The sequence below is a fragment of the Rhizobium freirei PRF 81 genome (assembly GCF_000359745.1).
Lineage (GTDB): Bacteria > Pseudomonadota > Alphaproteobacteria > Rhizobiales > Rhizobiaceae > Rhizobium > Rhizobium freirei.
In genome coordinates this window covers 228,980-285,449 of sequence record NZ_AQHN01000089.1, presented here as the reverse complement: position 1 = coordinate 285,449, position 56,470 = coordinate 228,980, and the positions used below count along the sequence as shown (strand labels likewise).

Sequence of the window (56,470 nt, the reverse complement as noted above, 5' to 3'; positions counted from 1 at the left end):
GAGATCATCTGGCTGACGATGCGCATGGTGACGAAAGCTTCGGTCCCCTTCACCTCGGCGGTGACGATATCGGCCTTGTCGATGCCGACGAAGGTCGATTTGACCTTTTCACCCTTGCCTTCGCGATCGGCGATGGCTGCGTCGAAGCCTTCAAAAACTTCGCGGGACAGAAGCCCCTTCAAAGATTTGCGGTCGCCGTCGGCAAAGGCAATGACGATCATCTCGTAGGCCATGCGGGCGCCATTGACGAATTCCTTCGGGTTGAAGGAAGGATCGGCCTTGCTGACTTCGCGCAGCGAATTATTCAGCTGAGTGCCGGCCGGCGTGAAGGCGTCCACGGCTGCAAAACGATCTTCCTCTTCGGACGCATCGCGGCGCGGCAAGGTCACCACCTTGCCCGCATCCGGCGGCGTCGGGCCACTTGCCGGATCAGCTGAGCCATAGAGATCGCGCGGCGGCTTCTCGTTTCCCGTGCGGCGACCAAGGACACTGCGCAGCTGAAAGAAGATCAGCACCGCCGCCACCAGAAAAAAGATCGTCACAAAGTCGTTTGCACCCATCTCGTATCGGAACCACCGTTAAAATTAAAGTTTCAATCCCCATATAGTCCGCATCGATCTATCATTCAAATAGCGGACCAGTTTCTTTATTATATGCGAGAAACCAACGCTTACGCGACGAAACCCGCTTTCAGGACCACCGTAACATGCGCCTATCACTTCTTCCTATCTTCGTTTTCCTGATGCCTCTGGCTGAAATCGCCGGATTCATCATCGTCGGAAAGATGATCGGCGTCTGGGCGACACTGGGGCTTGTCATCCTCAGCGTATTGCTCGGTGCCGTTCTTTTGCGAATTCAGGGTATCGGCATCCTGCAGCGTATCTCGGCCGAAAGCCGCAATGGCGGCGATCCCGGCCGCGAGATGGTGCATGGCGCCATGATCGTCGTCGCGGCTTTCTTCCTGATGCTGCCCGGCTTTATCTCTGATATTGTCGGCCTGTTGCTTTTCATTCCGGCCGTGCGCGATCTTGCCTGGACCGTGCTGCGCAAACGCATCGTGATCGTCGGCAATTCCCGCGCCTTCCGACGCGGACAGCATCCCGGCGCCGGCCCGCAAGGTCGACCGCAGAAACCCGGAACGGTTGTCGACCTCGACGAAAGCGATTTCCATCGCGAGCCAAACCGTAACTCGCCTTGGTCGGACCAGAAGCGGCTCGAGGACTGAACGACAGCCGGAAAGCACCGGGGTATAAGGGTTGTGCGCCCCTATTCGAAATGCTAGATGGCGACACCCATCGAGACGTGAGAGGACACCCCATGGCCAACGAAAACAGCGGCAACGGTGCAGCCAGCCCGAGCCTTAGCATCCTTGCTCAGTACACCAAGGATCTTTCCTTCGAAAATCCGGGTGCTCCGCGCTCGCTTCAGGCCCGGGAAAATGCTCCCGACATCAACATCAATGTGAACGTGAACGCCAACCCGCTGTCGGACGAAGACTTCGACGTCGTGCTGACGCTGAATGCCGAAGCCAAGGATGGCGAGCGCGTACTCTTCCACACCGAGCTGGTCTACGGTGGTGTCTTCCGCGTTACCGGCTTTCCGCAGGAACACATGCTGCCGCTGCTCTTCATTGAGTGCCCGCGCCTGCTGTTCCCCTTCGCCCGCCAGATCATTGCCGACGTCACGCGCAATGGCGGCTTCCCGCCGCTGATGATCGACCCGATCGATTTCGCGCAGATGTTCACGCAGCGTATGGCCGAAGAACAGGCCCGCGCCCAGGTCTCGGCCGTTCCGAACTAAGTCTGAATTTTCCACACCGGAAACAAAAATGCCCGGATCACAGTCCGGGCATTTTCTTTTGTGCGCTCTGGAATACGCCCTATTCGGAGGCACGATATTTGGACCAGATTCCCTTCGCGCCGAGCTTGGCGACCAGCGCGGCATGGGCGGCAAGTTCTTCCCCGCTCAACCGGCTCGGCAGCGGACTGGGCCGCGCCAGAACATCGGCAACGACATCCTCCGCCTCATCGCTCTGACGCGAACGAGCCGACGAGCCATTGGCGCTGCCGAGACCAAGCGCAGTCTGACGGCCGCCGATCATCTCGATATAGACTTCGGCCAGCAATTCGGAGTCGAGCAGCGCTCCGTGCTTGGTGCGATGCGAATTGTCGATGCCGTAGCGCCGGCAGAGCGCATCCAGCGAATTCGGACCCATGGGGTGCTTACGCCGGGCCATGGCCAGCGTGTCGATCACCATATCCGGCAGGATCGGCGGCCGGCCGAGCCTTGCGAACTCCGCATTGACGAAGCCCATATCGAAGGTGGCGTTGTGGGCGATCCATTTGGCGTCGCCGAAGAATTCGAGAATTTGATCCGCAACGGTTTCGAAGGGTGGTTTGTCCTTCAGCGATTCATCGGTGATGCCGTGGACGGCAAGCGCATCCGGATGCACTTTGCGGTCGCCCGGATTGATATAGAGATGCAGTGTCTTGCCGGTCGGGAAATGGTTGATGAGCTCGATGCCGCCGATTTCGATGATACGGTCCGCCTTGTTGTCGAGGCCCGTGGTTTCCGTATCGAAAATGATTTCGCGCATGTTGGCTCTGCCTTCCTATCTCTTGCTCTGCTTCTTGCGTCGCAGATCCGCGATGATCTCTCTCACCTGCTCGCCCGCCGCCTCGATGCTTCCACCCGTATCGATGACGTAGTCCGCACGCGCCCGCTTTTCCGCATCCGGCGTCTGGCGGGAGAGAATCATATTGAATTTTTCCTCCGTCATACCCGGTCGGGCAAGCACTCTTTCTCTTTGAATCTGTGGATCGCAGCTGACGACGACGATCTTATCCAGCCTCTTTTCTGCGCCGGTTTCAAACAGCAGCGGAATATCGAGCACAATCATATCAGCGCCCGCCTGGAGATGGCGCTCCAGAAACTGGCGTTCGCGTTCGCGCACGAGCGGATGAACGATAGCTTCCAGACGTTTGAAGCCGGAGGGATCGCTCGTGAGCTTTCGGCTGAGTTCCTGCCGGTCGACCCTGCCGTCGCTGGTCGAACCGGGAAAGGCCGCCTCGACCAGAGGAACCGCTTCGCCGCTGTAGAGATCGTGGACGACAGCATCGGAATCATTCACGGGAATTCCGGCTTCGGCGAAGAGTTTCGCCGAGGTTGACTTTCCCATGCCGATCGATCCTGTCAGCCCGATCCTGATCATATCAGTGCTTTTCCATGTCGGCGATGATCAAAGCTCTCAAGGTTTCATCGACCACTGGGCGCCGTCCGAACCATTTTTCGAACCCCGGCACGGCCTGATGCAGCAGCATGCCAAGACCATCGACGATGGCAAAGCCCTGCTCCTCGGCCTGAGCCAGAAGCGGCGTTTTCAGCGGCACATATACAATGTCGGTAACAACGGCCTCTTGCACAAGAGGCGAGAAGTCGATCCGGGGTGCCGCTTCGCCATCCATGCCAAGCGACGTCGTATTGACGAACAGGCCGGCGCCTTGCATGACCTCGCCGAGCGCTGCCATCGGATGGGCATGAACCCGTTCACCAAAACGATCCGCCAATTCCTGCGCCCGCTCCACCGTGCGGTTGACCACATGGATTTCCTTGAAGCCGCGATCCCGCACCGCCTGGATGATGGCGCGGCTCGCACCCCCTGCGCCGAGAATGACAGCACGATCGCTGCGATCCCATCCGGGATGGCGCTCGTCGAGATTTGCGGTGAAACCGCGGCCGTCGGTATTGGTCGCGTGAAGCACCTTGTCCTGAAGCCATAGCGTGTTGGAAGCGCCGAGCTCTTCCGTTAGGGCATCCGGCCGATCCGCCAGTTTGAACGCCGCTTCCTTATGAGGGATGGTAACATTGCCGCCAACGAAGCCGCTGGTGCCATCTTTCAGCGAGGCAATGAAGGAAGCAAACTTCTCCACGGGAACTTCATGGGCGCGATAACTGCCGGCCAAATCGAGCTGGCGCAGCCAGTAGCCGTGGATCAGAGGCGAGCGGGAATGCTTGACCGGGTAGCCGGTGACAAACGCTTTCGGCCCCTGTGTTTCACGTGAATCATCCATCGATCGCTCCCAACTCGCGCAGTTTTTCAAGAAGCGGCACCATCGGCAATCCGACGATCGTGAAATAGTCGCCGTCGATCTTGGAGAAGAGCTGGATGCCCTCGCCCTCGAGCTGATAGGCGCCCACGCTCGACAATGCCTTGTCACCGACGCGGTTCAGATGCCGATGAATGAAATCAGCCGATAGCGTCCTCATCGTCAGATGGGCGTGTGACACATGCTCCCAGATGATATCGCCGTTGCGCGCCAGGGCGATGGCACTGTTCAGACGGTGGGTCTGGGCAGACAATGCCTTCAGATGGTTTTCAGCATCGGCCATGGTCTTCGGCTTATGGAAAACTTGGGCACCGAGCGACATGGTCTGATCCGAGCCGATAACCAGCGAGTCCGGAAAGCGATCGCTCACCTCCTTGGCTTTCGCCTTCGCCAGCACCAAGGCCACAGCATCCGGGCTGGCGCCATTGTGCTCCAGCGGCGCCTCGATGGCACGCTCGTCAATATTGGCGGCGATGGCCTGGAAATGCAGTCCTGCATTCTCCATCAGCATCCGGCGAAACGGGCTGGACGACGCAAGGATAAGGGGCAAGGTCATGACATCTGCCTCTGAGGTTATGATGTGCAGCGCTTAACGCAGCTTGGGGCGCAGGGCAACAATGGCGGCTGCGGTCTCTTCGATCGAGCGACGCGTGACATCGATGATCGGCCAATTGTGCCGCGCACAGAGTGAGCGAGCATATTTCAGCTCTTCCGAGATCGCGGCACGGTCGGTGTAATCACCGCGATCGAAGCCGGGCGTCACGCCGAGGATACGGTTTTCGCGCACCTGAGAAATGCGATCGGTCGTCGCCACCAGTCCGACGATCAACGGTTTCGTCGCCCTCGCCAGGCTTTCAGGCAAGGGAACACCATGAACAATCGGGATGTTGGCGGTCTTGATGCCGCGATTGGCGAGATAGATGCTGGTCGGCGTTTTCGACGTGCGGCTGATACCGATGATGACGACATCGGCATCATCGTAGTCGTCTGGCATCTGCCCGTCATCGTGATCCATAGTATAGTTGAGCGCCTCGATGCGGGCGAAATAATCCGCATTCATCACATGCTGCGCACCGACCCGGCGGCGCGATGCCGTGCCGAGATAGGTCTGGAAAACATTCATGACCGGCTCGAGCACGTTGACGCAGGGCACGCCCATATCCCGGCAACGCTCGGCGATGAAATCGGCGAGTTCGCGGTCGACGATCGTATAGAGGACGATGCCAGGGCTGTGATCGATCGCTTCCAGAACCGGCAACAGCTGCTTGCGATTCCGAATCAGCGGATAGACGTGCTCGATCGGCTGTGTGGCGTGGAATTGCACGGAAGCGGCCCGGCCGGCGGAGATGAGAGTCTCTCCCGTTGAGTCAGAAATCAGGTGCAGATGAAAGAAGCTCGTCCGGTTTTCCACGCTACTTTCCGTCGCCTGTTGATATCTCGGGAGAAAAGAGAGGTACGGGAACCGGCCTATCTTGGGCAAGTGGAAAACCGCCAAGTTTTCCACATTTGGAATTTTCGTGAGACGGCTTTCGCGGCGACTGTGGGCAATGTGGACAAATTGAACTGAGGTTAAGCGCTCCTCAACTTATCCCCAGGCGGTATCAAATCCCAGCCTGCGACAAGCTATTCAAAAGATTGAAAGATCCTGTTTTCTTTCCACATATCCTTTGATCGGGCCGATTTCTTTGCTCGTCTGCCGTTCGGCCGCGACAAATTGGACAGGCGATGGATGAACTTTAATCCTTGATAGTCACCGACTCTAAGAAATAGAAACCTTTCAATATATGTTTGGTTTTATATAGGACGACGTCTTTGACCGATGAACGCCGGAAGATCATGCGGGTATTGAGCGGAGAAGCTCTGACCCCTCCCCCTCTCTGGCTGATGCGTCAGGCAGGCCGCTACCTGCCCGAATATCGAGAGACGCGCGCCAAGGCCGGAAGCTTTCTCGATCTCTGTTATACGCCCGACCATGCGGTGGAAGTGACATTGCAGCCGATCCGCCGCTATGGCTTCGATGCGGCCATTCTCTTTTCGGATATTCTCGTCATCCCCGATGCATTGAAGCGCAATGTTCGTTTCACCGAGGGACACGGGCCGGAGATGGATCCGATCGACGAGGCTGGAATCCTCGCTCTGAAACCCGATGGGGTGATTGCGCACCTTGCGCCTGTCATGGAGACCGTTCGGCGGCTGCGGCAGGACTTGCCCCTCGAGACGACGCTGCTCGGCTTCTGCGGCGCTCCCTGGACCGTTGCGACCTATATGATCGCGGGTCACGGCACACCGGACCAGGCTCCTGCCCGTCTGTTCGCCTATCGCCACCCGAAGGCTTTCGAGCATCTGCTGATGCTGCTTGCCGATATCTCTGCCGACTATCTCGTGGCGCAGATCGATGCCGGTGCCGACGCCGTGCAGATTTTCGATTCCTGGGCCGGCGTGCTTGGAGAGAAAGAATTCGAGGCCTTCGCCGTCAAGCCGGTTGCCAGAATGATTGCTTCCGTCAAAGCGCAGCGGCCGCAGGCACGGATCATCGCTTTTGCCAAGGGCGCGGGCTATCTGTTGAAAACCTATCGGCAGAAGACCGGTGCGGATGCGATCGGCCTCGACTGGTCGGTGCCTTTGGCATTCGCGCGGGAACTGCAGCAGGAAGGTCCGGTACAGGGCAATCTCGATCCGATGCGTGTCGTTGCCGGCGGCAAGGCGCTGGAAGACGGGATCGACGACATCTTGCAGCAGCTCGGCAGCGGCCCGCTGATTTTCAATCTTGGCCATGGGATAACGCCGCAGGCGGATCCCGCCAATGTTGCGGCGCTCGTCGAACGCGTGCGCGGATGGAGAGGCTTATGACAATGGAGAAGCAGACGGATAACGCCCCCGGCCAAAGAGCCGGGCGACGCGCCTATTTCATGATCCTTGCATTTGCCGCTCTGGCGATCGCGCTGTTCGCCTGGCATCCGGTCGATCTCTATCTCTGGATCAAGGCTCTTCACATTATCGCCGTCATCTCATGGATGGCGGGGATGCTCTATATGCCCAGGCTCTTCGTCTATCACACCGACGCCGAACCGGGCTCGCGGCAATCCGAAACCTTCAAGGTGATGGAAAAGCGCCTGCTGCGCTATATCATGACACCGGCGATGATTTTGACCTGGATCTTCGGGCTCTATCTTGCCTGGTCGGTCTATGATTTTCACGGTGGCTGGCTGCATGCCAAGATCGGCCTCGTCGTTTTGCTATCCGCCGTCCATGGCCTCTTCAGTCGCGCGGTGCGCAATTTTGCTCGCGATGAAAACAAGCACTCGGCACGCTATTGGCGAATGATGAACGAGGCGCCGACGCTTCTGATGATCGCGATCGTCATCCTCGTCGTGGTGAAGCCGTTTGCGTGAGATTGGACCATTTTTGGTAGGGACGTTAAATTTCCTTCATTTTGCAGTCCCCCCTTGCGGGTCATAAAGTGAATCGCTATTTTCCCGCCATCTCTTCTTCGTGGCATGTATCCATTCTGTCGCCCGCGAGCGCCCCCATCGCGGTTCTGAATACGAGCAACATTGCCTTCCCCTCCTAAAAATGAGTAATCCCCTTCATGGCTGAAATGAAGCTTCAAGAACTGAAAAACAAATCCCCGACCGACCTCCTGGCCTTTGCCGAGTCGCTCGAGGTCGAAAACGCCAGCACGATGCGCAAACAGGAACTGATGTTTGCGATCCTGAAGGTGCTCGCAAGCCAGGACGTGGAAATCATCGGCGAGGGCGTCGTCGAAGTTCTGCAGGATGGCTTTGGTTTCCTTCGCTCCGCTAATGCGAACTATCTTCCCGGTCCGGATGATATCTACATCTCCCCTTCCCAGATCCGCCGCTTCTCGCTGAAGACGGGCGACACGGTCGAAGGGCCGATCCGCGGTCCCAAGGAAGGCGAGCGCTATTTCGCGCTGCTAAAAGTCAACACCATCAATTTCGACGATCCGGAAAAGATCCGTCACAAGGTTCACTTCGACAATCTGACGCCGCTCTATCCGAACGAGCGTTTCCGCATGGAACTCGACGTTCCCACCTCGAAGGACCTTTCTCCCCGTGTCATCGATCTGGTGGCGCCGCTCGGCAAGGGCCAGCGCGGCCTGATCGTCGCGCCGCCCCGCACGGGTAAGACCGTCCTCCTGCAGAATATCGCGCATTCGATCACCGCCAATCACCCCGACTGCTACCTGATCGTTCTCCTGATCGACGAGCGTCCGGAAGAAGTGACCGACATGCAGCGCTCCGTGCGCGGCGAAGTCATCTCCTCGACCTTCGACGAGCCGGCCGTGCGTCACGTGCAGGTCGCGGAAATGGTCATCGAGAAGGCCAAGCGTCTTGTGGAACACGGCCGTGATGTCGTGATCCTGCTCGACTCGATTACCCGTCTCGGCCGCGCCTACAACACCGTCGTCCCCTCCTCCGGCAAGGTTCTGACCGGCGGTGTCGACGCAAACGCCCTGCAGCGTCCGAAGCGTTTCTTCGGTGCCGCCCGCAATATCGAAGAGGGTGGTTCGCTGACGATCATCGCGACGGCGCTGATCGATACCGGCAGCCGCATGGACGAAGTGATCTTCGAAGAATTCAAGGGTACGGGCAACTCGGAAATCGTTCTCGACCGCAAGGTCGCCGACAAGCGTATCTTCCCGGCGATGGATATCCTCAAGTCCGGTACGCGCAAGGAAGACCTGCTGGTGCCGCGCCAGGATCTGCAGAAGATCTTCGTTCTTCGCCGTATCCTCGCGCCGATGGGCACGACCGACGCCATCGAGTTCCTCATCGACAAGCTAAAGCAGACGAAGAACAATCCGGATTTCTTCGACTCGATGAATACCTAACGGCGGACAGCTTTGCCGAGCCTCTGTTTCAAGGCTCGCAAGATGATATGATCGGGTCGCCATGGGCGGCCCGATTTTCATTTTGGGGGTCTCATAAGCTCTGAAGATGAGGAATCGATCAGAATCGATTCGGAAGCGGATCAATTTATGCATGCAGCGAACCAGACCATTTATGCTCTTTCCAGCGGCAGCCTCCCCGCCGGCGTCGCCGTAATCCGTATATGCGGCCGCAACGCATTGCATGCCGTTGAAGCTTTGATCGGATTCTTACCGCCTGCTCGCCAGGCCGCGTTGAAAACGATTCGGACTCGTAACGGTCTTATCCTTGATCGCGGGCTCGTGCTTATATTTCCCGGTCCCGGCTCTTTTACCGGCGAGGATTGCGCGGAGATACAGGTTCATGGCGGCAAAGCCGTTGTGTCTGCGCTGTTGGCCGAACTCGAAAGCTTTGATGATTGTCGTCTGGCGGAGCATGGTGAGTTTTCACGGCGCGCTCTGGAAAACGGCAAGATGGATCTGGTCGAGGTCGAAGGTCTCGCCGATTTGATTGGTGCCGAGACGGAAATGCAGCGGCGCCTCGCCATCGAGCACGCAGCTGGAGGCCTTTCGGATCTGTACGAAGGCTGGGCGGATCGCCTGACGCGAGCGCGGGCTTTGATCGAGGCGGAGCTTGATTTCGCCGATGAGGACGATGTGCCAGGCTCGGTATCGGATCTGGTTTGGAGAGACATGGAACGGCTCCGTTCTGAACTGTCCGTCCACTTGGCGGGAGCCGCCTTCGGCGAGATCGTCAGGGATGGCCTGCGCGTTGTTATTGCCGGTCCACCGAACGCAGGCAAGTCCAGTTTGATCAACGCGCTGGCGAAGCGCGAAGTGGCGATCGTCACCGATATAGCCGGCACGACGAGAGATGTCCTGCATGTCGATCTGAACATAGAGGGATATGCCGTCAGGCTGTACGACACCGCCGGTTTGAGAGAGACCGAGGAGATCGTCGAGCGTGAGGGAATTCGCCGCGCGCTTAAGACCGTAGCCGATGCCGATCTGGTTCTCTCTCTTGCCGAGATCGGCCACGTTGCCCAAACGGATTTTCCCGGCTTTAGCGGTAAGGTTCTGACGCTTGGTACGAAGGCGGATATTGCTGATGCGGCGACGGATGCCGATTACGATCTGCTCATCTCGTCGATATCAGGTGCCGGGCTCAGGCAGTTGCACCAGCTCATCCTTGCCGATCTGCAGGAACGCTCTGCATCTCTGTCGCTCGCATTGCCAAGCCGGCTGCGTCATCGCAATCTGCTCTCGCAAAGCCTGCAAGCCTTGGTCGCGGCACTTGAATCGGAAGATCATGGTCTCGACATACGTGCAGAGTATTTGCGCCAAAGCGGCAACAGTCTCGGCCGGATTACCGGTCGTGTCGATGTCGAAGATCTTTTGGATGTGATCTTCTCCGAGTTCTGCATCGGCAAATGATTCACGTGAAACACGCCGATAAAAGCGGCCTGAGAAGGTTTCACGTGAAACCTTCTTGACTCCAGAAATTGATGTGCCAAACAGACGGCTTCATCGAGGATCGTGATCATGCTCGACAATATTTATGATGTCATCGTCGTAGGGGGCGGCCACGCCGGCAGCGAGGCCGCCGCCGCCGCTGCGCGCCTGGGCGCACGTACAGCGCTTGTCACCCATAAGCGGGCAACGATTGGCGTCATGTCCTGTAATCCGGCCATTGGCGGTCTTGGTAAAGGCCACCTGGTGCGTGAAATCGACGCCCTTGATGGCCTCATGGGACGGATTGCCGACGCCGCCGGCATCCAGTTTCGAATGCTCAATCGCAAGAAAGGCCCTGCCGTTCGCGGTCCGCGGACGCAAGCCGACCGCAAGCTCTATCGGCTTGCGATGCAGGCTGAAATCGAAGCGACTGCCAATCTTGACGTCATCGAAGGCGATGCATTTGATTTGACGATCGAGCATGGACGAGTTTCGGCCGTCGTGTTGAAGGATGGCAGAGTGATCCGCTGTGGCGCCGTCGTTCTGACGACCGGCACCTTCCTGCGTGGTCTGATCCATATCGGCGACAAGAAGATTCCGGCGGGCCGTGTCGGCGAAGGGCCTTCGGTCGGGCTTTCGGGAACATTGCTGCGTTATGGTCTGTCGCTTGGACGCTTGAAGACTGGAACGCCGGCGCGCCTCGACGGCTCGACGATAGACTGGGATTCCGTCGGCAGACAGGGTGCGGATGAGAATCCGACACCTTTCTCATTCATGACGGATTCCATTGTGAATCCGCAGATCGAGTGCGGCGTCACGCGCACCACGCCGGAGACTCATAAGATCATCGCCGAAAATCTGCGGCGTTCTGCGATGTATTCCGGCCAGATCGAAGGCGTCGGCCCGCGCTACTGTCCTTCCATCGAGGATAAGATCGTCAAGTTCGGCGAGCGCGACGGCCATCAGATTTTTCTGGAACCAGAAGGTCTGGACGATACAACCGTTTATCCGAACGGTATCTCGACCTCTCTGCCCGAGGACGTGCAGGAAGCGTTCATCCGAACCATTCCGGGTCTGGAACGAGTTCGCATTCTTCAATGCGGCTATGCGATCGAGTATGATCATGTCGATCCGCGCGAGCTACAACTGTCTCTGGAAGTCGAGAAGATCCCTGGTCTTTTCCTGGCTGGCCAGATCAATGGTACTACTGGCTATGAGGAGGCCGGTGCGCAAGGTCTGGTTGCCGGCTTGAATGCGGCGCGCCTCGCCTCCGGTGGCGAACCGATCGAATTCAGCCGAACCGAATCCTATATAGGGGTGATGATAGACGACCTGACCTCGCGCGGCGTTGCTGAACCCTATCGTATGTTCACCTCGCGGGCGGAGTATCGTCTGTCACTTCGGGCTGATAATGCGGATGTGCGCCTGACGCCAATCGGGCTTCAGATCGGTTGTGTCGGTTCCGCGCGGACGCAACGCTTCGATCGCTATTCGGAGGCTCTGGAGGAGACCAGAAGCAGATTGAAGGGATTGACGGTCACGCCAAGCGAGGCCGAGAAGGCCGGCATGCATCTGAACAAGGATGGTCAGCGGCGTTCGGCGTATGAGCTGCTGTCCCATCCAGGCCAGTCGATCGATGCGCTTTCCAGACTTTGGCCCGAGTTGGCTTCCATTGAGCGTGGTATCGCGGAAGCTATCGAGATTGAAGCGGCTTATGCTGTTTATATGGATCGGCAGACCGCGGATATCGTTCAAGCTCGAAAGGAAGAGGAGCGCGTTATTCCCGCAGAGTTCGATTTTGCGGTTCTGTCGGGTCTGTCCAATGAGCTGAAGCAGAAGTTGACCGCGTCTCGACCACGAAATATCGCGCAGGCGGCGCGCATAGACGGGATGACGCCGGCGGCAATCTCGTTGCTTCTGGCACATCTCAGGAAACTCGGCGGCGCTGAAGAGCACAGGCTGGTTTCCTAAATCCCTGCAAGGTTTGAGAGTCCAAAATATGGAATTGAACGGTGTACGTGTTTCACGTGAAACACAGGAGCGGTTGCAGCATTTTGCGCAACTTTTTCTGAAATGGGCAAAGACGATCAACCTAGTAGCACCGTCCACGATCGACGATCTTTGGAAGCGACATATCGCCGATAGCGCTCAGATTTTCCAGCTCCACCCGCAGGCCGATCATTGGGTCGATCTCGGCAGCGGCGGCGGTTTTCCGGGCGTGATAACCGCCATATTGCTGGCGGAGCGAGGCGCGGGCCACGTCGATTTGGTAGAGAGCAATCAGAAGAAGGCGGCATTCCTGCGGGTTTGCCTGCGAGAATGCCAGGCCCACGGTGCTGTTCACGCCGTTCGAATCGAGGATGCGCCTGCCGTTATCGAGCATTGCGATAGGATTTCGGCGCGTGCGCTCGCAGAGCTTGACTTGCTGTTGGACTATTCGGCACCCTGGTTGGTGCGCAACGAAAATCTGCGTCTCGTGCTGCATAAAGGCCGGGATTACGAGCGGGAGCTCCAGAAAGCCCGTGGTCGTTGGGAATTCGATCTGGTAAAACATCGAAGCGTCGTCGAGCGAGATTCCGTCATTTTGGAACTGAGTCGCATTCGGCGCCTGGTTTAACCGAAATTGGATGTGCGGCAGATGATCGGCGAGCGAAACCGGATTATTACCATCGCAAATCAAAAAGGCGGAGTCGGTAAAACGACGACGGCGATCAATTTGGCGACGGCGCTGGCCGCCATTGGCGAACGCGTATTGATCGTCGACCTTGACCCGCAGGGCAATGCCAGCACGGGTCTGGGCATTGAGCGGCGGGATCGGAAACAGTCGTCCTATGATCTTCTGGCCGGAACGCATACGATTCTGGAAACCGTTTTGGAAACGGCGGTCCCGAATCTCTTCATCGTGCCGTCGACGATGGATTTGCTTGGTGTCGAGATGGAAATCGCGCAGCAGCCGGATCGAGTATTTCGGCTGCGCCGCGCCCTCAATAGTCCGGATGCCCTCTCCTTCTCCTATATTCTGGTCGATTGCCCGCCTTCGTTCAATTTGTTAACCATGAATGCCATGGCGGCGGCGCATTCTGTTCTCGTGCCGCTACAGTGCGAGTTCTTCGCCCTGGAGGGTCTCAGCCAACTGCTTGAGACCGTCGATCAGGTGCGGCGCACCGTCAACCCGTCACTGGATATTCAGGGTATCGTGCTGACGATGTTTGATTCCCGTAACAATCTCGCGCAGCAGGTTGTGAGCGATGTTCGCACGCATCTCGGAGAAAAAGTCTACCATACGTTGATTCCGCGCAACGTACGCGTGTCCGAAGCGCCCTCCTACGGCAAGCCCGCGATCCTTTATGATTTGAAATGCGCAGGCAGTCAGGCCTATCTGCAATTGGCCTCGGAAGTGATTCAGCGGGAGCGGCAGCGCAAGGCTGCAGCCTGATATATTTTGTTCCAGAGTGAGTATCGGCTATGAATGATGATCTTTCGAAACGGCGTCTTGGGCGTGGCTTGGCGGCTCTTATCGGGGAGATGGATCAGCCCACGCCGGTGGAGACGGGAAGGCCGGCTGTCAATCCGGACCGCCTGGTGCCGATCGAATTCATCTCGCGCAATCCTCGCAATCCTCGCCGTTATTTCGACGAGACGGAACTGCATGATCTCGCTAGCTCCATACGCCAGCACGGCATTGTGCAGCCGGTCGTCGCTCGGACGGTTTCGACAGATCGTTATGAAATCATTGCCGGTGAAAGACGCTGGCGGGCGGCTCAACTGGCCGGCCTTATCGAGATTCCGGTCATCGTTCGCGATGTCGATGACAAGACCGCGCTGGAAATCGCCATTGTCGAGAATGTGCAGCGTGCCGACCTCAATCCGCTGGAAGAGGCGCTCGGCTATGAGCAGCTGATCGCCGAGCATGGTTATACACAGAATGATCTTGGCGAGATCATCGGCAAGAGCCGCAGCCATGTTGCCAACTCCCTCCGTCTGCTGAAGCTGCCCGATCCGGTGCGCGACATGCTTGCCGCCGGCAGCCTGTCGGCAGGTCACGCTCGAGCGCTGGTGTCGACGTCCGATCCGGCCGGCCTAGCTCGCACGATCGTGTCCAAGGGCATGTCGGTTCGCGATGCCGAGCGCTTGGCGCAGAATGACATCAAAGCTCAGAACGACCCCCGCCCTGTCGGCGCCCACAGGGATGAGAAGGATTCCGATACGCTGGCGCTGGAGCGCACCCTTTCGGATACGCTTGGGCTGGATGTCTCGATCAACCACCGCGGCAATGGCGGCCAGGTCAGGATATCCTACAAGACGCTGGAACAGCTTGAAGAAATCTGCCGCCTGCTGGAGCGGCGCTAAGCTTGGTCAATAGACCATTTCCGCTTTTCCCCGAATGGCGAAAACGCTCTATCCTATTGTTTCTTTACGCATTTCTGGCGGCAAACCACTGCGTATTTTTCCTAGAGTTGCCCAGCATTTGAAAATCAGCCCTTGCGCGCCGATTGCAGCGTCGTTGCCAGCAAGGTCTGCGTGGCGATGGTCTCTTCGAGACTGGCGCGCTGGCGTGTCTGAAGGATGGCGGATTGCAACCTGTTCATTTCACGCGCGATGGCTGGCGCGCTCCAGGTCTTAAGCGCTTGTTCGATGATAGGCTTGCGGCGAAAATGCAGGTGACGCCCTAGCGTCTGCATCACCTGGGCTGGAGCCAGTCGTTTTTCGTCCATTTCCGCTCGCATGGTGTCGAGCAGCTGAAATTGCTTCAAGCATCCCTGCAGCACAAGAAACATCGGTGTCTTCGATGAGGCAATCTTCTGGATGGCGCGAAGGAAGCTCTCCGAATCGCCTTTCAGAATGGCGTCAACCGCGTCGTCGGCGGATATGGCGCTGGCGTCGCCGATGATCTCGAGGACATGCTCCTCCTCGATCACGCTCTGCCCTCGGCAATAAAGCGCCAATTTGCGGACTTCGTTGCGAGATGCGATGCGATCTCCACCGAGGAGTTCGAGAAGCGTCTGCCGAGCGGCCGGCGCAATGCGCAAGTTCTCGTTTGCCAGCTCCGTATCGATCAAGCCGTTGAGCGCTCTTATATCGTCGGCATAGCAGGGGATAATGGCAACGGTGCGGGCCGGCTCGGCCACCTTGCGCAGCCCCGATCCCTTCTTGAGATCGCCAGCCTCGATGATGACGAAGCTTGCATCGGGGGGAGTTTCCGCAACAATCTGAAGCGAATCGATCAACGCCTTTTCGTTGGCGGCGCCACGAATCCAGACGAGTTTCTCGCCTCCGAACAGCCCGATGGCATTGACCTCGTCAAGAAGGCGCCCGGCATCGTTTTGCAGATCGCCGACATCGAGCTTTATCAGGGAAAATGCGTCGTTCAGATCGACGCCCGTCTTGCCGGCAATCTGTGCGGCGCGCTCGGAAACGAGGCCGCGATCCGGACCGTATATGACGAAAAGCCGGTAGTTGCGCGCGGCATTTTGCAGGAATCCGTCAAATTCGTGAGACTTGATTTCCGCCATGCCGCGCTCTTGTTCAGCGGCTGAGCGCAGCAGCGATGTCGGCAGCCACCATCTCGGCAACTTCGCGGGCAGCGCGATCTTCGGAGTTGAGGATTGCGCGATGCTTGGCGAATTCCTGTGTGGGGAAGTCGACGAGCGATGTTACTGAGCGGCTGCCGGATTTCAGCACCTTGCCAGTGACGGCATCCTTGAGTGTGAAGGCTGCAGTGACGCTTGTACGGCCAGCTCCGGATGTATCAGAGGAGGGTAGATAGAGAACCCCGGCAGTACCGGCAGAGACGCTCAAATCGACGGTATACTTCGGTGTTTTCGTCTCGCCGGCACCGCGTCCGGCAATAAAGATCAGTTGATTGCGAACTTCCTGTCCGACACGAGAGCCGGCATCAGAGAAAGAAACCTCCGATAGCTTCTGCGTCACGCCGGTGCTGACCGCATAGAGCGGCTTAACCTGGCAGGCGGACAGAAGACCGGCAGTGGCCATCAGAGACGCTACGCCGGCTATGCGGGCGAATTTGAAAAGACTATCAGACGACAATGTTCACGATCCTTTGTGGAACGACGATGATCTTCTTTGGCGCCTGATCATTCAATGCGCTTTTGACAGCATCCAGGGCGAGCACGGCCCGTTGCACCGCATTCTGATCTGCATCGCGCGCGATTGTCAATTCGGCGCGCTTCTTGCCGTTGATCTGAACGGGATAGATGATCTCGTTTTCGATGACGAGGGCTTCGTCATAGATCGGCCAAGCGCTTGTGGCGATCATATTGGTGTTGCCGAGCGCGGCCGAGCATTCTTCTGCCAGGTGTGGGGTGATCGGCGCAACGAGCGCGATCAGGATCTCGACGGCTTCGCGAACGGCGGAGCCATAGGCAGCATCGGCCTGGCCGGCTGCGACCTTGCTCAGCGGCGCTGCCAGCGCATTGACGAACTCATAGATGCGGGCCACGGCTTTGTTAAAGGCGAGCTTGTCGTAGTCGCCCTGAACAGCCTTCAGCGTACGGTGGGCGATCTGCGATATCGCCAGCGCCTCACCATCCTTAGCCGGATTCGATTCGACTACCTTTAACGCGTCTGCTGCCTCGGAGACGAGGCGCCACATGCGCTGCGTGAAGCGATGCGCACCCTCGACGCCGGCTTCCGACCAGATGACGTCGCGATCGGGGGGCGAATCTGAGAGCACGAAGAAGCGGGCCGTATCGGCACCGTAGGACGCGATGATATCGTCGGGATCGACGACGTTCTTCTTCGACTTCGACATCTTTTCGATCGCGCCGATGGTGATGTCCTCGCCGTTCGACAGCAAGGTGGCGCGGCGCTGGCCGTCGACTTCCTCGATGCGGATATCGGCCGGCGACACCCATTCGCGCGTCAGACCGTTACCGCGGCTATAGGTCTCATGCACCACCATGCCCTGCGTGAACAGGCCCTTGAACGGCTCCTTCACGTCGAGATGGCCGGTTTCGCGCATGGCGCGGGTGAAGAAGCGCGAATAAAGCAGATGCAGGATCGCGTGCTCGATGCCGCCGATATACTGGTCGACGGGCAGCCAGTGGTTGGCGGCCTTCTGATCCGTCGGCTGGCTTTCCCAAGGGGCGGTGAAGCGGGCGAAATACCAGCTCGAATCGACGAAAGTATCCATCGTGTCCGTCTCACGGCGGGCATCCTTGCCGCATTGCGGGCAGGCGACATGGCGCCAGCTGGCGTGCCGATCAAGCGGATTGCCGGGCTGGTCGAAGGTCACGTCGTCCGGCAGCTTGACCGGCAGATCCTTCTTCGGCACCGGCAGCACGCCGCAATCGTCGCAATGGATGACCGGGATCGGGCAGCCCCAATAGCGCTGACGGGAAATGCCCCAGTCGCGCAGGCGGAAATTCACCTTGCGCTCAGCCTGCGGCGCATTGCCGAGGCTTGTGTCCGAGAGCTTCGTCGCCACAGTCTCGAAGGCTTCTTCGATGCTCATGCCGTCGAGGAAGCGGGAATTGATCATGATGCCGTCACCGTCATAGGCGGTGTCGCCGATGCTGAAGCTTGCGGCATCGCCGTCCTTCGGCATGACCACCGTTACGACGGGCAGGGCATACTTGCGGGCGAAGTCCAGATCGCGCTGATCGCCGGACGGGCAGCCGAAGATGGCGCCCGTGCCATAGTCCATCAACACGAAATTGGCGATGTAGACAGGCAACTCCCAGGACGGGTCAAAAGGATGGCGGACTCGGATGCCCGTGTCCATGCCCTTCTTCTCGGCCGTTTCGAGCGCAGCCAGCGAGGTGCCGGCGCGACGGCATTCCTCGCAGAAAGCTTCGATTGCCGGGTCCTTGGCGGCAGCTTCCTTGGCGAGCGGATGGTCGGCCGAGATCGCCAGGAAGGATGCTCCGAACAGCGTGTCGGGACGGGTCGTATAGACCGTGATCTCGCGATCGCTGTTGGGCGCGGTTTCCGGGACGATCTCCCAGCGGACGGTCAGGCCCTCGGACCGGCCGATCCAGTTCTTCTGCATCAGCCGCACCTTTTCCGGCCAATGGTCGAGCGTATCCAGGGCATCCAGAAGATCCTGGCTGAATTCGGTGATCTTGAAGAACCATTGCGTCAGCTCGCGCTGCTCGACGAGTGCGCCGGAACGCCAGCCGCGGCCGTCGATGACCTGCTCGTTGGCGAGAACGGTGTTGTCAACCGGGTCCCAGTTGACCTTGGACTTTTTGCGGTAGACGAGACCCTTTTCCATCATGTCGATGAAGAGCATTTGCTGGCGGTGATAATAATCGACGTCACAGGTGGCGAACTCGCGGCTCCAGTCGAGCGACAGGCCCATGGCCTTCAGCTGGGTGCGCATCGAGGCGATGTTCTGGTAGGTCCATTCCTTCGGATGCACCTTGTTGTCGCGCGCAGCGTTTTCCGCCGGCATGCCGAAGGCGTCCCAGCCCATCGGATGCAGTACGTTATAGCCGCGGGCGCGTTTATAGCGGGCAACGACATCGCCCATGGCGTAGTTGCGCACGTGGCCCATATGGATGCGGCCCGAAGGATAGGGAAACATCTCCAGAACGTAATATTTCTCACGCGGATCGGCGTTGTCGGTAACGAAGACTTCTTCTTCGTTCCATTTCTGCTGCCAGCGGGGCTCGGCGTCGCGCGGATTATAACGTTCGATAGTCATCTGATCTTGTATTCCGGAAAATCATGGGGAGTAAGGCGTGACCTTCACCACGAAACCACCCAAGCGTCAAGTTTAGCGGGTGCAGCAAGTGCCTTATCTTGCAAAGCAAAGCCGGATTCGGACGCTTTCGCCCTTGGCAAAGCCGGCCTGCCTCATTACTGCAGGGGTTGAGAAGCAAGCGAAATATCGAGGCGAAGAGATGGAACTTCAAGAGCGCCTGAACGAAGTCCGTTCCCATATCGCGGCGGCTGAACGCCAGTCTGGCCGAAAAGCCGGCTCGGTGCAGCTCATTGCCGTTTCCAAGACGTTCGATGCCGATCAGATCCGCCCGGCGATCTCTGCTGGTCAGCGTGTGTTCGGCGAAAACCGCGTGCAGGAAAGCCAGGGCAAGTGGCCGGAGTTGAAGGCCGAAACGCCTGGCATCGAGCTGCATCTGATAGGGCCGCTGCAATCGAACAAGGCCGCGGATGCCGTGGCGCTATTCGATGTCATCGAAACCGTAGACCGGGAAAAGATCGCGCGCGCGATCGCCGATGAAATGAAGCGGCAGGGCAAGGCTTTACAGCTCTATGTGCAGGTCAATACCGGCCTGGAGCCGCAAAAGGCAGGCATCGCACCGGACGATACTGTCGCTTTCGTCGATTTGTGCCGCAAGGAGCTCGGGCTTTCGATCGAGGGCCTGATGTGCATTCCGCCGGCGGAGGAAAATCCGGGGCCGCATTTTGCCCTGCTCGCAAAGCTTGCCAAGCAGGCCGGTGTCGAAAAGCTCTCCATGGGCATGTCGAGCGACTATGAAATCGCCGTGGCCTTCGGCGCAACAAGCGTCCGCGTCGGCTCGGCGATTTTTGGGGCGCGGTAGTTCTGCTGAAACAAAAGATGCCGAAGGCCTTGCTGCGTGGAACACACGAGTGGCACAGATTGGGGATTTGACGGGGCTCTCTAATCCCGGAGATGGCAATCGCGGAATAGTCCCCTCTCCCCAGCCCTCTCCCCGCGCGCGGGGAGAGGGGGTCTATGGTGCTTTCCGACAAACAAAAAGCCCCGGCTGAAAACCGGGGCTTTGTAAAGCTTCTATAAAACCGGATCTCAGAACTGATCGTCGTCCTCGTCGTCGCGCGTGGTCGACTTCAGCGACTTCAGCTTGGCGAAAACGGCGTCGGCGTCGATTTCCTTTTCCTTCTCTTCTTCGCGATCGTAGCTGAAGCCGAGCTTTTCGGTTTCCTGAGCGGGCTGCAGCGTCGCGCCGAGTTCAGCGGCGGTCGGCAGCGGACGGCCCTTGGCGGCCTTTTCCACTTCCATATCGAGATCGATCTGGCTGCAGAGGCCGAGCGTTACCGGATCCATCGGCGCGAGGTTGGCCGAGTTCCAGTGCGTGCGGTCGCGGATCTGCTCGATGGTCGACTTGGTGGTGCCGACGAGACGGGAAATCTGCGCATCCTTCAGTTCCGGATGGTTGCGCACCAGCCATAGAATAGCGTTCGGACGGTCCTGACGCTTGGAGACCGGCGTGTAACGCGGGCCGCGACGCTTGGATTCCGGCACGCGAACCTTCGGCTCGGAAAGCTTCAGCTTGTGGTTCGGGTTGGCTTCGGCGCGGGCGATTTCGTCGCGGGTCAGCTGGCCGGTCGAGATCGGGTCGAGGCCCTTGATGCCCTGTGCTGCTTCGCCATCGGCAATCGCCTTCACTTCGAGCGGATGCAGCTTGCAGAACTGCGCGATCTGGTCGAATGACAAGGCCGTATTGTCGACAAGCCAGATGGCAGTTGCCTTCGGCATGAGCAATTGTTGAGCCATGGATATAGTCCTTCTGTCAGTCCGCGCCGGTGTCGCGGTCCGGGGTGTAACACCACAATGTCCGGGAAATACGGCTCTATATAGCGATAGTGTCGCGGAATTGCAATTCTTTGCGTATGAAATGCACTTTGTCCAATTGCTGTCGTAGTTTGACCTGCTATTGATTGCACGCAAAGTGCACCGATAATCGCAGGTCGGGGTGTGAGGATTTCAAGGAGGAGACTATGTCGGAAAAGATTCATCCGGTGACGAAATCGGTCAAGGCGCACGCCCTGATCGATGAGGCGAAGTACCAGAAATGGTATCAGCAGAGCGTCGAGGATCCCGACAAATTCTGGGGCAAGCACGGCAAGCGCATCGACTGGTTCAAGCCCTATACCAAGGTGAAAAATACGTCGTTCACCGGCAAGGTTTCGATCAAGTGGTTCGAGGACGGCGTCACAAACGTTTCCTACAATTGCATCGACCGGCATTTGAAGAAGCATGGCGATCGCGTCGCCTTCATCTGGGAAGGCGACAATCCCTATATCGACAAGAAGATCACCTACAACGAGCTCTACGATCACGTCTGCCGGCTGGCGAACGTTCTAAAGAAGCACGGCGTCAAGAAGGGCGATCGCGTCACCATCTATATGCCGATGATCCCGGAGGCGGCCTATGCGATGCTCGCTTGCGCCCGCATCGGTGCGGTGCATTCCGTCGTCTTCGGCGGCTTTTCTCCCGAAGCGCTCGGCGGCCGCATCGTCGATTGCGAATCCACCTTCGTCATCACCTGCGACGAAGGCATGCGCGGTGGTAAATCCGTTCCGCTGAAGGAAAATACCGATACGGCGATCCAGATCGCCGCCAAGCAGAAGGTCGCGGTCAAGAACGTCCTCGTCGTGCGCCGCACCGGCGGCAAGATCGCCTGGGAAGCCGGCCGTGACCTTTGGTATCACGAGGAAACCGTCAAGGCGAAGCCGGATTGTCCGCCGGCAAAGATGAAGGCCGAGGATCCGCTCTTCATCCTCTACACGTCCGGTTCCACCGGCAAGCCGAAGGGCGTGCTGCACACCACAGCCGGTTATCTCGTCTATGCGGCGATGACGCATGAATATACGTTCGATTATCATCCCGGCGATATCTACTGGTGCACGGCCGATGTCGGCTGGGTGACCGGTCACTCCTACATCGTCTATGGGCCGCTTGCGAATGCGGCGACCTCGCTGATGTTCGAAGGCGTGCCGAACTATCCGGATCAGGGCCGCTTCTGGGATGTCATCGACAAGCACAAGGTCAACATCTTCTACACGGCACCGACGGCGATCCGCTCGCTGATGGGTGCGGGCGATCATTTCGTCAAGCGCGCATCGCGCTCCAGCCTGCGCCTGCTCGGCACGGTCGGCGAGCCGATCAATCCGGAAGCCTGGGAATGGTATTACAAGGTGGTGGGCGACAGCCGTTGCCCGATCGTCGATACCTGGTGGCAGACGGAAACCGGCGGTCACATGATCACGCCGCTTCCGGGCGCAACCGATCTGAAGCCCGGCTCCGCCACCATGCCCTTCTTCGGCGTGCAGCCGCAGCTGGTGGACAATGAAGGCAACGTGCTGGAAGGCGCCACCGACGGCAATCTCGTCATTGCCGACAGCTGGCCGGGCCAGATGCGCACGGTCTATGGCGACCACGAGCGCTTCATCCAGACCTATTTCTCCACCTACAAGGGCAAGTATTTCACCGGTGACGGTTGCCGCCGCGACGAGGACGGCTATTACTGGATTACCGGCCGCGTCGACGACGTTCTCAACGTCTCGGGCCACCGTCTCGGTACGGCGGAAGTGGAATCGGCGCTGGTGTCGCACAGCCATGTGTCGGAGGCGGCCGTCGTCGGCTATCCGCATTCCATCAAGGGTCAGGGCATCTATTGCTACGTGACACTGATGGTCGGCCAGGAAGGTTCGGATGCGCTGCGGCAGGAGCTGGTGAAACACGTTCGCGCCGAAATCGGCCCGATCGCCTCGCCGGACAAGATCCAGTTCACACCCGGCCTGCCGAAAACCCGCTCCGGCAAGATCATGCGCCGCATCCTGCGCAAGATCGCCGAGGACGATTTCGGCGCGCTCGGCGATACCTCGACGCTCGCCGATCCGGCTGTCGTCGATGACCTGATCGCCAACCGCCAGAACAAGGCGGATGCGGCTTAAGGCTTAATGTTTCACGGCGTCGTGCCGATGGGCACGGCGCCTTTTCAAAATGTATCTCGGAAGTTCGAGCGCTTATTGCTTATTCTGAATCGCGCATTTGAAATGCGCCTGGCTTGAGATATCTCAGCCGCTATCTCTTAAAAATCGATCGCCCGACCGTTGATCTCCCAGTCGCCGAAGCGCGCGGGGTCGGAGCCGCCGCGGCCGCCGATTTCCGGGGGCAGCTCTGCACTGGCCTGTGCCTGGCGGCGCTCCTCGGCTTCGGCAAGGGCGCGCTTGGCGGCGGGTGAGAGCGGCTTGCGGGTGATATCGCCGGCTTCAATGTCGATTTTATTGTCGTTATCTGCGGATTGCATGGTCTCGAGCGACCTCCGAAATATTGAAATGAGGGGAGGAATAGCCAAATCATAGAGCATGATGCCGAAAAGTGTGAACGGTTTTCGGATGACATCATGCTCTGCTTTTTTGAATCCGGAGCGGATTCAGATTTCAGGTCGAAGTGACCTGAAATCATCCGGCTCCGGCGTGTCCAGCCGCAAAGAAAAAGGTTTGGACGACAGATGTGTTGGAGACCCCTCGATGAATCTCATGCGCACCGCGATGCTGCTCGCCTTCATGACCGCCCTTTTCATGGGTGTTGGCTATCTGATCGGCGGTCAATCGGGCATGTTGATCGCATTTGTCGTCGCTGCCGGCATGAATTTCTTTTCCTACTGGAATTCGGACCGCATGGTGCTTTCCACCTATGGTGCGCAGGAGGTGGATGAGCGAAGCGCCCCGGAATTTTACCGTATTGTCCGCGATCTCGCCCGCAATGCCGGCCTGCCGATGCCGAAGGTCTATCTCTACGACAGCCCGCAGCCGAATGCCTTCGCGACGGGCCGCAATCCGGAAAATGCCGCCGTTGCCGCCTCCACCGGTCTGCTGCACGCGTTGACGCCGGAGGAAGTGGCCGGCGTGATGGCGCACGAGCTTGCCCATGTGCAGAACCGCGACACGCTGACCATGACGATCACGGCGACGCTTGCCGGCGCCATCTCCATGCTCGGCAATTTTGCCTTCTTCTTCGGCGGCCGCCGCGACAACAACAATCCGCTCGGCATGGTCGGTGTGCTGGTGGCGATGATCGTTGCTCCACTGGCCGCGATGCTGGTGCAGATGGCGATCAGCCGCACGCGCGAATACTCCGCCGACCGCCGCGGCGCGGAGATCTGCGGCAACCCGCTTTGGCTCGCTTCCGCGCTCGGCAAGATCGCCCGCGGTGCGGAGCATATTCCGAATGAAGAGGCCGAAGGCCATCCCGCAACGGCGCATATGTTCATCATCAATCCGCTGTCGGGCGAACGCATGGACAATCTGTTCTCGACCCATCCGAACACGGAAAACCGCATCGCGGCGCTGCATGAAATGGCCCGCTATGGCGGCGGCAGTGCCTCGCCCATGACGCCATCTGCGGGCTTTGGCTCGACGGGACCGGTCTTGACTGCTAATCCGGAGCGGAAATCGCGCTCCGTGCCGAATACGGGTCGCGGTGGTTCGCAACCGCCGAAGGGTCCCTGGTCTTGAGTTCTGACACGAAAAACAAAGCTTTCAACAAAGACGGAAAGAGATCCGGCAAGAGGCCGACTGATTCCAGACCGCATGATTCGGCGCCGGCGAAACCCGGCTTTGCAGCGCGCGCCGCAGCAACGAAGATCCTCGCCGCCGTCATCGATCGCAAGACGCCGCTCGACGGCATGCTGGATGCTGAAGGCGGCAATCCTGCCTATAAGACTCTCGGCGAAAGCGACCGGGCGCTGGTGCGCGCCATCCTCAACAGCGCGCTGCGGCATTTGCCGCGCATCGAGGCGACGATATCGTCGCTGCTCGATTCGCCGTTGCCGGAAGGCGCTCGCGCTCTGCATCATGTACTTGTCGTCGGTGCCGCACAGATGCTGTATCTCGATGTGCCGGATCACTCTGCCGTCGACCTTGCCGTCGAACAGGCCAACCGCGATCCCCGCAATCGCCGCTTTGCCAAGCTGGTCAACGCCATTCTCCGCCGCATCGGCCGGGAGAAACAGGACATCCTCGAAAAAGTCGCAGGCGTGCCTGCCATGCCGGCCTGGTTTCTCTCCCGCCTGGAAGCCGCTTATGGCGCTTCAGCAGCGCTCGAAATTTCCGAAACGCAGCTCGAGCCGGCGGCAATCGATCTTACGGTAAAATCCGACGTGGAAGGCTGGGCGAAGCGTCTCAATGGCGTGGTCCTGCCGACCGGTGGCGTGCGGCTTGCTGCCTTCGAGGGATCCATCCCCTCGCTCGAGGGTTTTGGCGAAGGCGAATGGTGGGTTCAGGATGCGGCCGCCAGTATTCCGGCGAAGCTGTTCGGGTCGCTTGCCGGCAAGCGGGTCGTCGATCTCTGTGCGGCCCCTGGCGGCAAGACGGCGCAGCTCATTCTCGCAGGCGCCAAGGTCACGGCTCTTGATCAGTCCGCCAACCGGCTGAAAAGATTGTCCGGCAATCTGGCGCGCCTTGGTTTCGAGGCTGAAACGGTCGTCGCCGACATGAGCAAATATCAGCCTGACGAACTTTTCGATGCTGCTCTTCTCGATGCGCCCTGCTCTTCGACCGGGACGACGCGCCGCCATCCCGACGTGCTCTGGACCAAAGGTCCGGAGGATGTCGCCAAGCTTGCCGGCCTGCAGGGGCGGCTGCTCCGCCATGCCCTGACGCTGGTCAAACCCGGCGGCGTCGTGGTCTTCTCCAATTGCTCGCTCGATCCCGAAGAGGGTGAGGATCTTGTTGCCCGGCTTCTTGCGGAAACTGACAGCGTCGAGCGGGTTCCGGTCGCCGCGGGCGACTGGCCGGGCCTCGAAGCGGCGATTTCGCCGCTCGGTGCCTTCCGCACGACGCCCGACATGCTGCCGCTTGCCGATGGCTTTGCCTCGGGTCTCGACGGGTTCTATGCGGTCGTGCTTCGGCGCCGATCATAGAGCATTTTCAGGAAAAGTGCGCAGCGGTTTTCCGCCCGGAATGGGTGCGAAACAAGAAGAGGCAGCGCCTTCGCGAATCGGAGAAAAGCCGAATGGCGACAGCCAAGGTTTCCACAGGCTTTCGGGAATGGTTCAAAAGCCGGTAACCTGTTCTTAATTGGTATATTTGTAACCTCTTTTTAACCACGGGTAATGAGAGTAAGCAAAAGCAAATATGCAGGTCTGCGGCAGGGTTTTGTGAGTTCATACGTGCGGGAAGCATGGCGGCGGATGTCTCGCCGCGCGGCGTTGACGCGATTGCGTCTCACCCGCCACACGATGCGTGTGCCGGAACGCCTCATCGTGGCTCCGACGGATCTGCGCAGCGTCGACCCATTTTTCGTCGAGGAACTTTTGAACGGTCGCATCCTGCTGGCCGGCCGGGTTCTCGAAACGCAAGGCGCCTCCCCTTTCTCGCTTGAGCTGCCGTCACGGGCATTTGCGGCGCGGCTGCACAATTTCCGCTGGCTGCGGCACTTGCGGGCTGAGAAGAGCGACCAGGCCTCGGCCATGGCGCGTTCCATTCTCACGGATTGGATTGCCGTTCACGGCCGCCGCCTGCATGGGCTTGCCTGGTCACCCGATATCGCCGCTCAGCGACTCATCGCGCTCCTGTCGCATTCGCCCGTGCTTCTGCACGGCACGGATAGCAGCTTCTACCGTCGCTTCATGCGCGTGCTCGTATTGCATGTCCGCTTTTTGCGCCGCATGGCCTCGTCGGCGCGGGATGGAACGACCCGTTTTCGCGTGCGCATCGCGCTTGCCATGTCATCCGTCGCCATGCCCAACGGCGCGCTGGCGGTGAAGCGGGCGGGTCAGGCGCTCGATCGCGAAATCGACCGGCAGATCCTGGCAGACGGCGGCCACATCTCCCGCAATCCGCGGGTGTCGCTGGAGCTTCTGCTCGATCTGCTGCCCCTGCGTCAGACCTATGTCAATCTCGGCCATGACGTGCCGATACGGCTCATTCCCGGCATCGATCGCATGTATCCCGCGCTGCGCTTCTTCCGACATCAGGATGGCGATCTGGCGCTGTTCAACGGCGCGACGTCGACGCTCGCCAATGAACTCATGTCGGTGCTGCGCTACGACGAGACGGCGGGCCAGGCTTTCAAGGCGTTGCCGCATACGAAATATCACCGGCTGGCCGCCGGCCAGGCCGCCGTCATCATCGATGCCGGTGCCCCCGCTTCGGCCGATCTCAGCCGCACCGCACATGCAGGCTGTCTCTCCTTCGAGATGTCGTCGGGCAAGACGCGCTTCATCATCAATTCCGGATCGCCGGAATTTGCCGGCGACCGCTACATACAGGCAGCGCGGGCCACTGCTGCCCATTCGGCTGTCACGCTCAACGACACGTCGTCGTCCCAGTTCTCCAAATCCAAACATCTGGGGCCGATCATGGTCGGCGGTGTGAAGAAGGTCATCGTCGAGCGCGCGGAGACCGAGGACGGACGTGACTACGTCCGAGCCGCACATGACGGCTATCTCTCCGCCTTCGGCTATGTCCACGAGCGCGAGCTGAGCCTCAATGCAAAAGGCACGATTTTGGCCGGCCGAGACCGTTTCTTCGTGCCGGAGGGTAGGAAGAAGCCGCCGAAGGGCGAAGGCATCGCTTCGGCGCGTTTCCATGTCCACCCGTCGATCAGCCTGCTGCAGACCGAGACGGACTCCGCCCTGCTGATCGCGCCCGACGGCGAGACCTGGGTCTTCTCTTCGCCCGGCAACGAGGTGCTGGTGGCGGAAGATATCTTCTTTGCCGATCCCTCGGGCATGCGCTCCTCCGATCAGCTTGAGATCGTCTTCCGGATTACCGAAAAGCCGGAAATCCGCTGGTTTTTATCTTATCGGCCATAGGCTAAGCGCGTCAGCTATGATAACGGGGCGGGCATTCCCGTCCCGCGCCGTTTCCGCCGGACGTGTCATCTCCTCATACCAGAGCGTTTCCGCTCTGTTTTTTGTTATCGCAGCTCCGGACGGAAAACCGCCCTGCACTTCTCCTGGAGCTGCTCTAGACCGGAGAAAGCTCATGGCCGTCGTTTCCAAGAAAATTCCCGCTCCCGACAAGGTGAAGGTGAAAACCGCACTTCTGTCCGTCTTCGACAAGACCGGCATCGTCGAGCTGGCGCGTGCGCTCAGCGAACAGGGCGTGCGCCTCCTGTCGACCGGCGGCACGCACAAGGCGATCGCCGCGGCCGGCCTTGCCGTGACCGACGTGTCCGAAGTGACGGAATTTCCCGAGATCATGGACGGCCGCGTCAAGACGCTGCATCCGAAGGTGCATGGCGGCCTGCTCGCCATCCGTGACGATGCCGAGCATCAGGCTGCAATGAAGGCGCACAGAATCGAAGGCATCGATCTTGCCGTCATCAACCTCTACCCCTTCGAGGACGTTCGCAAGGCCGGCGGCGACTATCCGACGACGGTGGAGAATATCGACATCGGTGGCCCGGCGATGATCCGTGCTTCGGCGAAGAACCATGCCTACGTGACGACGCTGACCGATCCCGCCGACTATGCGGAGCTGCTGGCCCAGCTCTCCGCCGATGCCGGCCAGACGACTTATGATTTCCGCAAGCGCATGGCCGCCAAGGCCTTTGCCCGTACTGCAGCCTATGATGCGATGATCTCCAACTGGTTTGCCGAAGCGCTGGATATCGCCACGCCGCGCCACCGTGTCATCGGCGGCGTGCTGCGCGAGGAAATGCGCTATGGCGAAAACCCGCACCAGAAGGCTGCTTTCTACCTGACCGGCGAGAACCGCCCGGGCGTTTCCACGGCGACGCTCATCCAGGGCAAGCAGCTCTCCTACAACAACATCAACGACACCGATGCGGCCTATGAGCTCGTTGCCGAGTTCCTGCCGGAAAACGGCCCGGCCTGCGCGATCATCAAGCATGCGAACCCCTGCGGCGTTGCCACCGGCCCGAGGCTCGTGGAAGCCTACAAGCGCGCTCTGGCCTGCGATTCCACCTCAGCCTTCGGCGGCATCATTGCGCTGAACAGCCTGCTCGATGCCGAGACCGCAGAGGAGATCGTCAAGCTCTTCACTGAGGTCATCATCGCGCCCGACGTCACCGAGGAAGCCAAGGCGATCATTGCCCGCAAGCCGAACCTCCGCCTGCTTTCGGTCGGCGCCCTGCCCGATCCGCGTGCTGCCGGCCTCACCGCCAAGACCGTCTCCGGCGGCCTGCTGGTCCAGAACCGCGATAACGCGCTGGTGGAAGATATGGAGCTCAAGGTCGTCACCAAGCGTGCACCAACGGCTCAGGAGCTTGAGGACATGAAGTTCGCCTTCCGTGTCGCCAAGCATGTGAAGTCGAACGCGGTCGTCTACGCCAAGGATGGCCAGACGGCTGGCATCGGCGCGGGACAGATGAGCCGTGTCGATTCCGCCCGCATCGCCGCCATCAAGGCCGAGGAAGCCGCCAAGGCCATGGGTCTGGCCGAGCCGCTGACGCGCGGTTCCGCCGTCGCCTCCGAAGCCTTCCTGCCGTTTGCCGACGGCCTGCTCTCGGCGATTGCCGCAGGCGCTACGGCCGTTATCCAGCCGGGCGGTTCGATGCGTGACCAGGAAGTGATCGATGCGGCCAACGAGCACAATGTCGCGATGGTCTTTACCGGCGTGCGCCACTTCCGCCACTGATCGATGGATATACTCGATTGGAAAACCTTATATCCCGGCTGGTTCGCCTGCCGGGATTTTCTTTGTCTACTTTGTCGTCTTGTCGGCCGGATAGGGTGTCGGCAGCAGTAGCAAAAGGCCGCCGGCGAGGAAGATGACGAGTGTCGCCATGCCGAGGCGGGCCGAGCCGCTCCAATAAGTCACCAGCGAGAAGAACAGCGTTGCCATGAAACTGGTGGCGCGGCCCGAGAGCGCGTAGATGCCGAAATAGCGTCCGGCTTCCGAGAGGCTGACGCTGCGGGCAAGATAAGAGCGCGAGGAGGCCTGTACGGGGCCGAAGGCGATGCCGATCAGCAGGCCGTAGCCGATATAGGCTTTTTCCGCCGCCGTGCCGAACAGGCTTCCAGTGCTGACGGTGGAGAGCGGTACGAGGCCGAAGAGCGTGAAGCCCGGTCCGGTGGAGAGGATGCCGAAAGTCGCTGCGAGCAACAGCGTCAGGCTGATCATGACCGTCGTCTTCGAGCCGAGCCAACGATCGACATAACCGGCCGCGAAGCACCCGAAGATGGCAATGACATTGAGGATGATGCCGTAGATGCCGATCTCGATCGTCGCCCAGCCGAACATGCCGGCCGCAAAGGTGCCGCCGAGGATCAGCAGGCCGTTGACGCCATCCTGATAGACCATGCGGGCGAGAAGGAAGAGACTGATGCCACGTCGCCGCTTCAACTCGCCCAGGGTCGCCGACAGCTCGTGCAAGCCCGTGCGAACGGCCGCGCGAAGGGGCAGGCCGCGAGCAGCATCCGGTGTGAAGAGAAACATCGGCAGGATGAAGATAAGATACCATACGGCCGAAATCGGCCCGGTGATGCGGGCATCTTCGCCGAGTTTGGCATCAAGACCGAAGAGTGGCGTCAGACCGAAGATGGTCTTGCCGGTCTGCGGATTGCCGGCGAGCAGCGCAACGACGGTGATCAGCACGATCATACCGCCGAGATAGCCGAGCCCCCAGGCGGCATTGGACAGCCTGCCGACATCGTCCTTGCCGACCAGCCGTGGCATCATCGAATCGTTGAAGACGATCGAGAATTCGGCCGAGATCGAGGCGAGGATCATGAAGATCACCGGATAGATCACCGGCGATCCGGGGGCCGCGCCCCAGAGGCAGGCAAGGCTTGCGATCTTGATGACGGCGAAGAAGGCGATCCATGGCTTGCGGGCGCCGGATTGATCGGCGATCGAACCGAGGACCGGCGAGAGGATGGCGATGATCACCGAGGAGATCGTCGCCATATTGCTCCATGTCGTTTGCGCGGAGACGGGATCGGCGGTCAGCCGGGCGACGAAATAGGGGCCGAAGATGAAGGTGGTGACGACGGTGAAAAACGGCTGAGCCGCCCAGTCGAAGAACATCCAGCCCCAGATGCCTCGCGCCGGCACTTTTGCCGGCACGTCGTTGTCAATTTCGGTCGTCACCAAATCCAGCCCCTTGCTCCCTCACCCGTTTTCGGGTCGGGGCGGACTGTGTCACCTTGCCCGGCCGTTCGCAAGATCGCTGAGCAGGCCGGCGGCAACGGTGATGCGGGCGAGGTTGGGATCGCCGCTTTCGCTGAGGCCGCCGAGTTCCTCGGCGATGCGATTGATGCGGATACGGTCTTCCGCGTGCCATGCCTGAACCGGCTGCTTGTCCTTCGGATGGTTGGACAGGGCGGAGATGACGATATCGCGGCGGGCGCCGGCGATCTGGTCGAGGCTGCGCGCAAGCGCGAGGCTCTCATAGTGGTCGCCGGTGACGATCCGGTTGCCGGCTAGCAGCAGGCGGCCGACGCGGAAGGTCTGCGAGACGGTAAAGTAGCTTTCGGCCGCCCGGTTCAGCGTATCGCCGGTGCGCTCGGCGATCTGCATGATTTCCGGAACGAGGACGAGCGCGTAGATCGTGGCGATCTCCGAAGCCAGCTTCTCCGGCAGGCCGGCGGCCAGATAGTCCGCCTCGCGTGTGGCGATCTCGGCTGCGAAATCCGCCGGGATGTGGCTCAGGAAGACAGGCCGCAGCTTCTTCAGGGCTGCGCGAAGCCGGCTAACCGTTTCTTCTATATCGCCCTTGGCCGCTCCGGTTTTCAGGAGCAGACGCGTCAGCGCCGTGTAAACCTCGGTGATTTCGCCGTAGACACGGTTCTGCATCTGGCCACTGACCTTGCCGTCGAGTGCGTCCATCTCGTTCCAGAGCCGGTCAAGATCGAAGCCGTCGCGGGCAACCACGGCTGCCTTGACCACTTCGGCAGCGGCTGCCGCCGTGGCATCCATCATGCCGACCGCAAAGCCAGGGCCGCCGCGATTGATCGCTTCATTGGCGAGCGCAGTGGCGATGATTTCGCGGCGCAGCCGATGGGTTTCGATATCGGCGGCGTTCGAGCGCTGCATCTTGGCCGGGAAATAGCGGCTGAGGGTTGCGGCGAAGTAAGGATCGTCGGGCAGGTCGCTGGCGACGAGGGCATCAAAGAGGACGATCTTGGCGTAGGAGAGCAGCACGCCGATTTCCGGGCGCGTCAGCGGCCGGCCGTTGGCATAACGCTCGGCGAAGGTCTGATCGTCGGGCAGGGTCTCGACCTTACGGTTGAGCTGCTTGGCCGCTTCCAGCACGCTCATGAAGCGGCTGAGTTCCAGGCCGTTGCCGGTGCCCTTGCGCTCCGTCAGCGAGATTGCCAGAGATTGCAGATAGTTGTTGCGCAAGACAAGCGTTGCCACTTCGTCGGTCATGGAGGCGAGCAGCGTGTCGCGTTTGGCGCGCGACAGCCGGTCGGCGAACATGGCAGATGCAAGCGCGATCTTGATGTTGACCTCAACGTCCGAGGTGTTGACGCCGGCGGAGTTGTCGATGGCGTCGGAGTTGCAGCGCCCGCCCTTGAGGCCATAGGCGATGCGGCCCTTCTGCGTGACGCCGAGATTGGCGCCCTCGCCGATCACCTTGGCGCGTACTTCGTCGGCGGCGATGCGGATCGGATCGTTGGCGCGGTCGCCGACTTCCGAATCCGTTTCGGCCGGCGCCTTGACATAGGTGCCGATGCCGCCGAACCACAGCAGGTCCACCGGTGCCTTGAGGATTGCCGTCATGATTTCGAAGGGCGTTGCGACCGACTTGTCGATGCCGATGGCGGCGACCGCTTCCGGCGTCAGTGTCACCGACTTTGCCGAGCGGGAGATGATCATCGCGCCTTTCGACAGAACGGATTTGTCGAAATCCTGCCAGCTCGAGCGCGGCAGGTTGAAGAGGCGCTGCCGTTCGGCGAGCGTCTTTTCCATATCCGGATCGGGATCGATGAAGATATCGCGATGGTCGAACGCGGCAAGCAGGCGGATCTTCGGAGACAACAGCATGCCGTTGCCGAAGACGTCGCCGGACATGTCTCCGACGCCGACGACGCTAAATGGCGTCTTCTGGATATCGATGTCCATCTCGCGGAAGTGCCGCTTCACCGTTTCCCAGGCGCCGCGGGCGGTGATGCCCATCTTCTTGTGGTCGTAGCCGGCCGAACCGCCCGAGGCGAAGGCGTCGTCCAGCCAGAAGCCGGCTTCCTGCGCCAGCGCATTGGCGGTGTCGGAGAAGGTAGCAGTGCCCTTGTCGGCGGCGACGACGAAATAGGGGTCGTCACCATCGAGCCGCACGGTATCGGCGGGCGGAATGATATCGGCGCCGGAGATGTTGTCGGTGATCGACAGCAGCGTGCGGATATAGGTCTTGTAGGCCTCGCGGCCGGCATTGAATATCTCGTCACGGCTGCCGCCGACCGGGAGCTTCTTCGGATAGAAGCCGCCCTTGGCGCCGACGGGCACGATGACGGCGTTCTTGACCTGCTGCGCCTTTACGAGACCGAGCACTTCGGTGCGATAATCTTCGGCACGGTCGGACCAGCGCAGGCCACCACGCGCCACCTTGCCGAAGCGCAGGTGCACGCCTTCGACCTCGACGCCATAGACGAAGATTTCGCGGAAAGGCCGCGGCTCGGGCAGGCCATCCAGCAGCTTCGGATCGAGCTTGAAGGCCAGCATGGCCCTCGATGAACCGTCGGCATTCCTCTGGAAATAGTTGGTGCGCAGCGTGGCGTCGATGGCATTGACGTAGCGGCGCAGGATGCGGTCGTCGTCGAGGCTCGGAACGTCGGCAAGCTCCGTTTCGATAGCCGTATGCAGCTCGGCAAGCTTCTTCGTGCGGTTCTTGTCGTTGAGCTTCGGATCGAGCGTTTCGTAGAACAGGCGGAAGAGCGAGGCGGCGATGCGCGGATATTTGTCCAGCGTCGCGGCGATATAATCCTGCGAATAGGCGATGCCGGCTTGGCGCAGATAGCGGGAATAGGCGCGCAATACGTTCGTTTCGCGGGCGGAGAGATCGGCGGAGACGATCAGCCGGTTGAAGGCGTCATTGTCGATGCTGCCGCCAAAGGCGGCGAGGAAGGCTTCTTCCAGTGCCGCGCCGTGGCGGGCAAGATCGATGGTCAAGCCGTTGCGGGCTTCAAGCTCCATGTCGTGGAGCACGACATGGCCGGTCGAACCATCCTTGGCCGTGACATAGATGTCGAAGGTGCGCTCGCTGATGACGTTGAAGCCGAGATTTTCCAGAAGCGGCACGCGGCGCGACAGCGCGAGGTTGCCTTGTCCATGGAAGATTTTCAGCGAGAGGATGTCGCCTGCGTCATCCTTGCGGATATAAAAGCCGATGCGGATCGGCTCGGCACCGGCCGTGGCGATCATGTCAGGCAGATCGGCGAAGGCGTCTTCCGGCGAGAAGGCTTCCTGGAAGGCCTGGCTGACGGAGATGGTCGGAGCCTTCGGGCCAGCCAGCATGACGAAACGCTCGTCCCAACGGGCGGTGATGGCGCGGATCGCCTCTTCGAGCTTGGCTTGGGGAATATGCGGCGTCTTGCCGGCGCTACGGCCGATGATGAAATGCACGCGCGCCACGCCGCCTTCCGGGAAAGCCGGATAATAGGCGGAGACACGGCCGTCATAGATGGTTTTGAGATAGTTGCCGATCTTCTCGCGGACGACGGAATCATATTCCTCGCGCGGAACATAGACGATCACCGAAACGAAGCGGTCGAATTGATCGATGCGCGGCAGGGCGCGCACGCGCGGCCGGTCGGTCAGGTCGTTGATCTGTTCGGCAAAGCTTGCCAGCAGGGTCGTGTCGATCTGGAAAAGATCGTCGCGGGGATAGGATTCCAGCGTATTGTCGAGCATGCGGCCGGAATGGCTTGTGGGATCGAAGCCGAAAAGATCCTTGACCTTCTGCACCTTGGAGCGCAGCAGCGGCACATCGACGGCGGCACTGGTATAGGCCGTGGAGGTGAAGAGGCCGACGATGCGCAGCTCGCCCGTCACGTTGCCGTCGGCATCGAAACGCTTGACGCCGACATAGTCCATGTAGGCGCGGCGGTGGACGATCGACTTGACGTTGGCCTTGGTGACGATCAGGAAATCCGGACCATCAAGGAAGGCCAGGATTTCGGGTGTCGTGGTAACGGCGTCATGACCCTGCCGCAGCACGCGGACATCCGGATTGGAGAGGATGCCGAGGCCGGTGCCGCGGTCGCGCTCGACCTTGGCGTTGGCGCCCTTGCCGGAATAGACATATTCGCGCATGCCGAGAAAGGTGAAATTGCCGTCCCGTAGCCAGGCAAGGAAGGCAAGCGCCTCGTCGCGATCGTTCTTGCGGCGGCCGGCCGCTTCATAGGTCGAAAGCTCGGAAATGACGGTGTCCAGGCGCGACAGCATCGGCTTCCAGTCGGAAACGGCGAGATGCGTCTGATCGAGCACGGTCTGCACCCGTTTGGCCAGGTCCGCTGCCTGCGCTGCCGTCAAAGGCGAGAGATGAAGCTGGATATGGCTGACGCGATGGGCGGGATCGCTCGGGTGATCGGCGGAATAGAGGCTTGGCTGCTTGCCGTCCTCGACGACCAGGATCGGGTGCACGGCCATATAGAGGTCGCGGTAGCTGCTGGTCACCTCGCCCATGACCGATTCGTAGAGGAAGGGCATGTTGTGGTCGGTGATCGACAGGATCGATACGGCAACTCCATCGGGCTCGATATTGGCAAGCTGATCGATGCTGACGCGCGGAGCGGTGCCGTTCCAGGCCGCCAGCTCCTTGGCCGCGTGCGTTGCAGCAAGGGCCAGCATTTCAGGGCTGTAAAGCTCCATGTCGTCGTTGCTGGCACGGCCGAACAGGATTTCGGGATCGAGATGCGCCTCGCCCGTCGCCGCGGCTATTTTTCGTGCCGCTTCGATCTGTTTTTCCCGTTTCGGATTGCTTTTCGGCGCCATGGAATTCCTCCCGATTTTCGAATTCTGACCACAGTAGCAGAAGGTTTAGCGAAAAAACTGGCAAAAAGAATGCGAAATTGGTTGGTTTCGGACTGATTTTGGCCCGTTTTTTTAAAAAACTTGCCGGAATGCGCGATCCCGGCGAAAGGCGGATGTCTTTGGCGAGAAATTGACGGAATCATTTCGTCAACAGAGGCTTTCATCACTCTGTGAAGTGCCGTTGACAGAGTGCCGCCAAAGGGATCATCAACGGCGCATTGTGCAGTTGAAGCCCTGAACTTGAAAGCAAGCATCATGTCGCAAGTGTCGGCCGGCGCCGTTATCGTCATCTCCAGCCATGTCGTCAGAGGGTCCGTCGGCAATCGCGCCGCCGTCTTCGCGCTGGAAACGCTCGGCCACCCAGTCTGGGCCCTGCCCACCATCGTTCTGCCATGGCATCCCGGCCATGGTCGCTCGACGCGGCTGACCTTCAACGAGGCGGATTTCGATCACGCAATCGACGATCTTATCGCTGCCCCGTGGTTATCGGAAGTGAAGGCGGTGCTTTCCGGATATTTCGGCAATGCCGCACAGGCGCGTTCCGTCGCCCGGCTGGTGGCGGCATTGCGGGAAAAGAACCCCGATCTGCTTTATGCCTGCGATCCGGTGATCGGCGATGCCGGCGGGCTCTATGTGCCCGAGGCGACGGCCGAAGCGATCCGCGACCATCTAATCCCATTGGCCTCGCTGGCGACGCCGAACCGCTATGAGCTTGCCTGGCTTGCCGGTGCGCCGCTCGAGGATAATAACGCCATTATGGAGGCGGCACTTGCGCTCGGGCCGTCGCGCATGCTGGTGACCTCGGCGGTGCCGATGATGGCCGGCGGCATCGGAAATCTCTATCTCAGCGGCCGGAGCGCGCTGCTTGCCGAACATCGCAGCATAGAAGGTGCGCCGAACGGGCTCGGCGACCTGCTCTGTGCCTTGTTCGTTTCCCGCCTGCTTTCCGGCATGGATGAGGAACGGGCGCTGCAACTGACGACGGCCAGCGTCTATGAGGTGCTGGCGCGCGCTGTCAAACGCGGCAGCAACGAGCTGACGCTCGCCGTCGATTCCGCGAGCCTGTCGACGCCGATGGCGATGGTGCAGCTGCGACACCTCATGCACCCGGCGCAACGGCGCAAAAAATAGCGGTTCGCAGCAGTTAATGCTTTTTGCAGCGCAGCAGTTGCCATCGGTCCCGGTGCGCTGTAATTCAATATCATGCAAAGCTTTCCCGACACCCTTCTGAACGGTTATCGCAACTTCATGAGCGGGCGTTACGTCGATGAGCGCGAGCGTTATCGCTCTCTCGCGGAGCTCGGGCAAAATCCATCGACGCTCGTGATTGCCTGTTGCGACTCCCGCTCGGCGCCGGAGATCATCTTCGATGCCGGTCCGGGCGAGCTCTTCGTCATCCGCAACGTCGCCAATATGGTGCCGCCCTATGAGCCGGACGGTAATTTCCATTCGACTTCGTCAGCGCTTGAATTCGCGGTTCTGTCGCTCAAGGTTTCCGACATCGTCGTCATGGGCCACGGACGCTGCGGCGGTATTCGCGCCGCGCTCGATCCCGATGCCGAGCCGCTATCCCCGGGCGATTTCATCGGCCGGTGGATGGCCTTGCTGAGGCCGGCTGCCGAGCAGATCCAGAGCAACGACATCATGACGCAGACCGAGCGTCAGACGGCACTGGAGCGCATTTCGATCCGCAACTCGCTGAACAATCTGCGCAGTTTTCCGGAGATCAAGGCGCGCGAGGAAGAAGGCAAGCTGAACCTGCACGGCGCATGGTTCGATATTTCGACCGGCGAGCTCTGGATCATGGACCCCAATACCCGCGATTTCATTCGTCCGGACGTATAAGGCCACCTGGACGTCCGGCGGCTAGAATATCGATCAAAAGAAAAGGCGCTGCGGACCATCCGGTCGCAGCGCCTTTTTTTGATTCATGCGCCAGCTGAGGCTTACCTGCCGTCGATCTGCTGGCCGATATAGGCGATGGCCTGCTGATAGACCCGTGCGTCGTTCCAGCCGGCAATGGCGGCGAAATTCGGCTCGCCGGGTTGATAGCCGGCGCCGGGCTGCCAGCCATGGCCGCGCAGGAAGTTGGCGGTCGAGGCCAGCGCGTCCGCGCGCGAACCGACAAGATCGACCCTGCCGTCGCCATCTTCGTCGATACCGAAGGCGACGACGTTCTTGGGCATGAACTGCGTCTGGCCGATTTCGCCGTGAGCCGCGCCGCGTGCGGACGGGCTGAGATAACCTTCGCCGACGAGCTTCAGGGCGGCATAGAGCTGTTCGGTGAAGAATGCGGAACGGCGGCAGTCATAGGCGAGGGTCGAGACGGCCGAAAGCGTATGCTGGTCGCCCATGTAGCTGCCGAAGCCGGTTTCCATGCCCCAGATGGCGATGATCGGGCCTGCGGGAACGCCGAAGCGCTTCTCGATCTTGGCAAACAACGCTCCGTTCGCCTGTTTCATGCTCTTGCCGCGATTGATGATCGTCTGGCCGCCGCGCTTCTTCATGAATTCCTCGAAGGAAAGCTTGAAGCTCTTCTGGCCACGGTCGGCGCGGATGGTGGGCTGGTTGTAGTGGACGTTGGCGAAGGCCCTGTCGAGGACGGATGGGCTGACGCCCTGTCCCTGCGCTTCGCGCTTGAATTCCTGCATCCAATTCTCGAAACCTGCGGAAGTATTGCCGCAGGATGCAGCGTTTGCCGTAATCGGCATGGCGAGCAGCAGCCCGCCCGCGACGAGAGCTGCCATTCCAGACTTTGTGATCCGCATTCAATGTCCCCGAATTCTTACCGCGATGCGAACGCGGTAACCGTTTTTGGAAGGCGCACAAACCCGCCAATCTCCGGGCCTATGCGCGGTCTAGTCGTCACTGGACCATGCCAGTATCCGACCATCATGTCATTATCACATTTTGGCGATCAGTATTTTTGCTTCACGTAAAACATAACCGCCAACTATATTTGCAAAAGCCTCGCCTTTCATCCGAAATGGCGAGGCTTTCGTTCAATCCTGCTTAGCTAGCGAAGATTTATAAACCGTAAATTGGTTTACGAAATCTTATGCAGCCTGCTTGCGCGGCTTGATCAGGCCGCGATTGATGAGCAGTTCGGCGATCTGGATGGCGTTGAGCGCGGCACCCTTGCGCAGATTGTCGGAGACGACCCACAGATTGAGGCCGTTTTCGACGGTTGCGTCTTCGCGGATGCGCGAAATATAGGTCGCATCTTCGCCGGCGGATTCGTAAGGCGTGATGTAGCCGCCGTTTTCGCGCTTGTCGATGACGAGGCAGCCGGGCGCTTCGCGCAGGATGTCGCGGGCCTGATCGGCAGTGATCTCGTTTTCGAATTCGATGTTGACCGATTCCGAATGGCCGATGAAGACGGGGACGCGCACGGCCGTGCAGGTGACCTTGATCTTCGGGTCGAGCATCTTCTTGGTTTCGGCCAGCACCTTCCATTCTTCCTTGGTGTAGCCGTCTTCCATGAAGCTATCGATGTGCGGGATGACGTTGAAGGCGATGCGCTTGGTGAACTTCTTCGCTTCGATCGGGTCGGCAACGAAGACAGCACGGGTCTGGTTGAAGAGTTCGTCCATGCCGTCCTTGCCGGCACCGGAAACGGACTGGTAGGTCGAGACGACGACGCGCTTGATCTTGGCGAAGTCATGCAGCGGCTTCAGCGCGACGACGAGCTGCGCGGTCGAGCAATTCGGATTGGCGATGATGTTGCGCTTGGTGAACTGCGCGACGGCATCGGGGTTCACTTCCGGGACGATCAGCGGCACGTCGGCGTCGTAGCGCCAGGCCGAGGAGTTGTCGATGACGACGCAGCCCTGGGCGCCGATCTTCGGCGAGAACTTCTTCGAGACCTCGCCGCCGGCCGACATCAGGCAGATGTCGGTGTCGGAGAAGTCGTAGTTCTCCAGGTTGGAAACCTTCAGCGTCCGGTCGCCGAAGGAAACTTCGGTTCCCTGCGAGCGGGCGGATGCGAGCGCCACGACCTCATCGGCCGGAAAACCGCGTTCAGCTAGGATGTTGAGCATTTCGCGGCCGACATTCCCGGTCGCGCCCGCTACTGCAACTTTGAAACCCATTTCTCAAGCTCTCTTTCTCTTCTCTCCTCTTGGGCGAAGGGGGGAACCGCAGCCATCACGACCGGTTCCTGTCCCCAGCCGAGCCGGGGAGAGAGCGGCAGGCCAGAGACGTCAGACGGTTTTCGTCGTCGTTTTGGCCATGGTTTTGGAAGAAACCGGAAAATAGACATCCAGCCCGGCATATTCCGCCGGGTGATTGGGGCTATCGATCTGTTCGAAGCGAACCATGGAAGTCTTCCTTTTCCGTCGCCGGTTCTAAGAGGTTTTCCACAGGAGTCAAGGATTTCCTCGCTGGCATCGCTGCAGGAGCGAGGAAATCGGGGGCGTTGAAACGCGCCTTCAACCTATCGTGTTCGAAGGCCTGCCGTTTCGAGTGTCAGCGGTTGGACTTGCGCGTGATTTCGAACAGGAACCAGGTGCGGCGTTCGGTTTCGTCCAGCCAGTTTTCGAGGAGGCTGGCGGTGGCGACGTCGCCATATTCGTCGCAGACGTCGTGAACAGCGCGCATTTCGGCAGAAAGCTTGAGATTGTCATCCGCCAGTTCGGCGAGCATGTCCTGCGGGTCGACATATTCGGCGTCATTGTCCGGGATGCGCTGCAGCTTGGCGATCTGGCCGATCGAGCGCAACGTGTTTCCGCCGATTTTGCGGGCGCGCTCGGCCATGGGATCGGTCATCGCGAAAATCTGATCGCCGTGTTCGTCCAGAAGCAGGTGATAGTCGCGGAAATGCGGTCCGCTCATGTGCCAGTGAAAATTCTTGGTCTTCAGATAGAGGGCAAAGACATCGGCCAGCAACGCGCTCAGAGCTGCGGAAATATCGCGGGTCGCTTCCTCGCTGAGATTGGTGCGAGTGCCCAATTTCGATTTGGTATTGGCGGTATTCATGAAGGCGTCCTCCGTTTGTTGTTCACGACAGCGATCGCCGGCGGATATTAAGGGAGTTCGATGACATTCGCTGCGGCGTGGGATCGCATTGAAGACTGGGTCTGTTTTGAAATCTCGCGGTCGAAAGTTCACTTCGCGGCATGATCGACTGCACTGTCATGCGGGAAACCCGAACAGCTCCACTAAATAGGAAAATGAGGTGGTTTGGCAATCGTCTGCGAAGGCGTTGGCGCAGCGCGCGGTCATGGCACCAAGGGACACCGCCCTCTCGTCGGAGGACGGTGTCGCCAATGATGAGTTACTTCAGGCCACCGCCGACATAGATGGTTTCGCCGGTCACCCAGGCGGCGTCCTGCGAAGCCAGGAAGACGGCCACCGGGGCGATATCGGTCGGCTGACCCAGGCGGCCGAGCGGCGTCTGCGAGACGAGATGCTTTTCAAAGTCGCTGCCGATAACGCCGGCAGCAACGACGCCTTCCGTCTCGACACCGCCCGGTGCGAGATTATTGACCCGGATATTCCGTGGGCCGAGCTCCTTGGCGAGGACCTGGGTGATCGAACTCACGGCGGCCTTGGTCGCGGTGTAAACGGACGCGGTCGGCAGGTTCATGCTGACGGCGTTGGAGCCGATGTTGATGATATTGCCGCCTTCCGGGCCGAAATATTTGACGGCTTCCCGCGTGGTCAGCAGCGTGCCCAGCACGTTGATATTGAATTCACGATGGAATTCTTCCTCGGTGAACTCCTCTATCGGCGCGAATTGGTAGACGCCGGCATTGTTGACGAGGATATCGACGCGGCCGAAGGCCTGCTTGGTTTCGCCAAAGAGCCGCTTGACGTCTTCGGATTTGGAAACGTCGCCGTGGACGGCGAGCGCCTTGCCGCCCTTGGCGGTAATTTCGGCAACCACTTTATCGGCGCCTTCGCGGCTCGACGCGTAGTTGACGACGACGGCAGCACCCGCCTCGCCCATTGCCTTGGCGATGCCGGCGCCGATGCCCTTGGATGCTCCGGTCACGATTGCGACCTTGCCTATCAGCTTGCTCATGTCACTTTCCTTCAAAAATTGTTAGACGGTTTCATAATCATCGAACCATTTGGCGCATGCGACCCGAAAACCGCTCCGCATCGTCAGTTTGATATTTAGATAATCATCTAATTGATACAAGAGCAGCAGCGATAAATGCTGATGGCATGGATGGAAACGTCAGATCTTGGAAAGCTCCGCCATATAGGCGTTCAGCGTATCGCGGCGCAGCACGAGGTTTGCGAACTTGCCTTCGCGCTGGATCTCGATGAGCCCGGCGTTTTCGAGCTCCTTGATATGATGGGACATCGTCGCGGCGCTGACGGTGTGACATTCGTTCAGGGTGCTGCAGGGCATGGGTTCGGGCCGTGCACCGATCTCCTTCAAGATCTGCACGCGTCGCGGCTCGGCAAGCGCCCGGGAGATCAATCCCATCTGCCTTTCGCTCAAACGTATCGGCCCGGCATCCATGATTTTCATCGCAGTGGAAACGAAATCGGGTTGACCGCTTTTGCGATCATCCCTCCGCCAGATATATGAATGCGGAACGGCCTTGGCAACCTTCGCGGTTTGGCCATGCATTGTGGCGCTCAAGGGCCGACGAGTACGAGTATTCTCTCACCTCACGCGGCGACTTGGCGGTACATGGTCTAATCAGAGCGTCATCTGCTCTTCGGCAGCCGCCATTTCGTGACAGGCCGGCCGGCGGGGTCGATGCGAAAGAGCAGGCCGTAACGGGAATAGACGATCGCCGTCATGAAGGAGAACCAGCCGCCGAGGGCAAGGCCGGCCATGACGTCGCTCGGATAATGGGCACCGACCATGACGCGCGTGATCGCCAGCCACAGGGCGCAGGCGACGAAAATGTAGCGATAGCGCGGGAAGATAAGGGCAAGCGCCACGAAAAGGGCGCCGATTGTGGTGGCATGGCCCGACGGGAAGCTTTCGAAGCTGGCGCGGCCGTTGAAGGGCAAGAAGCCGAAGGGTCCCCAATCGGCAAAATGCGTCGGGCGGGCGCGGCCGATGGCGCGCTTGAGTATATTGGCGAGAAGGCCGGACAGCACGATCGTCGTCAGCAGGTAACCGCCGATCTGGCAGATGCGGATTGCCTGGTAGCGACAGCGCGGCGAGCGCAGCAGGCGGCTGCCAGCCCAGCCTTCGAAGAACAGGAAGGCGCTGACGATGATGATCCAGCCGGAATCGCCGAAATCGGTCAGCATTCCACCGAAAAAGCGGATGGAGGGCGAGAGGTTCTTCAGGGCAGCGCCGACCGGCCAATCGAACAGGAGCGCAGAGAGCAGCACAATATTGGCTGTCATAAACAGGCAGGTCTTCCAATGGCATGGCGCAAGCGCTGCGTCGCTTCGCCGCCAACGCCGATCGAGAGACGCCAAGATCTCCTGCATACCCACCGCCTGATATTTATGTCCAATCAGCAACGACGCTTAGCAGCGACTTGTTACGACTCTTCTAAAGAATTGTGACACCGGGGCAGATGATCGATTACGGCGCAGGCAAGCCTGACCTGCCGCAGCAAAAAGCCCCGCTCTTCGGCGAAGGACGGGACTTCATGTTTCACGTGAAATATAGCAGGCAATTTATGCCGAAGATTAGGCCGAAAGCGCCTTGAACTCGGCGAGGATGGCATCGCCCATTTCGGCGGTGCCGACCTGGCGGCTGCCGGGTGACATGATGTCGCCTGTGCGGATGCCGCTGTCGAGAACGTTGGCGATTGCCTTTTCCAGCGCATCGGCCTCGGAAACCATGCCGAAGGAGTAGCGCAGGCACATGGCGAAGGAGGCGATCATGGCGATCGGGTTGGCGATGCCCTTGCCGGCGATATCGGGGGCCGAACCGTGCACGGGTTCGTAGAGCGCCTTGCGCTTGCCGGTCTTGGCATCGGGTGCGCCGAGCGAAGCCGACGGCAGCATGCCGAGCGAGCCGGTGAGCATGGCCGCAACGTCGGACAGCATGTCGCCGAACAGGTTGTCGGTGACGATGACGTCGAACTGCTTCGGCTGGCGAACGAGCTGCATGCCGCCGGCATCGGCGAGCATATGCTCGAGCTGCACATCGGCATATTTTTCCTTATGCGTCGCGGTGACGACCTGGTTCCAGAGCACGCCTGACTTCATGACATTGCGCTTTTCCATCGAGCAGACGCGGTTGCTGCGGGTGCGCGCCAGTTCGAAGGCGACGCCGGCAATGCGCTCGATCTCATAGGTGTCGTAGACCTGGGTGTCGATGCCGCGCTTCTGGCCGTTGCCGAGGTCGATGATTTCCTTCGGCTCGCCGAAATAGACGCCGCCGGTGAGCTCGCGCACGATGAGAATGTCGAGGCCTTCGACCAGCTCGGGCTTCAGCGACGAGGCCGATGCCAGCGCCGGGTAGCAGATGGCCGGACGCAGGTTGGCGAACAGCTTGAGATCCTTGCGCAGGCGCAGCAGGCCGGCTTCCGGGCGCACTTCATAAGGGACCGCATCCCACTTCGGACCGCCGACGGCGCCGAAGAGCACGGCATCGGCGGCAAGCGCCTTGCCCATGTCTTCCTCGGAGATGGCGGCGCCATGCGCATCATAGGCGCAGCCGCCGACAAGACCCTCGTCCGTGACGAAACCGGTATTTTTCGCCTCGTTCATATAGGCGATGATCTTGCGAACTTCGCCCATGGCTTCGGGGCCGATGCCGTCGCCCGGCAGGAGGAAAAGATTGCGAACTGTCATGGGAAAGCCTCCGCGAAAGAAAAAGTTGCGGGGTTTTTAGACCTGCAAATGCGGCTTTTCAAGCGAAGATGGGGCCGAAACGGTACGGTTTTCGGGCTTTTGAAGGCCACTGCCCGCCCTCATGGTTTGGGGTGGCCTTGCGAGCCGCCTCACCACGAGGGCAGGTCGTGAGTCCGCTTACTCGGCCAGTCCGAGCGAAGCGAGATAGGCGGCCGATGCCGGGATCTTCGACTTGTCCTTGATCTCGATGATCAGACGCGGGTTGCTGTCGAGCTTGGCAAGGGCGGCAAAGACGGCGCGCCAGTGGATGTTGCCTTCGCCGAGGCTCCAGTGACGGTCGGCATAGCCGTCCGCATCCTGCAGGTGAATATGCTGCAGGCGATTGCCGGCGGCGTGGACGTAATAGTCGACCGGCGGCGCGCCCGTATAGCCATGGGCATAATGGGCATGGCCCGTGTCGATCGAAACGGCGACGGCCGGCGAATTGAAGCTGTTGGCGAGGCCGACGCGGATATGGGGATCCTTGTCCTCGATGTTCTCGATGACCATAGTGAGCCCGATGTCCTCGGCGCGCTTCACCGCATCCTTGAGCGTCTGATGCGTATATTCGATGATTTTCTCGCGCTCGCCCTTGTTGTTGTCGAGGTTGTTGTAGGACCACGATGTATAGGGGCTATGGATGACCATCTGCGTAGCGCCGATATTGGCGCAAACGTCGAGGGCCTGCAGCAGGCGCCTGGAGACGACGGCGCGGATGTCGGGATCCTGCGAGGCGATGATGAAGCCCCAGAACGGGCCATGGATGCCGAGGCGACCCTGATGGCCGTCGAGCAGCTTGCGGGCGCGCTCGGCAAGCGGAGCCCAGTCGCCGTTTAGAACGTCGGCTTCGACGAAGCTCTGCAGTTCCAGGTCACGCGGCTTTTCGAGCAGCCAGTTGCGATGGGTTTCGACGTCGTCAAGCGTCATGGCGGCGCCGACAATGGGAAGGGAGGTCATGGAGAGGCTCCATTGCGTGGAGAAGAATAGGGGTGGGAGAGAGGCCTGAAGGCCTCGGCAAGCCTGTATGGACCCCCTTCTTGTCGAACATATTACAGCGAGCGGGAAAGATGGTGTCGAGCTGCTTTCGCGGAATAGCCCCCTCTCCCCGCTTGCGGGGAGAGGGAGTCCTTTATCTCGGCATGAAAAAAGCCGGGCGCAAGGCCCGGCTTTGAAACGCAAAAGATAGTGATAAACCGATCAGGCGGCCCAGGGGCGCGATGCGGCGTTCGTCTTTTCGAAATCGTTGATCGCGGAGGACTTTTCCAGCGTCAGGCCGATATCGTCGAGGCCGTTCAGCAGGCAATGGCGCTTGAACTCGTCCAGTTCGAACTTCAGCGAGCCGCCGTCCGGGCCGGTGATTTCGAGATTTTCCAGATCGACCGTCAGGATGGCGTTGGAGCCGCGCGAGGCGTCGTCCATCAGCTTGTCGAGGTCTTCCTGGCTGACCTTGATCGGCAGGATGCCGTTCTTGAAGCAGTTGTTGTAGAAGATGTCGGCGAAGCTCGTCGAGATGACGCAGCGGATGCCGAAGTCGAGGAGCGCCCAGGGAGCGTGCTCGCGCGAGGAGCCACAGCCGAAATTGTCACCGGCGACGAGGATCTTGGCGTTCTGATAGGCCGGCTTGTTCAGCACGAAGTCTTCGTTCGGCGAACCATCTTCGTTGTAGCGGGCTTCAGCGAAGAGCCCCTTGCCGAGGCCGGTGCGCTTGATGGTCTTCAGATAATCCTTCGGGATGATCATGTCGGTATCGACATTGACGACCGGGAGGGGTGCCGCGACACCGGTCAACTTCACGAACTTGTCCATGGGGTCCTGCCTTCATTCTCGTCTAAGCACGAATTATCCTGCCAATAGAGCAAATCCGGCCCGAAATGAAGGAGAATCTTGGATGTGCTCTAAAACATGGCGCTTTGGTCGCGCCTGCCCGTCAGGACAGGGCCTTAATCGAACAAACGGGCTTGGCAGCCGGCATAGCAGGCCGCCCCTACCCTGTCTTCGACCTCAGAGATCGATGATCGTGCCGCGACCGTCGTTCCAGATGCGCATTTCGCGCTGGCTGTTCGTCTTCGCCTTGGCGCGCACCGGTGCCGGCTTCATGCGCAGCGAAATCGCACGGGCTACCATGAGCACGGTCAGGATACCGCCGACGGCAAGCGTGAGCGAAACGGTAAACAGCGCCATGGCTGCAAACACGGTGACACCGGCAAGCGCGATGAACAGGGAACGGATATTCTGCATGGTCGAGACCTCTCTACTCCCAGCAATGTGGTCCTCTTCTTTTTCATCTGCAAGAGGAGCATGGCTTTTTGTTGACTTGCCTGCCGATTAAAAGCGCGGCAAAACGGCATAATGAGCGAAATTTCCCCTTCCCGCCCCGCCCGCCTGCGTCGTTCGGTCTTGAGCGTTCCTGCCATCAACCGCCGCGCACTGGAAAAGCTTTCGAGCCTCGATTGCGACGCCGTGATCTTCGATCTCGAGGATTCCGTTTCGCCGGAGAAGAAGGCTGAGGCACGCGAGAACTTGCGGGCCTTTTTCGCTGCATCGCCGCTGCCGACCAAGGAGCGGATCATCCGCATCAATGCACTTTCCTCCAATTTCGGTGCCGACGACCTGGCGCTGGTCGTGGAACTGCAGCCGGATGCGGTGCTGCTGCCGAAGGTGGACGAGCCGCAGGACGTAACCAGTGTCAGCGACAGGCTCGCGGAAGCCGACGCGCCGGAAGACTTACGCATCTGGGCGATGATCGAGACGCCGCGCGGCATCTTGAATGCGGCCGCGATTGCCGAGGCGGGGCGCACGGCGGGCAGCCGGCTCGATTGTTTCGTCGTCGGCCTCAACGACCTCAGAAAGGAAACGGGCGTTCTGCCGCAGCCGGGTCGCACCTATGTCGTGCCGTGGCTGATGCAGGTGATACTGGCCGTCAGCGCCTATGGGCTCGAAGCCATCGACAGCGTCTTCAACGACTTCAAGAATGCCGGGGAATTCGAGGCCGAATGCGGCCAGGGCGTCGCCATGGGCTTTTCCGGCAAGATGCTGATCCATCCGGGCCAGATCGAGACTGCCAACCGGCACTTCGGCCCGGATGAAGCTGCCATTGCCGAGGCGAAAGCCATCATATCAGCCTTCGCCGAGCCGGATGCTGCCACTCTCAATGTCGTGAACCTCGGCGGGAGAATGGTGGAGCGGCTGCACCTTGTCCAGGCGGAGAGACTCGTCCATAAAGCTCGCCTGATCGAGCAGCGTTTTGATGCGGCTGCAACGCCTCGCACCGACGTCTGACTGAAAAACAAGAAAGATGTTCTGATGAAACTCTACCGCTTCCTCACCGGCCCCGACGATGCTTCCTTCTGCCACAAGGTGAGCGCAGCGCTGAACAAGGGCTGGGAACTATACGGCTCGCCGACCTATGGCTTCAATTCTGCGAGCGGCCGCATGGAATGCGGCCAGGCCGTCGTCAAGGAAGTGGCTGGTAAGGACTACGATCCTGATATGAAGCTTTCCGAACAATAAGCCGGAAGTAGTTGCCTTATCGAAGGTCTGATGCCTTTCCCTGACCGTCTTGCGGTCAGGGCTGATATCACCGATCCGTCGCTTCTTCGGCGCTCGCCTCGATGCGCTCAATGTCCTCGTCGCTCAGGCCAAAATGGTGACCGATCTCGTGGATAAGGACATGGGTAATGATATCGCCGAGGGTTTCCTCGTTCTCAGCCCAATAATCGATGATCGGCCGGCGGTAGAGGCGGATCTTGTTCGGCATATCCCCGGTCTGGGCGGTGAAACGCTCCGAGATGCCGCGGCCTTCGAAGAGGCCGAGCAGGTCGAAGGGGGTCTCCAGCGCCATATCCTCGAACACCTCGTCATCGGGAAAATCCTCGATGAGGATGATGAGGTTACCGGTGAGCGAGCGGAATTCGTCCGGCAGGTGGCTGTAAGCCTCCATGGCCAGAGATTCGAATGTGCTGATTGAGGGCGCGTGGCGGTCCCGCCAATCCTCGCTCTGGTCAATGCGAGCCATGAATGCTTCCTTCCTTGGCTGGTCATATAGAGACTTTGCGCAGCTTTTACGAGAGCGGATTACGGCAAAGGAATATTTTCTTATAAAATGGTGTTGACTCTTTTTCCGACCTCTGGAATCCATAAGAACATAACAGGAACATTATCGATCTGGAGTGAACGTCATGGCCGAGGCTGCCGTGGCGCGGGAAACGCTTTTTGCCCTGCGTGAAACCATTGCCCGACTGGAAGGCAGGCCGATCCCGGCGCTGGCTGCGGCGGCGCATGAAAAGCTGGCGGACAAGCCGGCCATGAGGTCGGCAGGCCTTGCGAAGCCAATGCCTGAGCAGCCGTTTCTTGCAATCGGGGTCGACGATCTCGATGCCGCGATGCAGGGCGGCCTGGCGCTCGATGCGCTGACGGAAATCCGCTCGCTCGGCCTGCGCGATGCCGGGGCGGCCAGCGGCTTTGCCCTTGCGCTCGCCGCGCGGCTGCATGCGCAGGCGCCAAGTACAGACGCGGCCATCTCTCCGATCCTCTGGATCGGCGATACGGTCGCCGCAATGGAAGCGGGCCTGCCCTACGCCATCGGTCTTCAGGATTTCGGACTGGAGCCGTCGGCCTTCCTGCAGGCCTCGCCGCGCAAGCTGGAGGAAGCGCTCTGGCTGGCGGAGGCGGCTCTTGGCAGTGCGGCCTTTGCGGTCGTCATTCTGGAAGTGCGCGGCAATCCGGCTCGTTTCGGCCTGACCGAAAGCCGGCGGCTGGCGTTAAGGGCCAAGGCGGCGGGGCGGCCCTTATTTCTGTTGCGACAGGGAGGCGAGGAGGAGGCAAGCAGCGCCCTCTTCCGCTTTTCCGTCGAACCCGCGCCGGCGCAGGCGCGGCCACTGCCGGACAGATCGATGCTTGGCGGCAGCATCGGTCACCCGGCTTTTCGTCTGACCTTGGAAAAGAGCCGCAACCCGGCGCCTCTTTCCATAACCCTGGAGTGGAATGCCCATGACCGCCGTTTTGCCCCCGTCTCCGACATTGAATACCTTGCCTTTCCCGGCGAACACCCAGCGCATTCTGGTGCTGACCTTTCCGCATCTGCCGACCGATCGCATCGCGCGCAAGCGCTGGGGTCTGTCCTGGCGTTCGACAGGCAGGCTTGAAGCGCCGCCGCTTGCCTGTGCCGGCAAGCTCAACAATGCCATGCGGCTGACTGCGCTCAATGAGCGGGCAGAGATGATCGGCCTGAAGCCGGGCCAGGGCGTGGCCGAAGCCAAGGCGATCTGCCCTACCCTCGATATCGTCGAGGAGGATCCGGCGGCGGACCGCAAGCTTCTGGAAGCGATCGCCGACTGGTGCGACCGCTATACGCCGCTGGTGGCGATCGATGGCAAGGACGGCTTGTTTCTCGATATTACCGGCTGTGCTCATCTCTTCGGCGGCGAAGAGGCGCTGCTCGAGGACGTCTTGATCCGGATTTCCCGGTTGGGGCTCGATGTGCGCGGCGCCATTTCCTCTGCGCCCGGCCTGTCCTGGGCGGTGGCCCGCTTCGACGACAGCCGCGTCGTCCCTCCGGAGGCTATGGAGGAAGCCTTGGCGCCATTGCCGGTGGCCTCCTTAAGGCTCGGTGAGGAGACCGTTGCAGCCTTGCAGAAGATGGGCCTGAAGCAGACGGGTGATCTTCTGGCCGCGCCGCGTGCGCCGCTTGCCCGTCGTTTCGGCACGCAGTTGCTGTTGCGGCTCGATCAGGCCGTCGGTCTCGTCGAAGAGCCGATCTCGCCGCGCCGGCCGGTCGCGCAATTGTCGGCCGAGCGCCGGCTGGCCGAGCCGGTGCAGGCGGAAGCCGATCTTCTGGAGCTCGCCCGCCAGCTTGCCGAAACGCTGAAACCGGGGCTTGAGGCGCGCGGTGTCGGCGGCCGTTCCTTCGAGCTTCTGCTCTTTAGGGTGGATGGCGCGGTCTTCCGCATTGCCGTCGGCGCATCGCAGCCGTTGCGGGAGCCGAGCCGGATCGCCAAGCTGTTCACGGAGCGCTTCACCGCCATTCATGACGATCTCGATGTCGGCTATGGTTTCGAAATCGTCCGCCTCAATGTGCTGCAGCATGCGGCCTTCGATGCAATGCAAGGCGATTTCGTCGGAGAAGGCCGGCAGGACAGCTCGCTTGCCGCCTTTGTCGATCGGGTGGCCGCACGGCTGGGACCGGATTGTCTGCAGGGGGTCGAGTTGCGGCAGAGCCATATTCCCGAGCGGGCCGCCCGGCCGGTGCAGGCCATGCATGTTCTTGCCGCTCGTGGACGAACGGGCAGCGACCATGCCGGCCACGGTTTTTTCCGCGGCGAGCGTCCGTTGCGGCTGTTTCGCATGCCGGAGCTGGTCGAAACCGTTGCTGCAGAGGTGCCTGACGGTCCTCCCCGGCAGTTCCGCTGGCGGCGGGTCATGCATCGGGTGCAGCGGGCCGAGGGGCCGGAACGGCTTTCGGCGGAATGGTGGATCGAGGAAAAGGAAGAACCTGCCCGCGATTATTTCCAGGTCGAGGATGAAGAGGGCCATCGTTTCTGGCTGTTCCGCAAAGGTCTCTATGGCCGCGGCGGAACGGGACCGGACTGGTATATGCACGGGGTCTTCGCATGAACGCGCGCCCGAGCTTTCACGAACCCATGCCCTTCTGCGAGATCGGGGTGAGAACGAATTTCTCCTTTCTCGAAGGCGCCTCGCATCCGGAAGAGATCGTGGTGCAAGCCGCTATCCTGAAACTGTCCGGATTCGGGATCGCCGACCGCAATTCGGTGGCCGGCGTCGTCAAGGCGCATGCGCATACCAAAGTTCTCCAGGCGAAATATGAAGAAGTCATCAAGGAAAATCTTCTGCTTCGAGCCCAGGGAAAGCTAGAAAAGCCGTTCCTGAAGCCGGTTCGTTTCCAGCCCGGTGCCCGTCTGGTGTTCTCGGATGGCACGCCCGACATTCTTGCCTATCCGCAGAACCGCAAGGGCTGGGCGCATCTCTGCCGGCTGCTCAGCGCCGGCAATCTGCGCGGCGAGAAAGGCGTCTGCGTCCTCCATGAAAGCGACCTCGTGGAATGGGGCGACGAGATGATGCTGGCGCTCATTCCAGATGCCGACAGCATCGAGACGCCGGAGGGGCAGACAAAGCTTGAGGAGTGCCTGACGCGGCTATGGATGCGCTTTGGCCGGAAGCTGCATATGGTCCTGTCGCCGGCCTATGATGGCCGGGATCGGCTGGTTTTTGCCACGCTTTCCATTCTGGCGCAGCGCAATGGCGTGCGGCTGATCGCCAGCAATCAGCCGCTCTATCATGCGACCGAACGCAAGCCGCTTGCCGACATCGTCGTTTCGATCCGCGAGCATGTGCCGATCGCCGAGGCCGGCTTCAAGCTGGCGGCCAATGCCGAACGCTATATGAAGGACGCTGCCGAGATGGCGCGTCTCTTTAAGGATTATCCGAAGGCGATCGCCAATGCGCAGAGGTTTTTTAGCCGGCTGTCTTTTTCGCTGGATGAGCTGAAGCACAATTATCCCGATGAAAGCGTTGATGGCGAGACTGTTGCGGAGACGTTGAAGCGACTGACGTGGGAGGGGGCCAGATCGCGCTTTCCTGAAGAGATTCCCGAAAAGGTCTCGATGCAGATCGAGCATGAACTCAAGCTCATTCGGGAGCGGCAATATGAGCCTTATTTCCTGACGGTGTACCGGATCATGGAATTTGCTCGCAGTGCGAATATCCTATGCCAGGGACGGGGATCGGCTGCCAATTCGACGGTCTGCTATTGCCTCCGGATTACCGAGGTCAATCCCGAACTAACAAGCTTGCTCTTCGAGCGCTTCATCTCGACGGAGCGCGAGGAGCCACCTGATATCGATGTCGATTTCGAGCACGAGAAGCGTGAAGAGGTCATCCAGTTCATCTACAGGCATTACTATAAGGAGCATGCCGGGCTGACGGCGGCGGTCACCAGCTACCGGGCGCGCTCGGCCGGACGCGAGGTGGCGAAAGCCTTCGGCCTGTCGGAGGATGTGCAGTCTGCCCTTGCAAGCGGTGTCTGGGGCTGGTCGACGGAGGAATTGTCCGAGCGCGAGGCAAAGCTTGCGGGTCTTAGTCTCACCGACAAGACGACGCGGAATGTCCTTTCCTATGCTACGACGCTGATGGGATTTCCGCGGCATCTGACCCAGCATGTCGGCGGCTTCGTCATCACCCGGGATCGGCTGGATGAAGTCGTGCCGATCATGCATACGGCGATGGACGATCGCTACATGATCGAATGGAACAAGGACGATCTCGACAATTTGAATATATTGAAGATCGACGTGCTGGCGCTCGGCATGCTGACCTGTCTCGCCAAGGCTTTCGACCTGTTGCTGTTGCATTACGACGTGAAAAAGCAGCTTGCCGATCTTGGCAGCGGCGAATATCCCGACCGATTCCCGGTCTATGACATGATCTGCCGTGCCGATACGATCGGTGTCTTTCAGATCGAAAGCCGGGCGCAGATGAGCATGCTGCCGCGTCTGCGGCCTCGCAAATTCTATGATCTGGTCATCGAGGTGGCAATCGTCCGGCCCGGTCCTATTCAGGGCAACATGGTTCACCCTTACCTCAAACGGCGCGATGACGAACTTCATAATCGGCCGATCGAATACCACCGTCCGGAATTGAAGGCGGTTTTGGAAAGAACGTTGGGAGTTCCGCTGTTTCAGGAACAGGCCATGCAGATCGCCATTACTGCGGCCGGATTTTCGGCGGCCAAGGCTGATCGGCTGCGCCGATCCATGGCGACATTCAAACGGACGGGGAAGGTCGATGAATTCAAGCAGGACATGGTTTCGGGCATGATCGCAAACGGTTACCCTCAAGATTTTGCCGAACGATGTTTCAGCCAGATCGAAGGCTTCGGCGAATATGGCTTTCCTGAAAGCCATGCGGCTTCCTTTGCTCTTCTCGTCTACGCTTCTTCCTGGCTCAAGACCTATTATCCCGACGTCTTCTGCGCGGCGATCCTGAATGCCCAGCCGATGGGCTTCTATGCGCCGGCGCAGCTGGTGCGCGATGCGCGCGAGCATGGCGTCGAGGTTCGGCCGGTGGATGTCAATCGTTCGAGTTGGGATTGTCTATTGGAGAAGGCACGTTTTGATCCGGATGCGATCGAGCGGCGCCATGCGTCGATGCGTGACGATATCAAGACGCAATGCGCCGTCCGTCTCGGCTTCCGGCAGGTCAAAGGTCTGCCAGAGGATGAGATGGCGCAGCTGGTCGAACGCCGCGGTGATGGCTATCGATCCGTGCGCGATCTCTGGCTGCGCTCCGGGCTTGCCAAGGCGCAGATCGAGCGTCTGGCGGATGCGGATGCGTTCGGCTCCATCGGGCTTACCCGGCGCGACGCGCTGTGGGCGGTACGGGTACTCGATGCCGGCAGCGCTGCCGAAAAGCTTCCCCTCTTCGATCTCAGCGATCATACGGAGCTGCAGGTCGAGCCGGCGGTTACGCTGCCTGAAATGCTGCCCGGCGAGCAGGTGATCGAGGATTACCGCTATCTGTCGCTATCCCTGAAGGCACATCCGGTTTCCTTCCTACGCAACGATTTCGCACGGCAGGGCATTGTGCAGAGCCGGGATCTGTCCAATGTGGCGAATGGGCGGATGGTGACGGTTGCCGGGCTGGTGCTGGTGCGTCAGCGGCCGGGCTCGGCCAATGGGGTGATCTTCATGACGCTTGAGGACGAGACCGGCGTCGCCAATGCGATCGTCTGGCCGAAAAAATTCGAGAAATACCGCGCTATCGTCATGGGGGCGCGGCTGGTGAAGATCCGCGGACGCCTGCAGAGCGAAAGCGGCGTCATCCATGTGGTGGTCGATCACATCGAGGACATGACGCCGGCGCTCGGTATCCTCCAGCGCGAGGCAAGGCGCTTCGGCGTCAGCGACCGGGCGGATGAAGCATTGCGGCCGACCATGGATCACAGGCAGAAGAAGAAACCGGCCTTGCTTTTGCGTGCATCGGGGGCCGAGGCCGAGGCGGAAGGTCGCAGCAATGGCGTGGAAACGGCGAGAGTCATGCCGCGAGGCCGCAATTTTCATTGAGAATCCGGGTTTCGTACATGAGGTCAGACGGCTGACCGTTCCGTCGGCGAATCAAAACGAATCGTTTCTTTCTTGACAACGAGCGTCTTCTTTAGCAGATAACAGGATAGCGGATGTCATGTTTGGCGGGCTGAGCGAAGAATGCTGGTTTGCAGTTGTAATTACATCACCGACAAGGAAATCCGGGAAGTCATCACCGAACTTCTCGATCAGGACTGTTGGCAGCTCATCGTCCCGGCAAAAGTTTATCACGCCATGTCGAAGCGCGGTCGCTGCTGCGGCTGCTTCCCGAATGTGGTTGATATTATTATTAAGACAACCGAGGATTATCATGCCCGTCGCCACTCGACGGAAGCGGAAATATTTGATTTCATGTCCCGCCTGAAAAAATTCCATGAAGAAAACAGGAGAGCGGACGTTGAAAGGCGACAAAAAAGTCATCGAGCGGCTTAACGAGGCGCTGTTCCTCGAGCTTGGCGCAGTCAACCAATATTGGGTTCACTACCGGCTTCTTGAGGACTGGGGCTATACCAAGCTTGCCAAGAAGGAGCGGGCGGAATCCATCGAAGAGATGCAGCATGCGGACCGTCTGGTTGCGCGCATCATCTTCCTCGAAGGCCATCCGAACCTGCAGACGCTCGCGCCCCTGCGCATCGGGCAGAATGTCAAGGAAGTGCTGGAGGCCGATCTTGCCGGCGAATATGAGGCCCGCACCGCCTACAAGAAATCCCGCGATATCTGTCACGATGCCGGCGACTATGTCTCGATGAAACTGTTCGAAGAGCTGCTGGCCGACGAGGAAGGCCATATCGACTTCCTGGAAACCCAGCTCGAGCTGCTCGGCAAAATCGGCGAAGCCAAATACGGCCAGCTCAACGCCGATTCTGCGGATTCCGCCGAATAGTGAACTGCCGATCCGGCCGCCCTTTCGACGGCCGGATCCTTCTCGTTCAGTCTTCGGCCTTCAGGCCTGCCAGGTGCTGGAATTCGGCGACGACCTGATCGTAGACCGATCGCTTGAACTCGACGATCAGCCCGGGAAGCTCCACCATCGGCTTCCATCCCCAGGCATCGAATTCGGGTTCATGACCGCCCGGCGGCGGGTTGATGGCGATTTCGCTTTCGTCGCCGTCGAAGCGGAAGGCGAACCAGCGCTGGGTCTGTCCGCGATATTTCCCCTTGAGACCGATGCCGATCAGCTGTGGCGGCAGATCGTAATTGATCCAGTCCTTCGCTTCCGCCAGCAGCGTCACCGTCTTCATCCCGGTTTCCTCATAGAGCTCGCGATAGGCGGCCTTCAGCGGGTCTTCGCCCTCATCGATGCCGCCCTGCGGCATCTGCCAAAGCTGCGGCGAGCCGTCATATTCCGAGTTGCCGTCGGGGATACGCCGGCCGGCCCAGACCAGGCCATCCCTGTTCAGGATCATGATGCCGACGCAGGGGCGGTAGGGCAGGTCTTCGGCTCTTACTGACGCTTGGGCGGGCGCGTGGGGCGTGCTCATCTGTCTCTCCAATGACTCAGGGACGTTTCGGATCGTCGG

The 56,470-nt window shown here is 59.9% G+C and carries 51 protein-coding genes and 1 pseudogene (2 of these 52 cut by a window edge); 25 read left to right on the top strand and 27 right to left on the bottom strand.

What is annotated here, in order from left to right:
- Positions 1 to 560 carry the 5' portion of a Tim44/TimA family putative adaptor protein gene (locus RHSP_RS29075; protein ID WP_004127448.1) on the bottom strand. Its footprint begins 142 nt before the window's first position, so only the first 560 of its 702 coding nucleotides appear in the window; its start codon is at positions 558 to 560; its stop codon lies beyond the left edge, outside the window.
- Between the two features lie 146 nt (positions 561 to 706).
- On the opposite strand from RHSP_RS29075, the gene RHSP_RS29070 reads away from it, so the two are divergent.
- Positions 707 to 1,225: an FxsA family protein gene (locus tag RHSP_RS29070; RefSeq protein WP_004127446.1), complete on the top strand. Its 519-nt coding sequence runs from the start codon at positions 707 to 709 to the stop codon at positions 1,223 to 1,225.
- A gap of 92 nt (positions 1,226 to 1,317) precedes the next feature.
- A complete protein-coding gene (secB, locus tag RHSP_RS29065; RefSeq protein ID WP_004127443.1) occupies positions 1,318 to 1,800 on the top strand; it encodes a protein-export chaperone SecB in 483 nt (160 codons plus the stop codon).
- 79 nt (positions 1,801 to 1,879) lie between these two features.
- Here the strand turns inward: secB and dnaQ are convergent, their stop codons facing one another.
- From dnaQ to RHSP_RS29040, 5 genes are read right to left on the bottom strand one after another with little or no spacing between them, the layout of a single operon-like run.
- Positions 1,880 to 2,596 (bottom strand): DNA polymerase III subunit epsilon, encoded by a 717-nt coding sequence (dnaQ, locus tag RHSP_RS29060; protein WP_037155162.1) that lies wholly within the window; start codon positions 2,594 to 2,596, stop codon positions 1,880 to 1,882.
- 15 nt (positions 2,597 to 2,611) lie between these two features.
- A complete protein-coding gene (coaE, locus tag RHSP_RS29055; RefSeq protein ID WP_037155159.1) occupies positions 2,612 to 3,211 on the bottom strand; it encodes a dephospho-CoA kinase in 600 nt (199 codons plus the stop codon).
- Between the two features lies 1 nt (position 3,212).
- Complete coding sequence (locus tag RHSP_RS29050; RefSeq protein WP_004127437.1) at positions 3,213 to 4,070, bottom strand: shikimate dehydrogenase; 858 nt, start codon at positions 4,068 to 4,070, stop codon at positions 3,213 to 3,215.
- Positions 4,063 to 4,662 carry a Maf-like protein gene (locus tag RHSP_RS29045; protein WP_004127434.1) on the bottom strand — a complete coding sequence of 200 codons (600 nt, stop codon included), beginning with the start codon at positions 4,660 to 4,662 and terminating at the stop codon, positions 4,063 to 4,065. Before RHSP_RS29045 ends, RHSP_RS29050 begins: the two co-directional genes overlap by 8 nt.
- Positions 4,663 to 4,695: 33 nt before the next feature.
- Positions 4,696 to 5,517: a pyruvate, water dikinase regulatory protein gene (locus RHSP_RS29040; protein ID WP_004127432.1), complete on the bottom strand. Its 822-nt coding sequence runs from the start codon at positions 5,515 to 5,517 to the stop codon at positions 4,696 to 4,698.
- A gap of 401 nt (positions 5,518 to 5,918) precedes the next feature.
- Between RHSP_RS29040 and hemE the strand changes: the two genes are divergently transcribed.
- The 8 genes from hemE (at position 5,919) to RHSP_RS29000 (ending at position 14,799) form a co-directional block, all read left to right on the top strand.
- Positions 5,919 to 6,956, top strand: coding sequence for a uroporphyrinogen decarboxylase (hemE, locus tag RHSP_RS29035; RefSeq protein ID WP_037155156.1), 1,038 nt, complete (start codon positions 5,919 to 5,921; stop codon positions 6,954 to 6,956).
- Positions 6,953 to 7,498 carry a protoporphyrinogen oxidase HemJ gene (gene hemJ, locus RHSP_RS29030; protein ID WP_200863302.1) on the top strand — a complete coding sequence of 182 codons (546 nt, stop codon included), beginning with the start codon at positions 6,953 to 6,955 and terminating at the stop codon, positions 7,496 to 7,498. Before hemE ends, hemJ begins: the two co-directional genes overlap by 4 nt.
- Positions 7,499 to 7,695: 197 nt before the next feature.
- The gene (rho, locus tag RHSP_RS29025) at positions 7,696 to 8,961 is read left to right on the top strand and encodes a transcription termination factor Rho (protein WP_004127423.1); all 1,266 of its coding nucleotides are present in this window, start codon (positions 7,696 to 7,698) and stop codon (positions 8,959 to 8,961) included.
- 147 nt (positions 8,962 to 9,108) lie between these two features.
- Positions 9,109 to 10,431, top strand: coding sequence for a tRNA uridine-5-carboxymethylaminomethyl(34) synthesis GTPase MnmE (gene mnmE / locus RHSP_RS29020; protein ID WP_004127420.1), 1,323 nt, complete (start codon positions 9,109 to 9,111; stop codon positions 10,429 to 10,431).
- A gap of 108 nt (positions 10,432 to 10,539) precedes the next feature.
- Positions 10,540 to 12,420 carry a tRNA uridine-5-carboxymethylaminomethyl(34) synthesis enzyme MnmG gene (mnmG, locus tag RHSP_RS29015; RefSeq protein WP_004127417.1) on the top strand — a complete coding sequence of 627 codons (1,881 nt, stop codon included), beginning with the start codon at positions 10,540 to 10,542 and terminating at the stop codon, positions 12,418 to 12,420.
- A 28-nt stretch (positions 12,421 to 12,448) separates the two neighbouring features.
- On the top strand, positions 12,449 to 13,066 hold the full coding sequence (rsmG, locus tag RHSP_RS34130; protein ID WP_081615369.1) for a 16S rRNA (guanine(527)-N(7))-methyltransferase RsmG: 618 nt from the start codon (positions 12,449 to 12,451) through the stop codon (positions 13,064 to 13,066).
- Between the two features lie 21 nt (positions 13,067 to 13,087).
- A complete protein-coding gene (locus RHSP_RS29005; protein WP_004127412.1) occupies positions 13,088 to 13,885 on the top strand; it encodes a ParA family protein in 798 nt (265 codons plus the stop codon).
- Positions 13,886 to 13,914: 29 nt separating this feature from the next.
- The gene (locus tag RHSP_RS29000; RefSeq protein WP_004127410.1) at positions 13,915 to 14,799 is read left to right on the top strand and encodes a ParB/RepB/Spo0J family partition protein; all 885 of its coding nucleotides are present in this window, start codon (positions 13,915 to 13,917) and stop codon (positions 14,797 to 14,799) included.
- Positions 14,800 to 14,924: 125 nt separating this feature from the next.
- Here RHSP_RS29000 and holA read toward each other — a convergent pair whose 3' ends face one another.
- From holA to leuS, 3 genes are read right to left on the bottom strand one after another with little or no spacing between them, the layout of a single operon-like run.
- Positions 14,925 to 15,962 carry a DNA polymerase III subunit delta gene (holA, locus tag RHSP_RS28995; protein WP_004127409.1) on the bottom strand — a complete coding sequence of 346 codons (1,038 nt, stop codon included), beginning with the start codon at positions 15,960 to 15,962 and terminating at the stop codon, positions 14,925 to 14,927.
- 13 nt (positions 15,963 to 15,975) lie between these two features.
- Positions 15,976 to 16,497, bottom strand: a complete 522-nt coding sequence (locus RHSP_RS28990; protein WP_004127407.1) for a hypothetical protein — start codon at positions 16,495 to 16,497, stop codon at positions 15,976 to 15,978.
- Positions 16,487 to 19,117: a leucine--tRNA ligase gene (gene leuS, locus RHSP_RS28985; RefSeq protein WP_037155148.1), complete on the bottom strand. Its 2,631-nt coding sequence runs from the start codon at positions 19,115 to 19,117 to the stop codon at positions 16,487 to 16,489. The genes RHSP_RS28990 and leuS overlap by 11 nt, the downstream gene beginning before the upstream one ends.
- Positions 19,118 to 19,316: 199 nt before the next feature.
- Between leuS and RHSP_RS28980 the strand changes: the two genes are divergently transcribed.
- Positions 19,317 to 19,976 (top strand): YggS family pyridoxal phosphate-dependent enzyme, encoded by a 660-nt coding sequence (locus tag RHSP_RS28980; RefSeq protein ID WP_004127403.1) that lies wholly within the window; start codon positions 19,317 to 19,319, stop codon positions 19,974 to 19,976.
- A gap of 227 nt (positions 19,977 to 20,203) precedes the next feature.
- On the opposite strand, the gene RHSP_RS28975 is transcribed toward RHSP_RS28980, so the two are convergent.
- Positions 20,204 to 20,911, bottom strand: coding sequence for a DUF1013 domain-containing protein (locus RHSP_RS28975; RefSeq protein WP_004127402.1), 708 nt, complete (start codon positions 20,909 to 20,911; stop codon positions 20,204 to 20,206).
- 224 nt (positions 20,912 to 21,135) lie between these two features.
- Here RHSP_RS28975 and acs point away from each other — a divergent pair, with 224 nt between their 5' ends.
- Positions 21,136 to 23,094, top strand: coding sequence for an acetate--CoA ligase (gene acs, locus RHSP_RS28970; RefSeq protein ID WP_037155145.1), 1,959 nt, complete (start codon positions 21,136 to 21,138; stop codon positions 23,092 to 23,094).
- Positions 23,095 to 23,231: 137 nt separating this feature from the next.
- Here acs and RHSP_RS28965 read toward each other — a convergent pair whose 3' ends face one another.
- Complete coding sequence (locus tag RHSP_RS28965; protein ID WP_004127379.1) at positions 23,232 to 23,450, bottom strand: DUF1674 domain-containing protein; 219 nt, start codon at positions 23,448 to 23,450, stop codon at positions 23,232 to 23,234.
- Positions 23,451 to 23,673: 223 nt separating this feature from the next.
- Here RHSP_RS28965 and htpX point away from each other — a divergent pair, with 223 nt between their 5' ends.
- The 4 genes from htpX (at position 23,674) to purH (ending at position 29,751) form a co-directional block, all read left to right on the top strand.
- A complete protein-coding gene (gene htpX, locus RHSP_RS28960) occupies positions 23,674 to 24,660 on the top strand; it encodes a zinc metalloprotease HtpX (protein WP_004127376.1) in 987 nt (328 codons plus the stop codon).
- Complete coding sequence (locus RHSP_RS28955; protein WP_420820112.1) at positions 24,651 to 26,066, top strand: RsmB/NOP family class I SAM-dependent RNA methyltransferase; 1,416 nt, start codon at positions 24,651 to 24,653, stop codon at positions 26,064 to 26,066. The genes htpX and RHSP_RS28955 overlap by 10 nt, the downstream gene beginning before the upstream one ends.
- Positions 26,067 to 26,258: 192 nt before the next feature.
- Positions 26,259 to 27,962: a heparinase II/III family protein gene (locus RHSP_RS28950; protein ID WP_004127368.1), complete on the top strand. Its 1,704-nt coding sequence runs from the start codon at positions 26,259 to 26,261 to the stop codon at positions 27,960 to 27,962.
- Between the two features lie 172 nt (positions 27,963 to 28,134).
- The gene (purH, locus tag RHSP_RS28945) at positions 28,135 to 29,751 is read left to right on the top strand and encodes a bifunctional phosphoribosylaminoimidazolecarboxamide formyltransferase/IMP cyclohydrolase (RefSeq protein ID WP_037155137.1); all 1,617 of its coding nucleotides are present in this window, start codon (positions 28,135 to 28,137) and stop codon (positions 29,749 to 29,751) included.
- A gap of 66 nt (positions 29,752 to 29,817) precedes the next feature.
- On the opposite strand, the gene RHSP_RS28940 is transcribed toward purH, so the two are convergent.
- Genes RHSP_RS28940 through RHSP_RS34955 form a run of 3 tightly spaced genes read right to left on the bottom strand, consistent with a single transcriptional unit; the run spans position 29,818 to position 36,344 of the window.
- Positions 29,818 to 31,209 carry an MFS transporter gene (locus tag RHSP_RS28940; RefSeq protein WP_051074167.1) on the bottom strand — a complete coding sequence of 464 codons (1,392 nt, stop codon included), beginning with the start codon at positions 31,207 to 31,209 and terminating at the stop codon, positions 29,818 to 29,820.
- A gap of 48 nt (positions 31,210 to 31,257) precedes the next feature.
- On the bottom strand, positions 31,258 to 36,048 hold the full coding sequence (locus RHSP_RS28935; RefSeq protein WP_004127361.1) for an NAD-glutamate dehydrogenase: 4,791 nt from the start codon (positions 36,046 to 36,048) through the stop codon (positions 31,258 to 31,260).
- Entirely contained in the window at positions 35,991 to 36,344 is a 354-nt protein-coding gene (locus RHSP_RS34955; RefSeq protein WP_157385463.1) for a hypothetical protein, read from the bottom strand. The genes RHSP_RS28935 and RHSP_RS34955 overlap by 58 nt, the downstream gene beginning before the upstream one ends.
- On the opposite strand from RHSP_RS34955, the gene pdxY reads away from it, so the two are divergent.
- Positions 36,343 to 37,218 carry a pyridoxal kinase PdxY gene (pdxY, locus tag RHSP_RS28930; protein WP_004127358.1) on the top strand — a complete coding sequence of 292 codons (876 nt, stop codon included), beginning with the start codon at positions 36,343 to 36,345 and terminating at the stop codon, positions 37,216 to 37,218. The genes RHSP_RS34955 and pdxY overlap by 2 nt on opposite strands.
- 72 nt (positions 37,219 to 37,290) lie before the next feature.
- On the top strand, positions 37,291 to 37,932 hold the full coding sequence (locus tag RHSP_RS28925) for a carbonic anhydrase (protein ID WP_004127353.1): 642 nt from the start codon (positions 37,291 to 37,293) through the stop codon (positions 37,930 to 37,932).
- A 101-nt stretch (positions 37,933 to 38,033) separates the two neighbouring features.
- On the opposite strand, the gene RHSP_RS28920 is transcribed toward RHSP_RS28925, so the two are convergent.
- The 10 genes from RHSP_RS28920 to RHSP_RS28875 form a co-directional block, all read right to left on the bottom strand.
- A complete protein-coding gene (locus RHSP_RS28920) occupies positions 38,034 to 38,855 on the bottom strand; it encodes a lytic murein transglycosylase (protein ID WP_037155133.1) in 822 nt (273 codons plus the stop codon).
- A gap of 288 nt (positions 38,856 to 39,143) precedes the next feature.
- Positions 39,144 to 40,178 carry an aspartate-semialdehyde dehydrogenase gene (locus RHSP_RS28915; RefSeq protein WP_004127342.1) on the bottom strand — a complete coding sequence of 345 codons (1,035 nt, stop codon included), beginning with the start codon at positions 40,176 to 40,178 and terminating at the stop codon, positions 39,144 to 39,146.
- 376 nt (positions 40,179 to 40,554) lie between these two features.
- The gene (locus tag RHSP_RS28910; protein WP_004127340.1) at positions 40,555 to 41,064 is read right to left on the bottom strand and encodes a Dps family protein; all 510 of its coding nucleotides are present in this window, start codon (positions 41,062 to 41,064) and stop codon (positions 40,555 to 40,557) included.
- Between the two features lie 298 nt (positions 41,065 to 41,362).
- Positions 41,363 to 42,112 carry an SDR family NAD(P)-dependent oxidoreductase gene (locus RHSP_RS28905; protein ID WP_004127338.1) on the bottom strand — a complete coding sequence of 250 codons (750 nt, stop codon included), beginning with the start codon at positions 42,110 to 42,112 and terminating at the stop codon, positions 41,363 to 41,365.
- A 159-nt stretch (positions 42,113 to 42,271) separates the two neighbouring features.
- Positions 42,272 to 42,526 (bottom strand): winged helix-turn-helix domain-containing protein, encoded by a 255-nt coding sequence (locus RHSP_RS28900; RefSeq protein WP_081615374.1) that lies wholly within the window; start codon positions 42,524 to 42,526, stop codon positions 42,272 to 42,274.
- 227 nt (positions 42,527 to 42,753) lie between these two features.
- Entirely contained in the window at positions 42,754 to 43,497 is a 744-nt protein-coding gene (gene lpxE, locus RHSP_RS28895) for a lipid A 1-phosphatase LpxE (RefSeq protein WP_004127334.1), read from the bottom strand.
- Positions 43,498 to 43,701: 204 nt separating this feature from the next.
- The gene (gene leuB / locus RHSP_RS28890; RefSeq protein ID WP_004127332.1) at positions 43,702 to 44,814 is read right to left on the bottom strand and encodes a 3-isopropylmalate dehydrogenase; all 1,113 of its coding nucleotides are present in this window, start codon (positions 44,812 to 44,814) and stop codon (positions 43,702 to 43,704) included.
- Positions 44,815 to 44,991: 177 nt separating this feature from the next.
- Entirely contained in the window at positions 44,992 to 45,810 is an 819-nt protein-coding gene (locus RHSP_RS28885) for a sugar phosphate isomerase/epimerase family protein (protein WP_037155131.1), read from the bottom strand.
- 240 nt (positions 45,811 to 46,050) lie between these two features.
- Complete coding sequence (gene leuD, locus RHSP_RS28880) at positions 46,051 to 46,659, bottom strand: 3-isopropylmalate dehydratase small subunit (RefSeq protein ID WP_004127326.1); 609 nt, start codon at positions 46,657 to 46,659, stop codon at positions 46,051 to 46,053.
- A 195-nt stretch (positions 46,660 to 46,854) separates the two neighbouring features.
- Positions 46,855 to 47,091, bottom strand: coding sequence for a hypothetical protein (locus RHSP_RS28875; protein WP_004127322.1), 237 nt, complete (start codon positions 47,089 to 47,091; stop codon positions 46,855 to 46,857).
- Between the two features lie 111 nt (positions 47,092 to 47,202).
- Here RHSP_RS28875 and RHSP_RS28870 point away from each other — a divergent pair, with 111 nt between their 5' ends.
- Positions 47,203 to 48,132, top strand: a complete 930-nt coding sequence (locus tag RHSP_RS28870; RefSeq protein ID WP_004127320.1) for an HpcH/HpaI aldolase/citrate lyase family protein — start codon at positions 47,203 to 47,205, stop codon at positions 48,130 to 48,132.
- Between the two features lie 24 nt (positions 48,133 to 48,156).
- Positions 48,157 to 48,363, top strand: coding sequence for a DUF1737 domain-containing protein (locus RHSP_RS28865; RefSeq protein ID WP_037155128.1), 207 nt, complete (start codon positions 48,157 to 48,159; stop codon positions 48,361 to 48,363).
- 67 nt (positions 48,364 to 48,430) lie between these two features.
- On the opposite strand, the gene RHSP_RS28860 is transcribed toward RHSP_RS28865, so the two are convergent.
- Positions 48,431 to 48,868 (bottom strand): metallopeptidase family protein, encoded by a 438-nt coding sequence (locus RHSP_RS28860; protein ID WP_004127318.1) that lies wholly within the window; start codon positions 48,866 to 48,868, stop codon positions 48,431 to 48,433.
- Positions 48,869 to 49,031: 163 nt separating this feature from the next.
- On the opposite strand from RHSP_RS28860, the gene RHSP_RS35775 reads away from it, so the two are divergent.
- The 5 genes and pseudogenes from RHSP_RS35775 to bfr all read left to right on the top strand — a co-directional run bounded on the left by RHSP_RS35775 (position 49,032) and on the right by bfr (position 55,833).
- On the top strand, positions 49,032 to 49,997 hold the full coding sequence (locus RHSP_RS35775; protein ID WP_037155121.1) for an ImuA family protein: 966 nt from the start codon (positions 49,032 to 49,034) through the stop codon (positions 49,995 to 49,997).
- A gap of 40 nt (positions 49,998 to 50,037) precedes the next feature.
- Positions 50,038 to 51,465 carry a Y-family DNA polymerase gene (locus RHSP_RS28850; RefSeq protein WP_037155488.1) on the top strand — a complete coding sequence of 476 codons (1,428 nt, stop codon included), beginning with the start codon at positions 50,038 to 50,040 and terminating at the stop codon, positions 51,463 to 51,465.
- Complete coding sequence (locus tag RHSP_RS28845; RefSeq protein ID WP_004127312.1) at positions 51,462 to 54,929, top strand: error-prone DNA polymerase; 3,468 nt, start codon at positions 51,462 to 51,464, stop codon at positions 54,927 to 54,929. The genes RHSP_RS28850 and RHSP_RS28845 overlap by 4 nt, the downstream gene beginning before the upstream one ends.
- 60 nt (positions 54,930 to 54,989) lie before the next feature.
- Positions 54,990 to 55,382 (top strand): annotated as a pseudogene (locus tag RHSP_RS34125) ((2Fe-2S)-binding protein).
- On the top strand, positions 55,348 to 55,833 hold the full coding sequence (bfr, locus tag RHSP_RS28840) for a bacterioferritin (RefSeq protein WP_004127306.1): 486 nt from the start codon (positions 55,348 to 55,350) through the stop codon (positions 55,831 to 55,833). Before RHSP_RS34125 ends, bfr begins: the two are co-directional and overlap by 35 nt.
- A gap of 46 nt (positions 55,834 to 55,879) precedes the next feature.
- Here bfr and RHSP_RS28835 read toward each other — a convergent pair whose 3' ends face one another.
- A complete protein-coding gene (locus tag RHSP_RS28835; RefSeq protein ID WP_004127302.1) occupies positions 55,880 to 56,431 on the bottom strand; it encodes an RNA pyrophosphohydrolase in 552 nt (183 codons plus the stop codon).
- A gap of 16 nt (positions 56,432 to 56,447) precedes the next feature.
- On the bottom strand, positions 56,448 to 56,470 hold the 3' end of the coding sequence (locus RHSP_RS28830) for a divergent polysaccharide deacetylase family protein (protein ID WP_004127299.1). It continues 1,162 nt past the right edge of the window; the window shows 23 of its 1,185 coding nt (coding positions 1,163-1,185); its start codon lies off the right edge, out of view; its stop codon occupies positions 56,448 to 56,450.

What these genes read in the sequence shown, in the direction of transcription:
- RHSP_RS29070 (WP_004127446.1), top strand. Translation starts at nt 707, where the DNA reads ATGCGCCTATCACTTCTTCCTATCTTCGTTTTCCTGATGCCTCTGGCT.
- secB (WP_004127443.1), top strand. Translation starts at nt 1,318, where the DNA reads ATGGCCAACGAAAACAGCGGCAACGGTGCAGCCAGCCCGAGCCTTAGC.
- dnaQ (WP_037155162.1), bottom strand. Translation starts at nt 2,596, where the DNA reads ATGCGCGAAATCATTTTCGATACGGAAACCACGGGCCTCGACAACAAG.
- coaE (WP_037155159.1), bottom strand. Translation starts at nt 3,211, where the DNA reads ATGATCAGGATCGGGCTGACAGGATCGATCGGCATGGGAAAGTCAACC.
- RHSP_RS29050 (WP_004127437.1), bottom strand. Translation starts at nt 4,070, where the DNA reads ATGGATGATTCACGTGAAACACAGGGGCCGAAAGCGTTTGTCACCGGC.
- RHSP_RS29045 (WP_004127434.1), bottom strand. Translation starts at nt 4,662, where the DNA reads ATGACCTTGCCCCTTATCCTTGCGTCGTCCAGCCCGTTTCGCCGGATG.
- hemJ (WP_200863302.1), top strand. Translation starts at nt 6,953, where the DNA reads ATGACAATGGAGAAGCAGACGGATAACGCCCCCGGCCAAAGAGCCGGG.
- rho (WP_004127423.1), top strand. Translation starts at nt 7,696, where the DNA reads ATGGCTGAAATGAAGCTTCAAGAACTGAAAAACAAATCCCCGACCGAC.
- mnmE (WP_004127420.1), top strand. Translation starts at nt 9,109, where the DNA reads ATGCATGCAGCGAACCAGACCATTTATGCTCTTTCCAGCGGCAGCCTC.
- mnmG (WP_004127417.1), top strand. Translation starts at nt 10,540, where the DNA reads ATGCTCGACAATATTTATGATGTCATCGTCGTAGGGGGCGGCCACGCC.
- rsmG (WP_081615369.1), top strand. Translation starts at nt 12,449, where the DNA reads ATGGAATTGAACGGTGTACGTGTTTCACGTGAAACACAGGAGCGGTTG.
- RHSP_RS29005 (WP_004127412.1), top strand. Translation starts at nt 13,088, where the DNA reads ATGATCGGCGAGCGAAACCGGATTATTACCATCGCAAATCAAAAAGGC.
- RHSP_RS29000 (WP_004127410.1), top strand. Translation starts at nt 13,915, where the DNA reads ATGAATGATGATCTTTCGAAACGGCGTCTTGGGCGTGGCTTGGCGGCT.
- holA (WP_004127409.1), bottom strand. Translation starts at nt 15,962, where the DNA reads ATGGCGGAAATCAAGTCTCACGAATTTGACGGATTCCTGCAAAATGCC.
- leuS (WP_037155148.1), bottom strand. Translation starts at nt 19,117, where the DNA reads ATGACTATCGAACGTTATAATCCGCGCGACGCCGAGCCCCGCTGGCAG.
- RHSP_RS28980 (WP_004127403.1), top strand. Translation starts at nt 19,317, where the DNA reads ATGGAACTTCAAGAGCGCCTGAACGAAGTCCGTTCCCATATCGCGGCG.
- RHSP_RS28975 (WP_004127402.1), bottom strand. Translation starts at nt 20,911, where the DNA reads ATGGCTCAACAATTGCTCATGCCGAAGGCAACTGCCATCTGGCTTGTC.
- acs (WP_037155145.1), top strand. Translation starts at nt 21,136, where the DNA reads ATGTCGGAAAAGATTCATCCGGTGACGAAATCGGTCAAGGCGCACGCC.
- RHSP_RS28965 (WP_004127379.1), bottom strand. Translation starts at nt 23,450, where the DNA reads ATGCAATCCGCAGATAACGACAATAAAATCGACATTGAAGCCGGCGAT.
- htpX (WP_004127376.1), top strand. Translation starts at nt 23,674, where the DNA reads ATGAATCTCATGCGCACCGCGATGCTGCTCGCCTTCATGACCGCCCTT.
- RHSP_RS28950 (WP_004127368.1), top strand. Translation starts at nt 26,259, where the DNA reads ATGAGAGTAAGCAAAAGCAAATATGCAGGTCTGCGGCAGGGTTTTGTG.
- purH (WP_037155137.1), top strand. Translation starts at nt 28,135, where the DNA reads ATGGCCGTCGTTTCCAAGAAAATTCCCGCTCCCGACAAGGTGAAGGTG.
- RHSP_RS28935 (WP_004127361.1), bottom strand. Translation starts at nt 36,048, where the DNA reads ATGGCGCCGAAAAGCAATCCGAAACGGGAAAAACAGATCGAAGCGGCA.
- pdxY (WP_004127358.1), top strand. Translation starts at nt 36,343, where the DNA reads ATGTCGCAAGTGTCGGCCGGCGCCGTTATCGTCATCTCCAGCCATGTC.
- RHSP_RS34955 (WP_157385463.1), bottom strand. Translation starts at nt 36,344, where the DNA reads ATGATGCTTGCTTTCAAGTTCAGGGCTTCAACTGCACAATGCGCCGTT.
- RHSP_RS28925 (WP_004127353.1), top strand. Translation starts at nt 37,291, where the DNA reads ATGCAAAGCTTTCCCGACACCCTTCTGAACGGTTATCGCAACTTCATG.
- RHSP_RS28920 (WP_037155133.1), bottom strand. Translation starts at nt 38,855, where the DNA reads ATGCGGATCACAAAGTCTGGAATGGCAGCTCTCGTCGCGGGCGGGCTG.
- RHSP_RS28915 (WP_004127342.1), bottom strand. Translation starts at nt 40,178, where the DNA reads ATGGGTTTCAAAGTTGCAGTAGCGGGCGCGACCGGGAATGTCGGCCGC.
- RHSP_RS28910 (WP_004127340.1), bottom strand. Translation starts at nt 41,064, where the DNA reads ATGAATACCGCCAATACCAAATCGAAATTGGGCACTCGCACCAATCTC.
- RHSP_RS28905 (WP_004127338.1), bottom strand. Translation starts at nt 42,112, where the DNA reads ATGAGCAAGCTGATAGGCAAGGTCGCAATCGTGACCGGAGCATCCAAG.
- RHSP_RS28900 (WP_081615374.1), bottom strand. Translation starts at nt 42,526, where the DNA reads ATGGGATTGATCTCCCGGGCGCTTGCCGAGCCGCGACGCGTGCAGATC.
- lpxE (WP_004127334.1), bottom strand. Translation starts at nt 43,497, where the DNA reads ATGCAGGAGATCTTGGCGTCTCTCGATCGGCGTTGGCGGCGAAGCGAC.
- leuB (WP_004127332.1), bottom strand. Translation starts at nt 44,814, where the DNA reads ATGACAGTTCGCAATCTTTTCCTCCTGCCGGGCGACGGCATCGGCCCC.
- RHSP_RS28885 (WP_037155131.1), bottom strand. Translation starts at nt 45,810, where the DNA reads ATGACCTCCCTTCCCATTGTCGGCGCCGCCATGACGCTTGACGACGTC.
- leuD (WP_004127326.1), bottom strand. Translation starts at nt 46,659, where the DNA reads ATGGACAAGTTCGTGAAGTTGACCGGTGTCGCGGCACCCCTCCCGGTC.
- RHSP_RS28875 (WP_004127322.1), bottom strand. Translation starts at nt 47,091, where the DNA reads ATGCAGAATATCCGTTCCCTGTTCATCGCGCTTGCCGGTGTCACCGTG.
- RHSP_RS28870 (WP_004127320.1), top strand. Translation starts at nt 47,203, where the DNA reads ATGAGCGAAATTTCCCCTTCCCGCCCCGCCCGCCTGCGTCGTTCGGTC.
- RHSP_RS28865 (WP_037155128.1), top strand. Translation starts at nt 48,157, where the DNA reads ATGAAACTCTACCGCTTCCTCACCGGCCCCGACGATGCTTCCTTCTGC.
- RHSP_RS28860 (WP_004127318.1), bottom strand. Translation starts at nt 48,868, where the DNA reads ATGGCTCGCATTGACCAGAGCGAGGATTGGCGGGACCGCCACGCGCCC.
- RHSP_RS35775 (WP_037155121.1), top strand. Translation starts at nt 49,032, where the DNA reads ATGGCCGAGGCTGCCGTGGCGCGGGAAACGCTTTTTGCCCTGCGTGAA.
- RHSP_RS28850 (WP_037155488.1), top strand. Translation starts at nt 50,038, where the DNA reads ATGCGGCTGACTGCGCTCAATGAGCGGGCAGAGATGATCGGCCTGAAG.
- RHSP_RS28845 (WP_004127312.1), top strand. Translation starts at nt 51,462, where the DNA reads ATGAACGCGCGCCCGAGCTTTCACGAACCCATGCCCTTCTGCGAGATC.
- RHSP_RS28835 (WP_004127302.1), bottom strand. Translation starts at nt 56,431, where the DNA reads ATGAGCACGCCCCACGCGCCCGCCCAAGCGTCAGTAAGAGCCGAAGAC.